This window comes from Acidovorax sp. K2F (assembly GCF_025246485.1).
Lineage (GTDB): Bacteria > Pseudomonadota > Gammaproteobacteria > Burkholderiales > Burkholderiaceae_C > Acidovorax > Acidovorax delafieldii.
On record NZ_JAOBSQ010000012.1, the window covers coordinates 1 to 56,163 of the forward strand.

At 61.8% G+C, this 56,163-nt stretch carries 56 protein-coding genes (1 of these 56 only partly in view); 46 read left to right on the plus strand and 10 right to left on the minus strand.

Going from position 1 to position 56,163, the window contains the following annotated elements; translation table 11 throughout:
* Positions 1-152: 152 nt before the first annotated feature.
* Entirely contained in the window at positions 153-1,190 is a 1,038-nt protein-coding gene (locus tag N4G42_RS04740; RefSeq protein WP_260666362.1) for a bifunctional nicotinamide-nucleotide adenylyltransferase/Nudix hydroxylase, read from the minus strand.
* A 561-nt stretch (positions 1,191-1,751) separates the two neighbouring features.
* Between N4G42_RS04740 and N4G42_RS04745 the strand changes: the two genes are divergently transcribed.
* Entirely contained in the window at positions 1,752-2,993 is a 1,242-nt protein-coding gene (locus N4G42_RS04745; protein ID WP_260666363.1) for a diguanylate cyclase, read from the plus strand.
* A 19-nt stretch (positions 2,994-3,012) separates the two neighbouring features.
* On the opposite strand, the gene N4G42_RS04750 is transcribed toward N4G42_RS04745, so the two are convergent.
* The 3 genes from N4G42_RS04750 to metK all read right to left on the minus strand — a co-directional run bounded on the left by N4G42_RS04750 (position 3,013) and on the right by metK (position 5,283).
* Positions 3,013-3,471, minus strand: a complete 459-nt coding sequence (locus tag N4G42_RS04750; protein WP_260666364.1) for a hemerythrin domain-containing protein — start codon at positions 3,469-3,471, stop codon at positions 3,013-3,015.
* A gap of 42 nt (positions 3,472-3,513) precedes the next feature.
* On the minus strand, positions 3,514-3,699 hold the full coding sequence (locus N4G42_RS04755; protein ID WP_056060124.1) for a DUF1328 family protein: 186 nt from the start codon (positions 3,697-3,699) through the stop codon (positions 3,514-3,516).
* 402 nt (positions 3,700-4,101) lie between these two features.
* Positions 4,102-5,283 carry a methionine adenosyltransferase gene (gene metK, locus N4G42_RS04760; RefSeq protein ID WP_056060126.1) on the minus strand — a complete coding sequence of 394 codons (1,182 nt, stop codon included), beginning with the start codon at positions 5,281-5,283 and terminating at the stop codon, positions 4,102-4,104.
* A 132-nt stretch (positions 5,284-5,415) separates the two neighbouring features.
* Here metK and N4G42_RS04765 point away from each other — a divergent pair, with 132 nt between their 5' ends.
* Both N4G42_RS04765 and N4G42_RS04770 read left to right on the plus strand, forming a co-directional pair.
* The gene (locus tag N4G42_RS04765; protein WP_260666365.1) at positions 5,416-6,279 is read left to right on the plus strand and encodes a lysophospholipid acyltransferase family protein; all 864 of its coding nucleotides are present in this window, start codon (positions 5,416-5,418) and stop codon (positions 6,277-6,279) included.
* Positions 6,276-7,187 carry a lysophospholipid acyltransferase family protein gene (locus tag N4G42_RS04770; RefSeq protein WP_260666366.1) on the plus strand — a complete coding sequence of 304 codons (912 nt, stop codon included), beginning with the start codon at positions 6,276-6,278 and terminating at the stop codon, positions 7,185-7,187. Before N4G42_RS04765 ends, N4G42_RS04770 begins: the two co-directional genes overlap by 4 nt.
* An 18-nt stretch (positions 7,188-7,205) precedes the next feature.
* Here N4G42_RS04770 and N4G42_RS04775 read toward each other — a convergent pair whose 3' ends face one another.
* Together N4G42_RS04775 and yihA are read right to left on the minus strand one after the other, a co-directional pair.
* A complete protein-coding gene (locus N4G42_RS04775) occupies positions 7,206-8,114 on the minus strand; it encodes an alpha/beta fold hydrolase (RefSeq protein ID WP_260666367.1) in 909 nt (302 codons plus the stop codon).
* Between the two features lie 50 nt (positions 8,115-8,164).
* Entirely contained in the window at positions 8,165-8,920 is a 756-nt protein-coding gene (gene yihA, locus N4G42_RS04780; RefSeq protein WP_260666368.1) for a ribosome biogenesis GTP-binding protein YihA/YsxC, read from the minus strand.
* Between the two features lie 72 nt (positions 8,921-8,992).
* On the opposite strand from yihA, the gene N4G42_RS04785 reads away from it, so the two are divergent.
* The 5 genes from N4G42_RS04785 (at position 8,993) to N4G42_RS04805 (ending at position 15,167) form a co-directional block, all read left to right on the plus strand.
* Positions 8,993-9,622 carry a c-type cytochrome gene (locus N4G42_RS04785; protein WP_015012649.1) on the plus strand — a complete coding sequence of 210 codons (630 nt, stop codon included), beginning with the start codon at positions 8,993-8,995 and terminating at the stop codon, positions 9,620-9,622.
* Positions 9,623-9,768: 146 nt separating this feature from the next.
* The gene (locus N4G42_RS04790) at positions 9,769-11,922 is read left to right on the plus strand and encodes a cytochrome c biogenesis protein ResB (RefSeq protein WP_260666369.1); all 2,154 of its coding nucleotides are present in this window, start codon (positions 9,769-9,771) and stop codon (positions 11,920-11,922) included.
* On the plus strand, positions 11,919-13,268 hold the full coding sequence (ccsB, locus tag N4G42_RS04795; protein ID WP_116749008.1) for a c-type cytochrome biogenesis protein CcsB: 1,350 nt from the start codon (positions 11,919-11,921) through the stop codon (positions 13,266-13,268). The genes N4G42_RS04790 and ccsB overlap by 4 nt, the downstream gene beginning before the upstream one ends.
* Before the next feature lie 182 nt (positions 13,269-13,450).
* On the plus strand, positions 13,451-14,455 hold the full coding sequence (msrP, locus tag N4G42_RS04800) for a protein-methionine-sulfoxide reductase catalytic subunit MsrP (protein WP_056062014.1): 1,005 nt from the start codon (positions 13,451-13,453) through the stop codon (positions 14,453-14,455).
* Positions 14,456-14,516: 61 nt separating this feature from the next.
* Complete coding sequence (locus N4G42_RS04805; protein ID WP_260666370.1) at positions 14,517-15,167, plus strand: sulfite oxidase heme-binding subunit YedZ; 651 nt, start codon at positions 14,517-14,519, stop codon at positions 15,165-15,167.
* Positions 15,168-15,238: 71 nt separating this feature from the next.
* On the opposite strand, the gene N4G42_RS04810 is transcribed toward N4G42_RS04805, so the two are convergent.
* Entirely contained in the window at positions 15,239-16,066 is an 828-nt protein-coding gene (locus N4G42_RS04810) for an MBL fold metallo-hydrolase (protein ID WP_260666371.1), read from the minus strand.
* Between the two features lie 115 nt (positions 16,067-16,181).
* Positions 16,182-16,388 carry an LPS translocon maturation chaperone LptM gene (lptM, locus tag N4G42_RS04815; protein ID WP_082753564.1) on the minus strand — a complete coding sequence of 69 codons (207 nt, stop codon included), beginning with the start codon at positions 16,386-16,388 and terminating at the stop codon, positions 16,182-16,184.
* Positions 16,389-16,400: 12 nt separating this feature from the next.
* On the opposite strand from lptM, the gene cyaY reads away from it, so the two are divergent.
* Positions 16,401-16,730: an iron donor protein CyaY gene (cyaY, locus tag N4G42_RS04820; protein ID WP_056060182.1), complete on the plus strand. Its 330-nt coding sequence runs from the start codon at positions 16,401-16,403 to the stop codon at positions 16,728-16,730.
* Positions 16,731-16,781: 51 nt separating this feature from the next.
* Here cyaY and N4G42_RS04825 read toward each other — a convergent pair whose 3' ends face one another.
* Positions 16,782-19,175, minus strand: a complete 2,394-nt coding sequence (locus tag N4G42_RS04825; protein ID WP_260666373.1) for a penicillin-binding protein 1A — start codon at positions 19,173-19,175, stop codon at positions 16,782-16,784.
* 267 nt (positions 19,176-19,442) lie between these two features.
* Here N4G42_RS04825 and N4G42_RS04830 point away from each other — a divergent pair, with 267 nt between their 5' ends.
* The 25 genes from N4G42_RS04830 to hisD all read left to right on the plus strand — a co-directional run bounded on the left by N4G42_RS04830 (position 19,443) and on the right by hisD (position 47,019).
* Positions 19,443-20,522 carry a pilus assembly protein PilM gene (locus tag N4G42_RS04830; protein ID WP_015012658.1) on the plus strand — a complete coding sequence of 360 codons (1,080 nt, stop codon included), beginning with the start codon at positions 19,443-19,445 and terminating at the stop codon, positions 20,520-20,522.
* A complete protein-coding gene (locus N4G42_RS04835) occupies positions 20,519-21,139 on the plus strand; it encodes a PilN domain-containing protein (protein WP_260666374.1) in 621 nt (206 codons plus the stop codon). Before N4G42_RS04830 ends, N4G42_RS04835 begins: the two co-directional genes overlap by 4 nt.
* A 1-nt stretch (position 21,140) precedes the next feature.
* Positions 21,141-21,803, plus strand: a complete 663-nt coding sequence (locus tag N4G42_RS04840; protein WP_260666375.1) for a type 4a pilus biogenesis protein PilO — start codon at positions 21,141-21,143, stop codon at positions 21,801-21,803.
* The gene (locus N4G42_RS04845; RefSeq protein WP_260666426.1) at positions 21,803-22,345 is read left to right on the plus strand and encodes a pilus assembly protein PilP; all 543 of its coding nucleotides are present in this window, start codon (positions 21,803-21,805) and stop codon (positions 22,343-22,345) included. The genes N4G42_RS04840 and N4G42_RS04845 overlap by 1 nt, the downstream gene beginning before the upstream one ends.
* Positions 22,342-24,477 carry a type IV pilus secretin PilQ gene (gene pilQ / locus N4G42_RS04850; protein WP_409557796.1) on the plus strand — a complete coding sequence of 712 codons (2,136 nt, stop codon included), beginning with the start codon at positions 22,342-22,344 and terminating at the stop codon, positions 24,475-24,477. The genes N4G42_RS04845 and pilQ overlap by 4 nt, the downstream gene beginning before the upstream one ends.
* 19 nt (positions 24,478-24,496) lie before the next feature.
* Positions 24,497-25,633 (plus strand): hypothetical protein, encoded by a 1,137-nt coding sequence (locus N4G42_RS04855; RefSeq protein WP_260666376.1) that lies wholly within the window; start codon positions 24,497-24,499, stop codon positions 25,631-25,633.
* Between the two features lie 83 nt (positions 25,634-25,716).
* Entirely contained in the window at positions 25,717-26,808 is a 1,092-nt protein-coding gene (gene aroB / locus N4G42_RS04860; RefSeq protein WP_260666377.1) for a 3-dehydroquinate synthase, read from the plus strand.
* A gap of 67 nt (positions 26,809-26,875) precedes the next feature.
* Positions 26,876-28,051, plus strand: a complete 1,176-nt coding sequence (locus N4G42_RS04865; RefSeq protein WP_409557797.1) for a deoxyguanosinetriphosphate triphosphohydrolase — start codon at positions 26,876-26,878, stop codon at positions 28,049-28,051.
* A gap of 273 nt (positions 28,052-28,324) precedes the next feature.
* Positions 28,325-28,987, plus strand: a complete 663-nt coding sequence (locus N4G42_RS04870; RefSeq protein WP_260666380.1) for a DUF1415 domain-containing protein — start codon at positions 28,325-28,327, stop codon at positions 28,985-28,987.
* Positions 28,984-29,919 carry a class I SAM-dependent methyltransferase gene (locus N4G42_RS04875; RefSeq protein WP_199227606.1) on the plus strand — a complete coding sequence of 312 codons (936 nt, stop codon included), beginning with the start codon at positions 28,984-28,986 and terminating at the stop codon, positions 29,917-29,919. The genes N4G42_RS04870 and N4G42_RS04875 overlap by 4 nt, the downstream gene beginning before the upstream one ends.
* Before the next feature lie 148 nt (positions 29,920-30,067).
* Positions 30,068-30,784, plus strand: a complete 717-nt coding sequence (locus N4G42_RS04880) for an REP-associated tyrosine transposase (protein ID WP_260666381.1) — start codon at positions 30,068-30,070, stop codon at positions 30,782-30,784.
* Positions 30,785-30,945: 161 nt separating this feature from the next.
* Positions 30,946-35,679 carry a glutamate synthase-related protein gene (locus tag N4G42_RS04885; RefSeq protein ID WP_260666382.1) on the plus strand — a complete coding sequence of 1,578 codons (4,734 nt, stop codon included), beginning with the start codon at positions 30,946-30,948 and terminating at the stop codon, positions 35,677-35,679.
* A gap of 47 nt (positions 35,680-35,726) precedes the next feature.
* Positions 35,727-37,205 (plus strand): glutamate synthase subunit beta, encoded by a 1,479-nt coding sequence (locus N4G42_RS04890; protein WP_056060207.1) that lies wholly within the window; start codon positions 35,727-35,729, stop codon positions 37,203-37,205.
* Between the two features lie 299 nt (positions 37,206-37,504).
* The gene (locus N4G42_RS04895) at positions 37,505-38,323 is read left to right on the plus strand and encodes an ABC transporter ATP-binding protein (RefSeq protein WP_260666383.1); all 819 of its coding nucleotides are present in this window, start codon (positions 37,505-37,507) and stop codon (positions 38,321-38,323) included.
* Positions 38,320-39,102 (plus strand): lipid asymmetry maintenance ABC transporter permease subunit MlaE, encoded by a 783-nt coding sequence (mlaE, locus tag N4G42_RS04900; RefSeq protein WP_099731118.1) that lies wholly within the window; start codon positions 38,320-38,322, stop codon positions 39,100-39,102. Before N4G42_RS04895 ends, mlaE begins: the two co-directional genes overlap by 4 nt.
* A 35-nt stretch (positions 39,103-39,137) precedes the next feature.
* Entirely contained in the window at positions 39,138-39,626 is a 489-nt protein-coding gene (gene mlaD, locus N4G42_RS04905) for an outer membrane lipid asymmetry maintenance protein MlaD (RefSeq protein WP_260666385.1), read from the plus strand.
* Positions 39,627-39,676: 50 nt separating this feature from the next.
* The gene (locus N4G42_RS04910; RefSeq protein ID WP_260666428.1) at positions 39,677-40,423 is read left to right on the plus strand and encodes a VacJ family lipoprotein; all 747 of its coding nucleotides are present in this window, start codon (positions 39,677-39,679) and stop codon (positions 40,421-40,423) included.
* Between the two features lie 156 nt (positions 40,424-40,579).
* Positions 40,580-41,227, plus strand: a complete 648-nt coding sequence (locus tag N4G42_RS04915) for a phospholipid-binding protein MlaC (protein WP_056747251.1) — start codon at positions 40,580-40,582, stop codon at positions 41,225-41,227.
* Between the two features lie 13 nt (positions 41,228-41,240).
* Entirely contained in the window at positions 41,241-41,513 is a 273-nt protein-coding gene (locus N4G42_RS04920; RefSeq protein WP_056060221.1) for an STAS domain-containing protein, read from the plus strand.
* A gap of 133 nt (positions 41,514-41,646) precedes the next feature.
* Positions 41,647-42,585, plus strand: a complete 939-nt coding sequence (locus N4G42_RS04925) for an ABC transporter ATP-binding protein (RefSeq protein ID WP_015012675.1) — start codon at positions 41,647-41,649, stop codon at positions 42,583-42,585.
* Positions 42,582-43,337: an ABC transporter permease gene (locus N4G42_RS04930; RefSeq protein WP_056060224.1), complete on the plus strand. Its 756-nt coding sequence runs from the start codon at positions 42,582-42,584 to the stop codon at positions 43,335-43,337. Before N4G42_RS04925 ends, N4G42_RS04930 begins: the two co-directional genes overlap by 4 nt.
* A gap of 16 nt (positions 43,338-43,353) precedes the next feature.
* Positions 43,354-43,596 (plus strand): BolA family protein, encoded by a 243-nt coding sequence (locus tag N4G42_RS04935; RefSeq protein WP_010462096.1) that lies wholly within the window; start codon positions 43,354-43,356, stop codon positions 43,594-43,596.
* An 87-nt stretch (positions 43,597-43,683) separates the two neighbouring features.
* Positions 43,684-44,958, plus strand: coding sequence for a UDP-N-acetylglucosamine 1-carboxyvinyltransferase (gene murA / locus N4G42_RS04940; RefSeq protein WP_056060227.1), 1,275 nt, complete (start codon positions 43,684-43,686; stop codon positions 44,956-44,958).
* Positions 44,955-45,614, plus strand: coding sequence for an ATP phosphoribosyltransferase (gene hisG / locus N4G42_RS04945; RefSeq protein WP_233584296.1), 660 nt, complete (start codon positions 44,955-44,957; stop codon positions 45,612-45,614). The genes murA and hisG overlap by 4 nt, the downstream gene beginning before the upstream one ends.
* Before the next feature lie 22 nt (positions 45,615-45,636).
* Positions 45,637-47,019 carry a histidinol dehydrogenase gene (gene hisD, locus N4G42_RS04950; RefSeq protein ID WP_056060229.1) on the plus strand — a complete coding sequence of 461 codons (1,383 nt, stop codon included), beginning with the start codon at positions 45,637-45,639 and terminating at the stop codon, positions 47,017-47,019.
* On the opposite strand, the gene N4G42_RS04955 is transcribed toward hisD, so the two are convergent.
* Positions 47,006-47,437, minus strand: coding sequence for a DUF2917 domain-containing protein (locus tag N4G42_RS04955; protein WP_260666388.1), 432 nt, complete (start codon positions 47,435-47,437; stop codon positions 47,006-47,008). The genes hisD and N4G42_RS04955 overlap by 14 nt on opposite strands.
* A gap of 151 nt (positions 47,438-47,588) precedes the next feature.
* Here N4G42_RS04955 and N4G42_RS04960 point away from each other — a divergent pair, with 151 nt between their 5' ends.
* From N4G42_RS04960 to N4G42_RS05015, 12 genes are all read left to right on the plus strand, one after another.
* Positions 47,589-49,043 (plus strand): PLP-dependent aminotransferase family protein, encoded by a 1,455-nt coding sequence (locus N4G42_RS04960; protein WP_260666389.1) that lies wholly within the window; start codon positions 47,589-47,591, stop codon positions 49,041-49,043.
* A gap of 60 nt (positions 49,044-49,103) precedes the next feature.
* The gene (locus tag N4G42_RS04965; RefSeq protein WP_069103652.1) at positions 49,104-49,328 is read left to right on the plus strand and encodes a CopG family transcriptional regulator; all 225 of its coding nucleotides are present in this window, start codon (positions 49,104-49,106) and stop codon (positions 49,326-49,328) included.
* 14 nt (positions 49,329-49,342) lie between these two features.
* A complete protein-coding gene (locus N4G42_RS04970; protein ID WP_056060234.1) occupies positions 49,343-49,795 on the plus strand; it encodes a PIN domain-containing protein in 453 nt (150 codons plus the stop codon).
* Entirely contained in the window at positions 49,792-50,913 is a 1,122-nt protein-coding gene (gene hisC / locus N4G42_RS04975; RefSeq protein WP_260666391.1) for a histidinol-phosphate transaminase, read from the plus strand. The genes N4G42_RS04970 and hisC overlap by 4 nt, the downstream gene beginning before the upstream one ends.
* The gene (gene hisB, locus N4G42_RS04980; protein ID WP_015012685.1) at positions 50,910-51,548 is read left to right on the plus strand and encodes an imidazoleglycerol-phosphate dehydratase HisB; all 639 of its coding nucleotides are present in this window, start codon (positions 50,910-50,912) and stop codon (positions 51,546-51,548) included. The genes hisC and hisB overlap by 4 nt, the downstream gene beginning before the upstream one ends.
* 51 nt (positions 51,549-51,599) lie before the next feature.
* Positions 51,600-52,277: an imidazole glycerol phosphate synthase subunit HisH gene (gene hisH, locus N4G42_RS04985; RefSeq protein ID WP_108497078.1), complete on the plus strand. Its 678-nt coding sequence runs from the start codon at positions 51,600-51,602 to the stop codon at positions 52,275-52,277.
* A 65-nt stretch (positions 52,278-52,342) separates the two neighbouring features.
* Entirely contained in the window at positions 52,343-53,083 is a 741-nt protein-coding gene (hisA, locus tag N4G42_RS04990; protein ID WP_260666392.1) for a 1-(5-phosphoribosyl)-5-[(5-phosphoribosylamino)methylideneamino]imidazole-4-carboxamide isomerase, read from the plus strand.
* Positions 53,084-53,090: 7 nt separating this feature from the next.
* On the plus strand, positions 53,091-53,891 hold the full coding sequence (hisF, locus tag N4G42_RS04995; protein ID WP_260666393.1) for an imidazole glycerol phosphate synthase subunit HisF: 801 nt from the start codon (positions 53,091-53,093) through the stop codon (positions 53,889-53,891).
* Between the two features lie 132 nt (positions 53,892-54,023).
* Positions 54,024-54,413: a phosphoribosyl-AMP cyclohydrolase gene (hisI, locus tag N4G42_RS05000; RefSeq protein ID WP_008905178.1), complete on the plus strand. Its 390-nt coding sequence runs from the start codon at positions 54,024-54,026 to the stop codon at positions 54,411-54,413.
* A gap of 20 nt (positions 54,414-54,433) precedes the next feature.
* The gene (locus tag N4G42_RS05005; RefSeq protein WP_260666394.1) at positions 54,434-54,808 is read left to right on the plus strand and encodes a phosphoribosyl-ATP diphosphatase; all 375 of its coding nucleotides are present in this window, start codon (positions 54,434-54,436) and stop codon (positions 54,806-54,808) included.
* Entirely contained in the window at positions 54,805-55,191 is a 387-nt protein-coding gene (locus N4G42_RS05010) for a DUF4870 family protein (protein ID WP_056060250.1), read from the plus strand. The genes N4G42_RS05005 and N4G42_RS05010 overlap by 4 nt, the downstream gene beginning before the upstream one ends.
* Positions 55,184-56,163 carry the 5' portion of a patatin-like phospholipase family protein gene (locus N4G42_RS05015; protein ID WP_116749031.1) on the plus strand. It continues 58 nt past the right edge of the window, so 980 of the gene's 1,038 nt are visible here — the first part of the coding sequence; it begins with the start codon at positions 55,184-55,186; the stop codon falls past the right edge of the window. The genes N4G42_RS05010 and N4G42_RS05015 overlap by 8 nt, the downstream gene beginning before the upstream one ends.

A 56,163-nucleotide genomic window follows, 5' to 3' on the forward strand; every position in this document is an offset into this window, starting at 1 on the left:
CGCGAAACCCGAGCACATCGAGGCCGGGTGCAACGTGCTGCTGCACGCCATGCTGGAGCGGGCTGGCACCTAGTGCTATATAAAATATAGCGACAGAGGCATGATTCCGTAGCGCTGGCACCCGTTTGGATGCAAAAAGCGGGTGGAACGGATCAGTCCAGCTTCGTCAGACCCAGAAAGTGGTCCAGCATGTGGAAGTGGTCTTCAAAGAACTCCTCTTCCAGGCCTGCCAGCTGGTCGATGCGGGTCCACTGCACCAGCGCGGCATCGTCATCGGCCTGCACCACCGGGAAGGGCGCATCGCCCAGGTCAAAGTAGTGTGCATGCGTGATGGTGCGACCGCGCTGGCTGCGGTCGGGGTGGTCGAACACGGCCACTGACTGCAGTGCGGCTCGCATGCGGGCCTCGGGCAGGTCGCAGTGGGTTTCTTCCACCAGTTCGCGCAGGCAGGACTGCCACACGGTTTCTCGCTGCTCGATGAAGCCGCCGGGCACAGCCAGTTGGCCCTTGCCGGGTGCGTGCGCGCGGCGGATCAGCAGCACATGGTCCTGGCAGCGCAGCACGGCGTCCACCGTCACGAACACCGGCGGGTAGGGTGCGGCAGACCAGTCCTGGCGGTAACCACGCAGCATGCGCCACTCCTCCTGCAGCGCGGGGTAGTGTGGGGTCTGCGCAAAGTGCTCCAGCGTAGCGATGGTGCTCTCAGGAATCTCTGCGGCCAGCGGCGCCACGGCGGCGCGTGCGGTGGCGGGCGTGGCGCCAAAGTACGCGTCCCGGATGGCGGTGGCGTCGATGCGGCCCTGGCGTTCTATGTGAATGAGCTGCCAGCCTGGAAAGGCGCTGAGGTAGCCGCTGGTCGCATCCTTGAAGTGGCCCACCAGGCCGATGCTTGCGCCCGGGGCGGTGAGGCGCGCCACGGCCCTGCGCACCGCCTGCACCCACACGGCTTCGTTGTAGTAGTCGCGCATGGGCAGCACCTGCACCCGGGCGCTGTCTGCGGGGGCCAGGGCAGCGCGCAGCATGGCTTCGCGCTCTTGCCAGGTGAAAGGGTTCTTGGGCGAGCGTGCCTGCCACGCCGAGCCGATCACCACGATGACCTGCGGGGCGCTGTCCAGTGCACGTTGCAATAGCGCCATGTGGCCGCTGTGGACGGGCTCAAAACGTCCGATGTAGATGGCGGTGTCGACCATGTGTCTCCGGCTGGTGGTGCGCTTCAGGGCCCTTCGCGTTGCGGGCTTGGGGGCCGCCCATGTCCTCGCGGTGGCCGTCGCTTGCCAGGGGCTGACCGGGGCATTGGGGCGGCGTTGGAGCAGGTCGAGCAAGCAATGGGGCTGTATGCGCTAGATGTATATATGCTGGCAGCTATCTTTTTTGTAGTGATTTTACCGCCAGCCAGTGTCGTGGGTGGGGGGACGATCGTGGCAGGGCGCCCTGGCGGCGGCAGATGGGCGGCGCTGCCTCCTGCCTCTGAAGTCGCTATTGTGCGACCCGGCGGTTCATGCCGTGCATGGGGCGGGGTCGCAGGGCAGCGTCGCAAAAAAGAGATGGACCGGGCCGCACAAACGTGGCGACAATGCGCCGCTTGCACGCTGTGCGCAAAGTTTCTGTAGCGCGAATCCGTCCTTTTCGTGCTGTGGTCCCGAGATGCGGCGTGCAAGCCCACCTGTGTGAACCTGGGGGACTGCGCCCGATATGGCGTGTCCGCACCTCCAATAACAGGCCCGCCGTGCGCGGGCCACCGAGGGAGATCCATGTCGTTGCGGCTCAAATTCAATCTGGTGCTGGCGGGCGTGCTGCTGCTGGCGGTGCTTGGCGCGGGCGCCTATGTGCACCGCTTCCTTCAGCAGTCTGCCATCGAGGAGGTGCAGCACAACTCGCAGATCATGATGCACGCCGCTATGGCCATCCGCGACTACACCACCGAGCTGGTCAAGCCCCACCTGGACGTGACGCTGGCCGAAAAATTCCTGCCCCAGACCGTGCCCGCCTATGCCGCCACGGAGACCCTGCGCCGGCTGCAGAACAGGTTCCCCGGTTACGAATACAAGGAGGCGGTGCTCAACCCGACCAACCTGCGCGACCGTGCCAACGAGTGGGAAGAGCGCATCATCAGCGACTTTCGCGAAGGCCGTGCCGACCTCAAGAAGGAGGTAACCGGCGAGGTGGGCGAGGGCATGCACCGTGCCATGTATGTGGCACGGCCCATCACCATCAAGCAGCCGCAGTGCATGGCCTGCCACAGCACGCCCGCCGCGGCCCCACCCACCATGCTCAAGGTCTATGGCGACAAGAACGGCTTTGGCTGGGGCATGAACGAAACGGTCGGCATCCAGGTGGTGAAGGTGCCCATGTATTTCCCGCTGGAGAAGGCGCGTCAGACCTTCAACACGGTGATGATGGCGCTGGTGGGCAGCTTTGTGCTGCTGTTCGTGGGCCTCAACCTGTCGCTGTCGTCGCTGGTGATCGAGCCCATGGCACGGCTCAACCGCAAGCTGGAAGACTTGGCGACCAAGGACTTCCTGACGGACCTGGTCAACCGCCGGCGCTTTTTTGAGAGGCTGGAGACTGAGATGGCCGACACCCGCATCAAGAAGGGGAGTCTGTCGGTGGTGATGTTCGACATCGACTTTTTCAAACGCATCAACGATACCTTTGGGCATGACTCTGGCGATGTGGTGCTCAAGAGCACCGCGCTGCGTGTGCGCGAGTTGCTGCGGTCGTCCGACTGCGCTGCGCGTTTTGGAGGCGAGGAGTTCATCATCCTGCTCAAGGAAACCCCGGTGGACGCTGCCATGGCGATGGCGGAGGCCGTGCGCGCGCGCATTGCAGGCGTGCCATTCGACGCCGTGGGCCATGTCAGTGCCAGCTTTGGCGTGGCCACCTGGGACCACAAGGAAGACAGCCATGCGCTCATCAAGCGCGCGGACACAGCGTTGTACAAGGCCAAGTCCAGCGGCCGCAACTGCGTGATCCAGGCCGAAGACGCCGCCTGATTCGCGTTGTTGCGTGGTTTCAGGCCGTAGCGGCCTTGGCGTCCTCATAGTCCGCCCGGTAGTCTGCCGCCAGCGCGGTTTTCTGCTTCTCCGTCAGCAGTTTGCCCGCCATCTGGAAGAAGCGGTGCTCCTCTTCCTTCAGGTGGTGTTCCACCTTCTCGGCCAGCTTCTTGGCCAGCGGCAACCAGGCAGGGCTCGATGGCTCGGTCGCTTCCAGTGACTCCACCAGTTCGTCGATCTGGTGGTGTTCTGAAATGGCGTGGCGCGACAGATCAATGCCTGCGTCGTGTGCCATCAGCGGCACATAGAAGTGGCGGTCCTCGGCCTGGGCGTGGGCGGCGAGTTCCTTCTTGAGTTGATCGAACAGGTCACGCCGCTCGGGCGTGTCGCCGCTGGTGTCGGTCAGTGCGCCGTACAGCGCGCGCTGGCGCTCGTGGCTCTCGCGCAGGGCTTCAAAAATGGTGGTCGTATCGGTCATGGTGGGCTGTGTGCTGTGTTGCAGTGACGAAGGTGTGCAGGACTACTTGAGCACCTTGCGCGCGGCGCCCACCCCGATGGCCGCCAGCACCACAAACACCACGGCAACCACCAGGAACAGCACAAACAGCACCTTGGCAATGCCCGCTGCACCCGCGGCCACACCGCTGAAACCCAGTGCCCCTGCCACGAGGGAGATCAGGGCAAAAATGATGGCGTACTTCAGCATGGTGGTCGCTCCTTGCGGTGGATGTTGAGGCAGCGCGGGGCTGCGAAAGGGTGTGCAGGAACGATACCGGCGGCCTGTGGCGTGCGCCGTCAGTGCAAGCGGGCGGCGGGTGTAGGAGAGCGCCGCTGGCGGGCGGGTGGTGAAGCGCCAAAAGAAAAGCCGCAACGCGGGGCGTTGCGGCTTGGGGGAGCGGTCCTGATGGTCTTTTGGCCTGCGCTCACATCGCTGGCGCGATATGAGCTTCGTCCACGTACGGAAAGCCGCGCTGCTGCGCGGAGGGCTTACAGCCCTGCTGCCGCACGCAGTGCAGCAGCCTTGTCCGTACCTTGGCCTGCGTTCACATCGCTTGCGCGATATGAACTTCGCCCGAAGGCCGATACCGCGCTATTCGCGCGGCGGGCTTTACAGCCCCGCTGCAGCGCGAAGCGCAGCAGCTTTATCGGTCTTCTCCCAGCTGAACTCGGGTTCTTCGCGGCCGAAGTGGCCGTAGGCTGCCGTCTTTTCGTAGATGGGGCGCAGCAGGTCCAGCATCTGGATGATGCCCTTGGGGCGCAGGTCGAAGTGCTCGCGGACCAGGGCGGCCAAGCGCTCGTCCGACACCACGCCGGTGCCTTCGGTGTAGACGGTGATGTTCATCGGCTCGGCCACGCCAATGGCGTAGGCCACCTGGATCTGGCACTGTCGCGCCAGGCCGGCGGCCACGATGTTCTTGGCCACGTAGCGGGCGGCGTAGGCGGCCGAGCGGTCCACCTTTGTTGGATCCTTGCCGCTGAATGCGCCGCCGCCGTGGGGGCAGGCACCACCGTAGGTGTCCACGATGATCTTGCGGCCCGTCAGGCCGCAGTCGCCTTGCGGGCCGCCAATGACGAAGCGGCCCGTGGGGTTGATCAGGTAGCGGGTGTTCTGCAGCCATTCCTTGGGCAACACAGGCTTGATGATCTCTTCAATGATGGCTTCGGTGAACGAGGCCTTCATCTTGGTTTGCGTTTCGCTCTGGTCGGGGTGGTGCTGGGTGGAGAGCACCACGGTGTCGATGCTGTGGGGCTTGCCGTCCACATAGCGCATCGTCACTTGTGACTTGGCGTCAGGGCGCAGGAAGGGCAGGCGGCCGTCCTTGCGCAACTGGGCCTGGCGCTCCACGAGGCGGTGCGCGTAGTAGATTGGGGCGGGCATCAGCTCGGGCGTTTCGTCGCAGGCGTAGCCGAACATCAGGCCCTGGTCGCCAGCGCCGGTGTTCAGATGGTCGTCGGACGCATGGTCCACGCCCTGGGCGATGTCGTTGGACTGCTTGTCATAGGCCACGAGCACGGCGCAGCCCTTGTAGTCGATGCCGTAGTCGGTGTTGTCGTAGCCGATGCGCTTGATGGTGTCGCGCGCCACCTGGATGTAGTCCACATGCGCGTTGGTGGTGATCTCGCCCGCCAGCACCACGAGGCCGGTGTTGGTCAGCGTTTCAGCGGCGACGCGGCTGCGGGGGTCTTGCTTGAAGATTGCATCGAGAATCGCGTCCGAGATCTGGTCGGCCACCTTGTCGGGGTGGCCTTCGGAGACGGATTCCGAGGTAAAGAGAAAGTCGTTCGCCATTTGAATAAACTCCTGTGTTCCGGCATTTGGGGCGTTGCCCTCACCCCGAAGGAGATCTGGCGAACGCTTTAGCAGATTTTTTTAACGTCGCCCTGCAAGTTGCTCATTTAACTCAGCGACCCATCCATTTTAATGCCAGTCGTCTTCCGATTCTTTTCCGTATTTCCACTGTGGTTGCTGCACATCATGGGCGCGGCCATGGGCTGGGTGGCGTTTGTGGCGTCTCCTACCTACCGGCGCCGGTTTCTCTCCAACTCGGCGCTGGCGGGCTATACGTTTGGCGATGTGCGCGCCGCCGTGGCCCATGCGGGCCGCATGGTGGCCGAGCTGCCACGCCTTTGGATGGGCGCGACCATGCCCTGCGCACTCACGGGCGAAGCCTGTGTGGAGCAGGCCTATGCAGCCGGTCGCGGTATTGTTTTTCTGACCCCGCACCAGGGGTGTTTTGAACTGTCGGCACAGGCCGCTGCACGCCGCTGGAGCGCGGAGCGTGGCCCCATCACGGTGTTGTACCGCCCGGCACGCCAGGCCTGGCTGGCCAAGGTGATGGAGACCGCACGCAACCGCCCCGGCATGCTGGCCGTGCCTACCACGCTGGCGGGCGTGCGCCAGATGATCAAGGCCCTGCGCCGGGGCGAGGCCGTGGGGCTGCTGCCTGACCAGGTGCCGCCCGAGGGGCAGGGCCAGTGGGCACCTTTTTTTGGGCGCGACGCCTACACCATGACCCTGGCCGTGCGCCTGGCGCAACAGACCGGCGCGACCGTGGTGCTGGCGCGTTGCGAGCGCCTGTCCTGGGGGCGTGGCTATGTCACGCATTTCGAGCCACTTTCCGCGCCGCTGTCCGCCGACATGGACCAGGCCGTGCTGCAAATCAACCAAGCCATGGAACATCTCATCCGCCAATGCCCCGAGCAGTACCTGTGGGGCTACGGCCGCTACAAGCAGCCGCGCGGCGAGGCTGCTGCGGCGGAGCCTGCCGCAGGGGGCGCCGCATGAAGGGCCTCACAGGGCGGTTGGGCGTGGGGTTCATGCGGGTGCTGGCGCTGCTGCCGCTGCCGGTGTTGCGCGGCATGGGCTGGCTGCTGGGGCAGGTGGCATTTGTGCTGGTGGCGCCACGCCGCAGGGTGGCGTTGCGCAATCTGGCGCTGTGTTTTCCTGACTGGACCGAAGCGCGCCGTCGCGCCGTGGCGCGGGCCAGTTTTGTCGCGTTCTGCCAGACCTGGCTGGACCGCAGCTGGCTGTGGGCCGCGCCGCGTTCGGTGGTGGAGCAGCGTGTGCGCCTGACGGGCGCGGTACACGAGCTGGAGGGCGACACGCCCACCATCTTGTTTGCGCCGCATTTCTACGGCATGGACGCGGGTGGCCTGGCCTTGCCGCTGCGCAGCGGCCGTGCGTTCACGTCCATCTTTGCCACCCACCCTGATCCGGCGGTGGATGCCTGGTTCATGGCCGGGCGCCAGCGTTTTGGCGATGTGCGCATGCTCAACCGTTCGGACGGCGTCAAACCCATTATCGCCAACCTGCGCAAGGGTGGCTTGCTGTACCTGCTGCCCGACATGGACTACGGCCGCAATGATTCGGTGTTTGTGCCGTTCTATGGCGTGACGGCAGCCACCATTCCGTCGCTGTCGCGGTTTGCACGGCTGGGCCGTGCCAAGGTGGTGGGTGTGTATTCGCGCATGACGCCCACCGGGTACGTGGCCGAGGTTTCGCCCGCTTGGGCCAACTACCCCACCGACAACGCTGAGGCCGACACGGCCCGTATGAACCGCGAGCTGCAGGCCGTGATCGACACCATGCCCGAGCAGTACTACTGGGTGCACAAGCGCTTCAAGACCCGCCCGGAGGGCGAGCCCTCCGTGTATTCCCGCTGGAGTATCAGCAAAAATGGCCTGAGGCGCTAGTGCATCATGCGCCGATAGCTATCGTTTAGATAGCAAAAATCGCTGCAGTTCCATGGCCACGCGCTCGGGGTGCTCGTGCACGATCCAGTGCGATGCCTGCTCCACCTGCTGCACCTGCAGCCGGGGGATCCAGCCGGGCAGGCCGTCCAGCAAGCCGGGCAGCAGGGCGGGGTCGTCCATGCCCCAGAGCACCAGCGTGGGCACATCCACCGTCAACATCGACTCGGGCAGGGTGATGGCCTGGGCGCCGGGGTCGCCCTCGCGCGGCGGGCGGATGGGGCTGGCGCGGTAGTAGTTGCAGGCACCCTGCAGGCCCTGCTGCCACAAGGCCCGGTACTGGGCGCGCACCTCGCCGGTCAGCCATACGGGGGCGCTGCCGTCCGGGGCGTTGAAAAAGGCGAACAGGCGGCGGAAGTCGTCTTCGGCCAGCAGGGCCTCGGCATCGGGCCTGCACAAAAAATGCATGTACTGGCTGCCCGCCTGCTGGGCGGCGTTGTGCGACAGCTCGCGCACAAAGGCGCCGGGGTGGGGCGAGTTGATGATGGCCAGGCGCTTCATCAGCTGTGGCTGCTGGTTGGCCAGGTTCCATGCCACGGCGCCGCCCCAGTCATGGGCTACCAGGCATTCCAGCGCACTGCCGGGGCATTCGTGGGCGATCAGCGCGACCAAGTCCTGCACCAGGTGCTTGGCGCGGTACGCATCCACCGCCTGCGGGCTGCTGGACGGGCCAAACCCTCGCAGGTAGGGCGCCACGCAGCGGTAGCCGCCGTTCTCGGGGCGGGCAAAGTGCAGCAGCAGTTCATCCCAGATGAAGGCCCCTTCGGGGAATCCGTGCAGGAACAACAGCACCGGGCGCCCGGGGATGCCGCTCACTCGGCAGTGCAGGGTGATTCCGTGGGGGAGGTCAACAAGGCAATCGTGGATCATGGTGCTATGCATTCTGTAGCTGCCAGCGCATGAAACGATTGCGCTTGCAGCTAGTTGGACTCGGATTCGCCGGTGGATGACGGCTGGGTGGGACTGACGCTGTCAGCAGCCGCAGGGGGCTCTTCGGCGAGGGGCTTCACCGGGTGCGCCCACTGCCACAGCAGCTGGGCCACTTCATCCACCCCTTGCTTTTTGAGGGCCGAGAACATCTTCACCTCGCCGCCACCCGCGTGCAGTCGCGTAATCGACAGCACCTTGGCCTGTTCGGCGCGCGTGAGCTTGTCGGCCTTGGTCAGCACGATGAGGAACTTGAGGCCTTCCTCGACCCGGGGGCGCACCACTTCGAGTAGCGCCTCGTCCAGCTCGGTCAGGCCCAGGCGGGGGTCGCACAACAGCACGATGCCCGTGAGGCCGGGGCGGCTGACCAGGTAATTCACCATCACCTGCTGCCAGCGCACCTTGTCCGAGCGCGATACGGCGGCATACCCATAGCCGGGCAGGTCGGCCAGCACGGCGTCCATCACCCCTTGTTTGCCCAGCGAGAACAAATTGATGTGCTGGGTACGCCCCGGCTTCTTGGAGGCAAATGCCAGCTGCTTTTGCTGGGTGAGGGTGTTGATGCAGGTGGATTTGCCCGCGTTGGAACGGCCCACGAAAGCGATTTCGGGCACGTCGATGGGCGGCAGGTGGTGCAGTTGCGCCGCGGTGGTCAGGAACCTGGCGGTGTGCATCCAGCCCATGGCGATTTTGGCGTCAGGTGCGGGCGGGAGAGAGCCAGCAACTGGCGCAGAGGGGGGTGTCGTCATGGGGAGTTGGGAGAGAAAGAACCATCATTGTAGAATCGCGAGGTTTTGCGCACATAAACACACACCCTCGATATGAAGTTGCTCGCCTCATTGCTGACGGCTGCCGCACTGGCAGCACCTGTTTTTTCGGCCTTTGCAGCGGGTGATGCACCCAAAGCGGCCAAGCCGGATCTCGTCAAGGGCGAGGCCAGCTTCACTGCGGTGTGTGCGGCCTGCCACGGCGCAGACGGCAACTCGGCCATCGCGGCCAACCCCAAGCTGTCGCAGCAACACCCCGAATACCTGGTCAAGCAACTGCAGGAATTCAAGTCCGGCAAGCGCAACAACGCCATCATGAAGGGCTTTGCCACGGCCTTGTCGGATGACGACATGCGCAACATCGCCTACTGGCTCACGTCCAAGCCTGCCAAGGCAGGCTTTGCCAAGGACAAGGACCTGGTGGCCATGGGTGAACGCATCTACCGTGGCGGCATTGCCGACCGCCAGATCGCTGCTTGCGCTGGCTGCCACAGCCCCAATGGCGCTGGCATCCCTGCGCAATACCCCCGCCTGTCGGGCCAGCACGCCGACTACACGGTGTCTCAGCTGAACATGTTCCGCGACGGCTCGCGTGCCAACAGCATCCAGATGACCCAGGTGGCTGCCAAGCTCAATGACAAGGAAATCAAGGCCGTGGCGGACTACATCGCCGGCCTGCGCTGATTGATTGCTTGATATTTGTCATGACCCGGCCTGATTGACCGGGCGGCACGGAACCTACCGCCAATAACAACCCCAAAAAGGGCGGGTCCATCGCAGCGATGGTCCCGCCCTTTTTCTTTCGCGCTTCGCAGACACCGCTCCCACCCATGTCCGACAACACCCAGGGCCTTCGCATGAAGTCCGGCTCCCAGGCCCTGCGCGCCGGGGTCGAGCTGCTGTCTTCCATGCGCTTTGCCATCTCGCTGCTGACGGTGATCTGCATCGCCTCGGTCATCGGCACGGTGCTCAAGCAGCACGAACCGGCGGCCAACTACGTCAACCAGTTCGGTCCGTTCTGGGCCGAGTTGTTCGGCGCCATCCAGCTCAACGCGGTGTACAGCGCCTGGTGGTTTCTGCTGATCCTGGCGTTCCTGGTGATCAGCACCTCGCTGTGCATTGCCCGCAACACGCCCAAGATCCTGGTGGACCTCAAGGCCTACAAGGAAAACATCCGCGAGCAGAGCCTCAAGGCGTTCCACCACAAGGCACAGGCCGATCTGCCCGAATCGGCCGAGGCCGAGGCACGCCGCATTGGCACACTTCTGGCAGGTGGCGGGTGGAAGGTGCGCCTGCAGCAGCGCGACACAGCCGCAGGTCCAGGCACCGGCTGGATGGTGGCGGCCAAGGCGGGGGCCGCCAACAAGATTGGCTACATCGCAGCGCACAGCGCCATCGTGCTGGTGTGTGTGGGCGGCCTGCTGGATGGCGACCTCATCGTGCGTGCGCAGATGCTGCTGGGCGGCAAGTCGGTCTACACCGGGGGCGGGCTGATCGCCGATGTGAAGCCCGAGCACCGACTGTCCGAGCGCAACCCCACCTTCCGGGGCAACCTGCTCGTGGCCGAGGGCACACAGTCGAGCACCGCCATCCTGAGCCAGTCCGACGGCGTGTTGCTGCAGGACCTGCCGTTTGCGATCGAGCTCAAGAAGTTCATCGTGGAGCACTACTCCACCGGCATGCCCAAGCTGTTCGCCAGCGAGATCATCATTCACGACAAGGCCACGGGCGAGAAGACACCCGCGCGCGTCGAGGTGAACCACCCGGCCAGCTACAAGGGCATCGAGATCTATCAGTCGAGTTTTGACGACGGCGGCTCGCACCTCAAGCTGCGTGCCGTGCCCATGGTGGCGGGCGCCAAGGCATTCGACGTCGAGGGTGTGGTGGGCAACTCCACCCAGCTCACCAACAAGGGCGGCGGCTCCGGTAGCGACACGCTGACGCTGGAGTTCACGGCGCTGCGTACCATCAACGTCGAGAATTTTGGTGGGGCCGGTCCTGGCGCCAGCGGTGCAGACGTGCGCAAGGTGGACCTGCGCGAATCGGTGGAGTCGCGCCTGGGGGCAGCCAACAAGACCGTCACCAAAAAAGAACTGCGCAATGTGGGCCCCAGCGTGAGCTACAAGCTGCGTGATGCGGCTGGCCAGGCCCGCGAGTTCCACAACTACATGCTGCCGGTGGACACGGGCGACGGCGTGCCGGTGTTCCTGCTCGGTGTGCGCGAGTCTCCTGCAGAGCCCTTCCGCTACCTGCGGGTGCCAGCCGACGACAAGGGCAGCATGGATGGCTTCATGCGCATGAAAGCTGCCCTGGCCGATCCGCAAGCCCGGGAGCAGGCGGTGCGCCGCTACGTGTCGCAGGCCATGGATGCCTCGCGCCCGGAGCTGGCCGAGCAATTGCAGCAGTCGGCCGTGCGTGCGCTGGCGCTTTTTGCGGGGCGGGGCATGGTCGATGGCAAGCCCACGGGCGGGCTGCAGGCCGTGTCGGACTTCATGGAAGCCAATGTGCCCGAGGCCGAGCGCGCGCGCGCAGGCGAGGTCCTGGTGCGCATTCTGAATGGCACGTTGTTCGAGCTGGCCCAGCTGTCGCGCCAGCGCGAGGGGCTTCCGCCATTGCCGCAGGACGAGCAGACCCGGGGTTTCATGACGCAGGCCGTGCTCTCGCTCAGCGATGCGCAGATCTACCCTGCACCCCTGGCGTTTGAACTCACGGACTTCACCCAGGTCCAGGCCAGCGTGTTCCAGGTGGCGCGAGCCCCTGGCAAGAATGTTGTCTATCTGGGCTGCGCCTTGCTGATCCTGGGCGTTTTTGCCATGCTCTACGTGCGCGAGCGGCGCGTGTGGGTCTGGGTGGCGCCGCAGGATGGCCGCACCCACGCCACCATGGCCCTGTCCACCAACCGCAAGACCATGGATGGCGACCAGGAGTTTGTCCAGCTCGCACAGAAACTGATCGGGGCATCGCCCCGCGAAGGCACCGCATGAATACCGCGACTTCTTCCTCGACCGTCACCACGATCACCCTGAACGAGGGGTTCTTCGCTCGCCGCAACTGGTTTGACTGGCTGTTTGCCGCCATCGTGGCCGTGGGGGCGTTGTATGCGCTGCAGCGCTACGGGGCCTTCATGGATGTCTACGAAAAAGGCATTTTGCTGGGCGCCATTCCGAGCACCATCTGGCTGGGCTGGTTCTGGCGCCCGCTGCGCGTTCTGATGCTGGTGGTGGCGGCCGTGGCGCTCATGGCCATTGGCCTGTACCAGCAAGATGGGGCAGGCAGCCTGGCGCGGGCCGACACGGTGTTCGGCCTCAAGTATTTCCTGTCCAGCCAGTCGGCCATCCTGTGGATGAGCATGCTGTTTTTCATCAGCACGGCGTTTTACTGGGTGGGGATGTTTGCACGTGGCGAAGGCAAGACAATGAGCATGCTGGGCTCGCGCATTGCGTGGGTGGCGGTGGCCATGGCGCTCATTGGCACCCTGGTGCGCTGGTACGAAAGTTACCTGATCGGCCCGGACATCGGCCACATCCCGGTGAGCAACCTCTACGAAGTGTTCGTGCTGTTCTGCTGGATGACAGCAGCGTTCTACCTGTACTACGAAGAGCAGTACGACACGCGCGCCCTGGGCGGCTTCGTGATGCTGGTTGTGAGCGCGGCGGTGGGCTTCCTGCTCTGGTACACCGTGGTGCGCGAGGCGCATGAGATCCAGCCGCTGGTCCCTGCGCTCAAGAGCTGGTGGATGAAGCTGCATGTGCCCGCCAACTTCATCGGTTACGGCACGTTTGCGCTGTCGGCCATGGTGGCGTTTGCCTACCTTATCAAGCAGCAGGCCACCGAAACCCGTTGGTACAAGCTGGCGCCGCTGTGGCTGCTGGGCGTGGTGCTGTGTTTCGAGCCCATCGTGTTCCGCCAGGGGGCGACGGAGAATGGCGGCAGCTACTGGATGGTGTACTTCGGCATTTCTGCGCTGATCGTTGCGGGCATCCTGCTGGGGCGCAAGCGCATCGCGGCGCGTCTGCCCTCGTTCGAGATTCTGGATGACGTGATGTACAAGTCCATTGCGGTGGGCTTTGCGTTCTTCACCATCGCCACGGTGCTCGGCGCGCTGTGGGCCGCCGAGGCTTGGGGCGGCTACTGGAGCTGGGATCCGAAGGAGACCTGGGCGCTGATCGTCTGGCTCAACTACGCGGCGTGGCTGCACATGCGGCTCATGAAGGGCTTGCGCGGTACCGTGTCCGCCTGGTGGGCGCTGGTTGGCCTAGCGGTGACAACGTTCGCGTTCCTGGGCGTCAATATGTTCCTGAGCGGCCTGCACAGCTACGGCACGCTGTGATGATTCAAGGCCTGCTAACGACTCCCCGCGAGATGGTTGGCAGGCGCGGCAGGCATGTCGGGCATTCGGTGGCGCGCAACAACTATTGCGTCTTCGGTGTAACCTGAGCGGTCCAGGGAACGAACTAACAGTTGTTCTGCTCTACCGCTGCAGCTGTCTCACCCCACATGACCGGAGCCACCATGCTGATCCCCTCGCGCGATTCGGGTTTTCACCACCCACATTCCTCCGAAATCACCCCCCGCTCGGTCTATGAAGACCGCCGCCAGATGCTCAAGCTGATGGCGGGTGGCGCCGCAGGTGCGGCAATGGCGGCCTGGGCGGGCCGTGAGGCCCTGGCGCAGCAGGTGGCAGTCACGCGTCCCGGCAAGCTGGCGCCTCTGGCGGGCGCCAAGTCGGCGGTGGCAGGTGCGGTTTCCATGGAGAAGCTCACGGACTACAAGGACGCGAGCACCTACAACAACTTCTACGAATTTGGCACCGACAAGGCCGACCCCGCCCGCAATGCGCACACCCTCAAGACCAGTCCGTGGACTGTGGAGGTCGAGGGCCTGGTCAAGAAGCCCGGCAAATACGGCATTGAAGACCTGATCAAGCTCAGCGCGCAGGAAGAACGCATCTACCGCTTGCGGTGCGTGGAAGGCTGGTCCATGGTCATCCCGTGGGTGGGGTACTCGCTGGCCGAGCTGATCAAGCGGGTGGAGCCCCAGGGCAGCGCCAAGTACGTCGAGTTCGTGACCCTGGCCGACAAGGCCACCATGCCATTCGTCGGCTCGCGCGTGCTGGACTGGCCTTATGTGGAAGGCCTGCGCATGGACGAAGCCATGCACCCGCTGACCTTGCTGGCCTTTGGCATGTACGGCGAGGTGCTGCCCAACCAGAACGGTGCACCGGTGCGTCTGGTGGTGCCATGGAAGTACGGCTTCAAGAGCGCCAAGAGCATTGTGAAGATCCGCTTTGTCGAAAAGGAACCAGGCACCGCTTGGAACAAGGCGGCCCAGCAGGAGTACGGGTTCTATTCCAACGTGAACCCCAATGTGGACCACCCCCGCTGGAGCCAGGCGACCGAGCGACGCATTGGCGAAGACGGCTTGTTTGCCAAGAAGCGCAAGACGCTGATGTTCAACGGCTACGAAGCCCAGGTTGGCCAGCTCTACGCGGGCATGGACCTCAAGAAGTTCTACTGATCGCCTGGGCCTCGTTACCGTCCTGGGCGGTGTGCGAGGCCACGGTGGTTCTTGAATCGCGATGCGAAAACTATTGCTCCACCCCGCCGCCAAGCCGGTGGTGTTTGTGTTGTGCCTGTTGCCGCTGGCATGGCTGGTCTATGCCACGGTGGCGAACCAGCTGGGCGCCAACCCTGCAGAGGCGTTGATCCGCGCCACTGGTGACTGGACGCTGCGGGCGCTTTGCCTGGTGCTGGCCGTCACTCCGCTGCGTGTCATCACCGCCACCCCGCAACTGGCGCGGTTTCGGCGCATGCTGGGTTTGTTTGTGTTCTTTTACGGCGTGCTGCACTTGCTGAGCTACAGCTGGTTCGACATGGGTTTCGACATCCCGGACATCCTGCACGACATTGCCAAGCGGCCATTCATCTTGGTGGGCACATTGGCCCTGGTGTTGCTGGCCCTGTTGGCTGCGACGTCGTCCAACCGCGCGATCAAGGCCCTGGGCGGCAAACGCTGGCAGGCTCTGCACCGCACCGTCTATGCGGTGGCCGGGCTGGCGGTGCTGCACTTCTTCTGGATGCGTGCAGGCAAGAACAATTTTGGTGAAGTGGCCATCTATGCCGCCATCCTCGGCGCGCTGCTGGGGTGGAGGCTTTGGCACCGACTGCAAAAGCGGTCGGCTGCACCGGCAGGTGCTGCGGCAAGACGGACAGCCGCAGGACCGTCTTGAGGTTGATTACTACCAAATTGATAGCTGTCAGCGCATATTTTCAATGCGCCAGCAGCCGATTTGGCTGATTTTTACCCGTTGACTGCCCGCAGCGCTGGGCGCATTTGCCGGGTCACTGGGTCGATGTACCCGGTGGGAATCTGGTAGGCGCGGTCATCGAACAGGTCAATGCCACACATCAGGTTCTCGATCCATTCAAAGAAGTCGTTGATGGCTTCCTTGCCCATGATGGGAGCGCCGTGCTGCGGCACCAGCATGGCAATGTCGAGCTGCCGGGCCATGCGTGCCCACAGGCGCAGGATCTTGTTGGACACCATGTAGCGGCGGTGGAAGCCCTCCATGCGCGGGATGTGCGCCTTGAGGTCGGTCACCGGGACACGGGCCTCGGCCCCCGACATCATGGACACCCCCAGGTCGCCCGTGAACAGGATGCGGCTGACCGGATCGTAGAAGTGGAAGTTGCCTTCGGAGTGCATGAAGTGCGCGGGTAGCAGCACCAGCTCATTGCGTCCCAGGGGCAGGTGGCCGCCGCCATCCGGCACACCGATCACCCGGTTTTCTGTCTTGCCCACCTTGGTGAAGTGCGGCGCAAAGCGCTCCCAGACGCGCGAGATCACCAGGTTGGCCTTGGTGCTGGTCATCCAGCGGTCCAGCGATGCGATGATGTCTGGGTCTGCGTGCGAAGCGATCAGGTACGACAGCTTGTGGGGCGGGAAATGTTTGGTCATCCCCATGAACAGCTCGTTGAACGCGAGATTACCGCCCGGGTCGATGATGGCTCCGGTGTCGTCGTCCACGATCAAGAACTGATTGGCCTGCACGGCCTGTCCATCCTCCTCAATGAGGTCGGTGAACATCAGGCAAGCATGATTTTTGTCGCGGTAGAGTTCCAGGGCCATGGCCATCCTGCGGTGCAATAAAGCGCAGACTGTACGAGTACGCCTAGAGTTTGTGCTTGATGGAAATCAAGCGAAACCGCATTGCCTGGCGATCCTGCGCAGGCGGCTGGGTGCGTCAGCGTGGCTGGGAGGCGGTGGCAGCGGGCGTTGGCGCACTGCTGGCGTCGTTGCCCGGGGTGAGGGTTTGCGGTAGCGTGGCACGCTGGCTTGCCGCAGGGCCGGTGGGCAGATACAACGGCCCCCGCTGACCGCAGCCGAAGAGGGCTGCCGCACTGGCAGCAAGGACAAGCGTCCTGACTAGAATTTGGGGAGCTTTCAACATGCGCAAATTGTAATGACCGACCTCGAATTCATGGACCACGCCGAACAACTGCTGCTTGCCGTCGAACGCAGTTGTGATCGCATCAATGACACCTCGGATGCCGATGTGGACAGCCAGCGCTCGGGGGGCATGGTGACCTTGACCTTTCCCAACCGCAGCCAGATCGTGATCAACCTGCAAAAACCGCTGCACGAGGTGTGGATGGCCGCCCGGTCTGGCGGCTATCACTATCGTTTTGATGGTAGCCATTGGCAGGACACCAAGGGCGCCGGAGAATTTTTTGCATGCCTCACGCGCGATGCCTCGCAACAGTCCGGGATGTCGCTGCAGTTTGCCCCGTAACTTACTCCACGCCCGCCCAGTTGAGGAGGGGCGCTGCGGATTATGCGGCGCTCAGTTTCGGAACAAGTCCAGGATGCGGCTGCGCTCTTCAGAAGGCGGAGGTGCTTGGGGCGCTACTGCGGGAGACGCGGACCGGTCGTCCACCCCCACGCTCGAAACACCCGCATTGCGTGCGTACTCCTCGTAGAACCACTCACCGCCCACATTCACGACACCGGGTGGCACTGTAGGCTCCATCACTGGCACGCCCTTCAGCGCACGCTCCATGAAGCTGATCCATACGGGCAGGCTGAGCCCGCCACCGGTTTCCCGGCTGCCCAGATTGCGTGGCGTGTCATATCCAATCCAAGTGACAGCCGCAATGGTGGGCTGGAACCCTGCGAACCACGCGTCCACCGAATCGTTGGTGGTGCCGGTTTTGCCATAAAGATCGGGGCGCTTGAGAGTGGCCTGGGCCCGCGCTGCAGTGCCGGTGCGGGTCACCTCCTGCAACAGACTGCTCATCACAAAGGCATTGCGTGCGTCGATGGCCCGGGGCTGCTCGTTGAGCGCTGGTGGCGTGATTTCTGAAATCACTCGCCCCTTGTGGTCAGTCACCTTGGCAATCAGCCAAGGATTGACGCGGTAGCCCCCGTTGGCAAACACGGAATAAGCGGATGCCATTTGCAGGGGCGTGACCGAGCCCGCACCCAGCGCCATGGTCAGGTAGGCCGGGTGCTTTTCTGGGTCGAATCCAAATCGTCCCACCCATTCCTGCGCGGTTTTGGGTCCCACGGCTTGCAGGATCCGGATGGAGATCATGTTTTTGGACTTCGCCAAGCCCGTGCGCATACTCATGGGGCCGTCGTACTTGCCGTCGTAGTTCTTGGGTTCCCAAGGCTGACCGCCGGTGATACCCGCATCAAAGAACAGCGGAGCATCGTTGATCACGGTGGCAGGCGTGAAGCCCTTTTCGAGCGCTGCTGAATAGATGAACGGCTTGAAGCTCGAACCAGGCTGGCGCCATGCCTGCGCTGCATGGTTGAACTTGTTCTTGTCAAAGTCGAATCCACCTACCAATGCCCGGATGGAGCCATTGCGGGGGTCAAGGGCTACAAAAGCCCCTTCCACTTCGGGCAGCTGTGTAATCTCCCATGCGCCCTTTGGTGTCTTGACCACTCGGATGACGGCGCCGCGCCGGATCTTGATATTGGGCGGCGCCTTGTCGCTGAGCCCCGACTGCGCTGGTTTGAGTCCATCGCCGGTGATCTCCAGTGAGTCGCCATTGGCTCGTGCGGCCAGGATGCGTTTGGTGGATGCTTCCAGCACCACAGCGGAGAGTACGTCTCCGTTGTCGGGGTGGTTGGCAAGGGCGTCATCAATGGCGTCCTCCACTTCCTGGGCTGCTGTGGGCAACGCAACGAACTTCTCTGGTCCCCGGTACTGCTGGCGCCGCTCGTAGTCCATGATCCCGCGCCGCAGGGCTACATAGGCGGCCTCTTGCTCCGCTGCATTGAGGGTGGTGTACACGTTGAGGCCGCGTGTGTAGGCCTCATTGCCGTACTGGGCGAAGATTAGCTGGCGGGTCATTTCGGCAACGTATTCCGCGTGGATGCGCGTGTTGTCGGGCCCCGTACGGATTTTCAACTCTTCCTTCTTGGCTTGCTCTGCTTGTTGCGCAGTGATGAAGCCGTTCTCTTCCATCCGTTCGATGATGTACTGCTGTCGAGCGCGGGCACGTTTGGGATTGCTGATGGGGTTGTAGGCAGATGGTGCCTTGGGCAAGCCCGCAAGCATTGCTGCTTCAGCAATGGAAACGGATTTCAGCGGTTTTCCAAAATAAGCCTCGGAGGCTGCCGCAAATCCATACGCACGATTGCCAAGGAAAATCTGATTCATGTAAATCTCAAGAATCTGATCCTTGGTCAGCAAATGCTCCAATTTGAAAGTCAGTAAGATTTCGTAAATTTTGCGAGTAAATGTTTTTTCTGAGGACAGATAAACATTTCGCGCAACCTGCATGGTGATCGTCGAGGCGCCCTGGCTTTTCACACGGCCCAGATTGGCGAGGCCCGCACGCAGCACGCCTTTGTAGTCCACACCGCCGTGCTGGAAGAAGCGAGAGTCTTCGATCGCCAGCACTGCGTCTTTCATAACCTGTGGAATCTCGTCGATGGGCGTGAGGTTGCGACGCTCTTCGCCAAACTCGCCCAATAAGGCCCCTTCAGCGGAGTACACCCGCAGCGGCAATTTGGGGCGGTAGTCCGCCAAGTCAGAGATGTCAGGCAGGTTGGGGTAGGCCACCGACAGAGCCACTGCGATTGTGAGCGCCAAGCCCACGGCCGCGGCCGCCGCCAGTCCAGTGATCCATAGAGCGATGCGAATCAACCAGCGAAGCCAACTGGGACGGGTGCGAGCAGGAGAGGAGTCCGACTTGTCGGAGGACTTCGAGGGGGAGGGCGGCATATCGCTCCGATGGGGTAAGACCACCCATTATAAAAATGTCCGCCGCTGGGGCTGGAAATCCGATTTCGTACTTGGCAAGGTGTCGCTGAAAGGCTTCCCGTAGTAGCCAAGCGGTATTGCACTGCTCTGAAATTTCGTCTGCTTTTGGCAACGCTCTTCGGGCGTTACAGGGGGAAAAATCTTTGCCGGAGAACTATCTTACTGATAGCATTCATGTGAAGTGTTAAGTTTTGTTGCCTCATTTTGGCAAGTTACAGGGGACCAATCTTGATCTCAATGGGGTCTTTGTTCAATCGCCAGTCTGCTCCGCTGCTGGGAATCGACATCAGCTCCTCCAGTGTCAAGCTGGTGGAGTTAGGGCGCGATAAGGCAGGTAGTCTGGTGCTAGAGCGTTGCGCGATCGAGCCGCTGGAGCGAGGCTGGATCACCGATGGCAACATCGAAAAATTTGACGAAGTGGCCGACGCACTGCGCCGACTGGTCAAGAAGAGCGGCACTCGAACCAAAAACGTGGCACTGGCATTGCCCCCCTCCGCTGTGATCACCAAGAAGATTACGCTGCCGGGTGGAATGACGGAGCAGGAGCTTGAGGTTCAGGTCGAATCCGAAGCCAACCAGTACATCCCGTTTTCGCTCGACGAGGTGAGCTTGGATTTCTGCGTTATCGGTCCGAGTAAAAACGCGCCGGGGGACGTTGACGTTCTGATTGCTGCGTCTCGGCGCGAAAAAGTCCAGGACCGACAAGGCTTGGCGGAGGCCGCCGGGTTAAAGCCCGTGGTGGTCGATATTGAATCCCATGCATCACGACTGGCTGCGGGGCGTCTCATTGAAGCGCTGCCGAATAAAGGCGTCGATGCGATGGTGGCGCTTTTCGAGGTGGGAGCCTTGACGACCAGTATGCAGGTGATTCGGAACGAAGAGGTTCTGTATGACCGCGACCAAGCCTTCGGCGGCGCCCAGTTGACCCAACTGATTGTGCGCCAGTACGGCTTTTCGGTAGAGGAAGCCGAAAGCAAAAAGCGTAGCGGTGATTTGCCCGAAGACTATCAATCCGCAGTGCTTCGTCCCTTTGTTGACAGCATGGCTCAAGAAATCGGCAGGGCCTTGCAATTTTTCTTTACCAGTACGCCGCACAACCGTGTAGACCACATCATGTTGGCTGGTGGTTCTGCCCCGTTGCCTGGGCTGACGGAAGCAGTCACTCAACAAACGGGTTTTGCGTGCAGCGCTGTCAATCCATTTGACGGTATGGAAATCGGAAGTTCCGTGCGACTGAAAAAAATGGTACGTGAAGCGCCGTCTTACCTGACCTCTTGCGGTCTCGCTATGCGGAGGTTTCTGCAGTGATTCTTATCAATTTGTTACCTCATCGTGAGGAGGCGCGCAAGCGTCGCAAGGAGGCATTCCAGGCGACGATGTTTGCATCGCTGCTGTTGGGGTTGGTTATTGCTGGGGCTATTTATTGGTGGTTCCAGATGATGATTACAGATCAGCAGAGCAGGAATAATTTTCTTCAGAAGGAGATCAAAGTCCTAGAAGGACAAATTAAGGAAATTGCGTCTATCGAAGATGAAATTGCCTCATTACGAGCCCGTCAGAAGGCTGTAGAAGATCTTCAATCCGATCGAAACCTACCAGTCCATTTGCTAACTGAGCTAGTAAAGCAATTGCCTGATGGGGTATATGTGACGGCGATTAGGCAAGCTGGGCAAACGATTACTATGCAAGGCATGGCTCAATCGAACGAGAGAGTCTCAGAGCTTCTACGCAATTTGGCGAGTAATACCCCGTGGCTGGCGAAGCCTGAGTTGACGGAGATTACTGCTAGTACTGTCGCTTTGAGTCAAAGAGATCAACGTCGGGTTTCGGCTTTCAACTTGAAATTTCAGTTGGTTCGAGCAACTGATGCGCAGAAATCCATAGCTGCTGCGAATGTCGCCGCTTCTTCGCCCGGGGGTAAATAAGATGGCGAAAGTGAAAGAAAAGACCGTTAGCGTCGCAGAGCGGTTGGACGCGGTGCAACGGCAGTTTAAAAATCTGGATACCAAAGACCCTTCACTTTGGCCGGTGCTTCCCAAGATTATTCTTTGTGTATTTATAGCGAGTGCTGTCGCTGCGGTATTGTGGTTTACATTTTTGCAAGACTACGAAGCACAATTAAATGAAGAGCGTAATAAAGAATCCTCTTTGAGGAGTGATTATCAGAAGAAGCTCGTTAAGGCAGTGAGTCTTGATGCGTTAAAAAAGCAGCGAGAGCAAATTCAGCAATATGTCATTCAATTAGAGAAGCAACTTCCCAGTAAAGCCGAAATGGCTGCGCTTCTATCTGACATTAATCAAGCTGGGCTGGGTAGAAGTTTGCAGTTCGAACTATTTAGGCCGGGGCAGGTCGTGGCTAAAGATTATTATGCAGAGCTACCAATTGCCATCCGAGTTACTGGTAAATACCATGACATTGGGGCCTTCGCTTCAGATGTTGCGCATTTATCTCGCATCGTTACGCTAAATAACATATCAATCACTCCCGGCCCTCGGGATGGATTAACAATGGACGCAACAGCGCGCACATTCAGGTACTTGGATCCTGAGGAAGTGCAGGCTCAAAAGAGAGCAGGGGGGGTGAAGTGATGCGGACTCTGGCTGTTTCATTTCTCATAGGAAGCTCGTTTATCGTTGTCGGATGTGGGCCATCAGGGGAAGAGGAGTTGAGAGTTTGGATGGCTGAACAACGCGCTAATACAAAACCGAGTGTGCAACCATTAACCGAACCAAAGAAATTTGTTCCGGAAGCATATAGTCAGGAGGGTGCAATAGAGCCATTCAATCAGGCTAAGTTGACCCTGGCGCTTAAGCGTGACTCCAGTCAAGTAGCCTCAAATGTCGCATTAATCGCGCCGGAAATGGCTCGTCGCAAAGAGCCTCTGGAGGCTTTTCCACTAGATTCTATGGTTATGGTGGGAAGTTTAAACAAATCTGGTACCCAGACAGCGCTTATCAAGGTCGATAACTTGATCTACCAGGTTAAAGTCGGAAACTATTTGGGGCAGAATTACGGAAAAGTGACTCGAATTACAGAGAGCCTAATTCAACTGCGTGAGATAGCGCAGGATGCAACTGGGGACTGGATAGAGCGCTCAGCGTCGCTTGATCTGCAAGAGGGTAAAAAATGAAACAAAATAGTGGCACATTACTTGATTATTGCCGTAGCATTGCTTTAGGCGTTTCAATGCTTTTTCTCTCTGCAGGCGCGTTTGCTGGGGTAGGCATAACTGCTGTCTCCGCTAGCGTCCAAGCTGGTGTTGAGACGTTGCGAATTGACTTTTCCGAGCCAATATCGTCTTCGCCCACGGGGTTTGCGACACAGTCTCCTGCACGCATCGCGTTAGACTTCCAGGGTGTTGATAATAGCTCTGGAAGGTCGGCTTATGATATTAATTTGAATAATTTAAAATCGGTTAATATCGTACAGGCTGGAGATCGGTCACGCATTGTGCTCAATTTGAAGGTGCCTACATCTTACAAAGTAGATGTTCAAGGTAGTGCGATATTTCTTTTGCTTGATTCCGCGTCTGTGGCAGGTGGCCTATCCAGTCAGGCTATAGCTTTTTCAGAAAGTCTGAATAATGATGTACTGCCACTGAAAGATGTGGATTTTCGTCGGGGCTCGGATGGTGCTGGTAGGGTAATTGTAAATTTGCCCAGTAGCCAAGTGGGAGTTGATCTCCAGCAGCAAGCCAAGGGTATTGTAGTCCAATTTATGCGTTCCTCTTTGCCTGAAGGATTGCGTCGGAAAATGGATGTTACGGATTTTGGAACACCGGTGCAATCTATTACCTCAAGTCAGTCGGGTGAGCGTGTCCGTATGCTCATAGAGTCGAGCGGCGAGTGGGAGCACAGTGCGTACCAAAGCGATAACCAGTTTGTCGTGGAAATTCGGCAGAAAAAGGTGGATATAACTAAGCTGACGCAAGGGCCTGGTTTTTCCGGGGAAAAGTTGTCATTGAATTTTCAAAATATCGAAGTGAGGTCTTTACTTCAGGTAATTGCTGATTTCACGAATTTTAATATAGTTACCTCTGATACCGTGACTGGTGCTTTGACATTACGGTTAAAGGATGTCCCATGGGATCAAGCGCTGCAAATTATCATGGACGCAAAGGGATTGGGCATGCGAAAGACTGGGTCAGTTCTTTGGATTGCACCAAAAGATGAAATTGATGCGCGTACTAAGAAGGATTTCGAAGCTGCCCAGGCGATCCAGAAGTTGGAACCGTTGAAGACTCAAGCGTTTCAACTCAATTATGCGAAAGCGGCAAACATTGTTGCGCAACTCACCACTACGGCGGGTGCATCTAGTGGCGCATCGGCTACCCGGTTTCTGTCTGAACGTGGAAGTGCAATTTCAGAGCCAAGAACAAATCAATTATTTGTTACGGACACGCCAAGTAAGCTCGAGGAGGTGCGGTTACTATTAGCTAGCTTGGATGTTGCAGTTCGTCAAGTTCTGATCGAAGCCCGCATAGTAGAGGCGCGTGATACCTTTGGGCGGTCATTAGGCGTTAGATTAGGGGCTACAGATCTGCGCGCTAATAGAGGAGGCGATGGCGGATACGGACTGGGCGGGAATAACAGGGTTGCCTTTGGCACTTCTTATAACAACGCAGTAGCATCTAGCGGTGCAGGCGGAACAACTAGCACAAGTGGTAATTTTGTAAACCTTCCTGCAAGCCTTTCCAATGTTAGCAGTGTCGGGAGCTTTGCACTTTCTATATTCAATTCTGCCGCTAACCGTTTCCTTACCTTGGAGCTTTCTGCTATGGAAGCGGACGGAAAGGGGCGGATAGTATCTAGTCCCCGTATCATCACCGCAGACCAAACCAAGGCATTGATTGAGCAAGGTACCGAGTATCCATATGCGGTTACTGCTCCCAATGGGGCTACTACGCTGGCTTTCAAGAAGGCAGTGCTGAAGTTGGAGGTCACCCCCCAGATTACCCCCGAAGGAAACATCATCTTGGACTTGGATGTTAATAAAGACAGCCGAGGTGAAACCACGACTCAGGGCGTTGCTATCGATACGAAGCATGTAAAAACACAAATTCTGATCGAGAACGGCGGAACGGTTGTTATTGGCGGTATTTTTGAAATGGAAGAGACTAATCAAGAAAATAAAATTCCATTGCTTGGAGATGTTCCTGTTGTGGGCAATCTTTTTAAAAACAGAACAAAAGAATCCACTAAACGTGAAATGCTGGTTTTTATTACGCCCAAGGTTATTTCTGATAATGGGCCCAGAAAATAATTAATGACCTTTAAAAATCATGAAAAAACTATTTAAAGCCTTTGTTGCTGTTGCGATCAGCGGAGTTATTGTCGCTTGCGGTGGCGGTGGCGGTGGTGGCGGTACTCCTAACGGTCCGTCTGCTACCCTCAGGGTCTATCCACCAGTAGATACTATTAGTTTGCCAGTAGGCGCTAGTGGATCTACGGGCATCGAGGTGCGAGGCGGCAAGGCTCCCTATGGAGTGATTAGCTCAGACGCGTCGGTTAGTGCATTTCTATCAGCTGATGGAATCTTATTTATATCTGGAAATAGTGATGGTACTTCTACGCTGACGGTATATGATGAGAGCCTGCCTGTACAGCAGGTGAAGATTACGGCTACCGCTAAGGCGGTTCCGTTGGCCACCAATGCAGGAACTGCCCTGACATTGCGCCCCAACCAATCCCTTCAATTCAATGTGCGTGGCGGTGTTGGTCCATATTCGGTTAATAGCTCTGACACAAGCATAGTTAGTGCGTCTATCGCTGGATCTACGGTGACGGTGGTGGGGCTAACGAAAGCAGGGGCTGCCACTATTTTGATTACCGACGCGGCGGGGGCGACATTAAGTGTGACAGCCACTGTCCAGGTGAGTACGATGGCGGTGTCGCCCTCCTCTATTACTGGTCCTGCTGCTACTAATAACACGGTAACTATTAACGGCGGTGTGGCTCCCTACGTCGTCAGTTCGACAAACACCGCCGTTGCTACTGCGTCAGTCTCCGGCTCGTCGGTCTCAGTTTCGCTGGTTTCTCAGGGGTCCGCAGACATTAAGATAACGGATGCGGCTGGCACCTCTGTAGTTGTCTCCGTTACTGTGAATAGCAATGTCTTGCAGGTTTCCCCGGCTAGTCAAACCGTGGACGAGAAGAGTGCAACCGCAACTACGCTTACATATTTGATTGCGGGAGGCACCGCCCCCTACACTCCTTTAGTGAGCCCAGCCGACAAAGCCTATTTCACCACGCTTTCTGTGACCGCGAACACGCTTACTGCGACCCTTCCGGATTCCACCACAGGTCCAAGGTGCGTGACTGCCGATAAGGTGATTCCAATCGATGTTTATGACTCAAAACTCGTAAAACAGACAGTCTCGGTTACTATCAAAGACGGCGGTGCTGTAGCTTGCCCATAACGTTTCTGTAATCTAAGTGGAAGGCCAATCTCGAGTTGGCCTTTTTTTATTTTTGAGCTGCAATTTGGGGTGGATGATCGATTATGGATATTGTTAATATTGACCTGGGTGATAGGGCTTATCAAATATTGATTGATTGGAATATAGATTTTAATCAACACCTTGAAGGTGAGTCTTCTAAGTCTCGGATGGCTGTGGTTGTCACAAATGTTACTATTGGTGGCTTGCATTTGAATCGCGTTGTGGGTTTGCTCGCTCGCATTTTTGAAAATGTGCGTGTTATCGAGTTGCCGGATGGGGAAAAATATAAAAGTTGGGATTCGCTGAATATTATATTTAGTTCGCTTTTGAATTGGCGGTGTGATCGAAAGACGACGTTGTTTGCCCTTGGTGGGGGTGTGGTTGGAGATCTAACCGGTTTTGCCGCTGCGACATATATGCGCGGTATACCCTTTGTGCAACTACCCACCACATTGCTCGCTCAAGTCGACTCTTCTGTAGGGGGGAAAACTGCCATCAATCACCCGCTTGGGAAAAACATGATAGGGGCTTTTTATCAGCCCCAAATGGTCATTTGTGATTTAAGTACATTAAGTACCTTGCCTGATCGCGAACTTCGTGCAGGTTTGGCTGAGGTCATTAAGTATGGTTCTATTGCTGATCTCGCCTTCATGCATTGGCTAGAGCAAAATTTGAATGCGGTTATGGCCAAAGAGGTGCCGGCTTTAGCCCATGTGGTTCGGCAGAGTTGTGAAATCAAAGCTTGGGTGGTTGGCCAAGACGAGAAAGAGTCAGGTTTGCGCGCGATATTGAACTTTGGTCATACTTTTGGTCATGCTATTGAAGCCGGGATGGGCTATGGAGTTTGGCTACATGGGGAGGGAGTTGCGGCCGGCATGGTAATGGCCGCAGAGCTTTCTCGGCGGTTGGGGCTGATAGATGCCGAATTTGTTTGCCGACTGACCTCATTGATTCAGCTTGCTGGCTTGCCTACCAAAGGACCTGTATTGGATGCTAACGATAACGCTAGCCGTTATTTAGAATTGATGCAGATTGATAAAAAGGCTGAAGCGGGTGAAATACGTTTTGTTTTGATTAATGGCCCTGGAAAGGCCGTAGTGAGAACGGCACCAGACTCCTTGGTTCGCGAAGTCATTGATGCCTGCTGCGAATGAATATCAGTAGAGGGTTCGATAATCATTTCGGTAGATCCTATATCTTGTGCGGTGAAAGGCAGCCAGGGTGACTGGGGGTACAAATTTGCTGCTCTGCGCATCTGATGCGACGCGAACCCGTGGTCGGCGTCATTTCGAGCCTGCAGCGCCTACCCGAACCGAATACCAGCGCGACCGCGACCGAATCGTCCATTCCACGGCATTCCGACGGCTTGTCTACAAGACACAAGTCTTCCTCAACCACGAGGGGGATCTATTTCGTACCCGGCTAACTCATTCGTTAGAAGTCGCGCAACTCGGGCGATCCATCGCACGGTCGCTACAGATTAACGAAGACTTGGTTGAGGCCATCTCGTTAGCCCACGACTTGGGGCATACCCCGTTCGGGCATGCGGGGCAGGACGCCTTGAATGGCTGTATGGCCGACTTTGGAGGCTTTGAACACAACTTGCAGAGCTTGCGAGTGGTGGACAAGCTGGAAGAACGATACCCGTTGTATGACGGACTCAATCTCACATTCGAGACCCGAGAAGGGATTCTCAAACACTGCTCGCGCACTCATGCTTTGCGGTTGGAGAGTGAGGAGCCCAATGGTGTTGGTGCCCGCTTCCTGCGCAATGAGCGGCCGAGCCTGGAGGCGCAGTTGTGCAATTTGGCCGACGAGATTGCTTACAACGCACACGATATCGATGACGGCGTGCGCTCTGGGTTGATTACTCTGACGCAGCTGCAAGAAGTACCCTTGTTTGATGCGTACCGTTCGGCAGCCCAGATGGAGCATCCCGACCTCTCCACCCCATCAATGCAGCGCCGCTTGTTGTACGAGGCGATACGGAGGATGCTGAGTGCGCAGGTGTACGACGTCATTGACACCACAAAAGCCGCGCTGCACGAGCATGCACCAGCCCATCCCGATGAGGTGCGGAAGCTCCCAGTTCTGGTGAGCTTCAGTGGTGAGATGCGCGAGCGCTCTACCGTACTCAAGCGGTTCCTCTTCAAGCATCTGTACCGGCATCCCCGGGTCATGGAGACTACGGGCCACGCTCAGGAAATCGTACGAGAGTTGTTCGAGGAATACATGGCTCAGCCTCAAGAAATGAAAGCAGCGTTTGCCGCACGGGCCTTGGAGGGTGATAGGCATGAACGAGCGCGGACGGTTGCTGACTTTATTGCTGGGATGACGGACCGCTTTGCGGTGCGGGAGCATGAGCGCCTGACAGGGCGCCGACTGCTGCAGGAATAGCGCCCGGTTCCGGGGTGGAGCGAGATGCGTTGATTTTGGGGTGGTTCGTCGCTGGTGTAGCGCGACTTCACTCTGGGGTAGACGTGGCCGCCTGAAGCGTGTTTGCTGTGTGGGCTTGCGCATCTATTCTTTTTCTCCACTGCCCTCCCGCCGATGTGAGCGTGCACTGAGGAGTCCATGAGGCTTCCAGATTGGACCGCCGCTATCGCTAGATCTGCCAACAACTCACACCGATAAAATCCCGCCTCTATCCCTGCGCTTCTGCGCGCACCCATGACATCTTCCTCCACCAACGCCGCTAATGCGCCCCCCCATTTTGTGTCCACTGATACCTACGTCCAGGACACTGTCCGGTGGTTGGAGCGGGCCGTCATTGGATTGAATCTCTGTCCATTTGCCAAGTCGGTGCATGTCAAAGGGCAAATTCACTACGTGGTGAGCTTGGCCACGACCGGGGAGGATGTGCTGGAGGTGTTGCGCGAAGAACTCCAAGCGCTCGCAAACACACCCGCAGAAGTCAGGGACACCACCTTGCTGGTGATGCCGCATTGTCTGCAGGATTTCCTGGATTTCAATGACTTTCTTGGTGACGTGGAGGATGTGGTGCACGTTCTCGGGTTGGAGGGCACGCTGCAGGTCGCAAGCTTTCACCCGCAGTTTCAGTTCGCCGGCACCGATGCGGACGACGTGACCAATTGCACCAATCGCGCTCCATACCCCACGCTACATTTGTTGCGCGAGGCCAGCATCGATCGGGCGGTGTCGGTCTTTCCCGAGGCAGAAACCATCTTCGAGCGCAACATGGAAGTACTTGAAGAGATGGGCATGGCCGGTTGGCTGGCGCTGGACGTGGGCCCCCATGACAAAGGCGGTGCGAATATGGCCGCCACTGCCGCCCGCGATGACAATCCGCCAGTACAAGGCCCCGGTTTATGAATAAAAAGAACCCATCTGCAGTGACGACCGACAAGCGAATTCGCGATGCGGGAAAATCCAAGAACGAGAGTGCTGAGCTGCAGGAACTGCGCCCTGGCCAATCGGTAGAGCTGCTCAAGGAGCTGCACATCCTCACGCGGGATGGCCGTCTCAATCAGGACTCACGCCGCAAGCTCAAGCAGGTGTACCACCTGTTCAACTTCATCGAGCCCCTGCTCACGGAGCTGTCCGCCCAAGGCGGTGGGCCCACGTTGGCGGACCACGGCGCGGGCAAGTCCTATCTGGGTTTCATCCTGTACGACCTGTACTTCAAGGCGCTGGGCCACGGGCGTATCTACGGGGTGGAGACCCGGGCGGAACTGGTAGAGAAGTCGCGGGTGCTCGCGCAGCGCCTTCATTTTGAGCGGATGTCGTTTCTCAATCTATCCGTGGCCGAGTCTGCGGATGCCCGTGAGTTGCCCGACCAGATCGATGTGGTCACCGCCTTGCATGCTTGCGACACCGCCACTGACGACGCGATTGCCTTCGGGCTGCAAAAAAAGGCCCGGGCCATGGTTCTGGTGCCCTGTTGCCAAGCGGAGATGGCAGCCTGCCTGCGCCAAGGCAAGGCCTTGCAGTTGGCGCGCACGCCCCTGGCGGAACTGTGGCGTCACCCCTTGCACACCCGCGAACTCGGCAGCCAGGTGACCAATGTGCTGCGCTGCCTGTACCTGGAGGCCAATGGCTACCAGGTCACTGTGACCGAGCTGGTGGGATGGGAGCACAGCATGAAGAATGAACTCATCATCGCGCGCTACACCGGACAGAAAAAACGCAGCGCGGCCGAGCGGTTGCGGGCGCTTCTCGGCGAATTTGGCCTGGAACACGCCATGGGGGCGCGGTTTGGCATCGGTGTGGTGGCAGACCCAGTGGAGAACTTGGCTACGCATTGACGCGTGCCCAAAAGGCGCGCAAGGGCAGGCCAGAATCAAGCATGCGCCTCGCTATCTTCGTGGCGGATGATGGGCGTCGCCAGCTTGCATCGATGAGAAATAGGGGACAGGTCTATGATCGTAACTCCCATATTCCTGATCAAGACCCATGGCCCGTTTGCCACGCCTGACCCTGCCGGGTCATTTGCACCACGTCATCCTGCGGGGTAACAACCGTCAGCCGATCTTCCGCGGAGTGGAAGATTTCGACGCGCTGCTGGCGCTGTTGATGGACAACGCGCAGAAATATGCCGTGGCCGTCCATGCTTATGTGCTGATGGATAACCACTTTCACCTGCTGGTTACGCCAGCCTCACAAGACGGACTGCCCCAGATGATGCAGGCGGTGGGGCGCCGGTATGTGCAGTACTTCAACCGCCGGCATGCCCGCACTGGTACTTTGTGGGAGGGGCGCTACCGTTCCACGGTATTGCAGCCGGAACGGTATTTGCTGGCGTGCATGGTGTACCTGGACCTCAACCCTGTACGGGCCGGATTGGTGCAGCAGCCCGCTGACTACGCCTGGTCCAGCCACGCACACTGGTTGGGCTTGCGTAACGACCGGTGGTTGACGCCCCATGCGCTGTATTGGGCTTTGGGCAACACCCCGTTTGCGCGCGAGGCAGCCTATGCCGCACTGGTGCAGGCGGGCCTGGGGGCGTCGGTGCAAACGGCTTTGACCGACTCGGCACTCAGCGGGTGGGCTTTGGGCGACACCGAGTTTCTTGCGGGCCTGCAACAGCAGACCCCGCGTCGCGTGACTCGGGGAATACCTGGCAGGCCTCGAATGGCAAAAAATCATGCAAAAACCGACGAGGGCGCTTGAAATCATTGGCCTCATTGCTATTGATTTTAATATGTCCCCAATAATATGCTTGTGTGAGTTATGGTTTGATTAATAGGAATCTGACCCCAATTAAACTGCTTGCCAAAATGTGCTGCAATGCACTAACCTCGGCTCCCCTGCGAAAAATATAGGAGTGCGCCATGACCACGGCTGCCGAGATCCAGCATCTGCAACAACACGGTTTGTATTCATCGGGTAACGAACACGACGCCTGCGGCCTCGGGTTTGTGGCCCACATCAAGGGCATCAAGCGCCACGACATCGTGACGCAGGCTCTGAAGATTCTGGAAAACATCGACCACCGTGGCGCGGTGGGTGCCGACCCGCTGATGGGCGACGGCGCCGGCATCCTGATCCAGATCCCTGACGCGCTGTACCGCGAAGAGATGGCCAAGCAAGGCGTGACCTTGCCAGCGGCTGGCGAATACGGTGTGGGCATGATCTTCCTGCCCAAGGAGCATGCCTCGCGTCTGGCTTGCGAGCAGGAGATGGAGCGCGCCATCAAGGCCGAAGGCCAGGTACTGCTGGGCTGGCGCGATGTGCCGGTGAATGTGGACATGCCCATGTCCCCCACCGTGCGCAAGAAGGAGCCCATCCTGCGCCAGGTGTTCATCGGCCGTGGCAATGACGTGATCGTGCAGGACGCGCTGGAGCGCAAGCTGTACGTGATCCGCAAGACGGCCAGCGCCAACATCCAGGCGCTCAAGCTCAAGCACAGCAAGGAATACTACGTACCAAGCATGTCCAGCCGCACCGTGGTCTACAAGGGCCTGCTGCTGGCCGACCAGGTGGGCGTGTACTACAAAGACCTGTCGGATGAGCGCTGCGTCTCGGCCATCGGCCTTGTGCACCAGCGCTTCTCCACCAACACGTTCCCCGAGTGGCCGCTGGCCCACCCGTACCGCTACGTGGCGCACAACGGTGAAATCAACACCGTCAAGGGCAACTACAACTGGATGAAGGCCCGAGAGGGCGTGATGGCATCGCCCGTGCTGGCTGCGGACCTGCAAAAGCTCTACCCCATCAGCTTCGCCGACCAGTCCGATACGGCTACGTTCGACAACTGCCTCGAACTGCTGACCATGGCCGGCTACCCCATCAGCCAGGCCGTGATGATGATGATCCCAGAGCCCTGGGAGCAGCACACCACCATGGACGAGCGCCGTCGCGCCTTCTATGAATACCACGCCGCCATGCTGGAGCCTTGGGACGGCCCGGCCTCCATCGTGTTCACCGATGGCCGCCAGATCGGCGCCACGCTGGACCGCAACGGCCTGCGCCCCTCGCGCTACTGCATCACCGACGACGATCTGGTCATCATGGGCTCTGAGTCGGGCGTGCTGCCTGTGCCCGAGAACAAGATCGTGCGCAAGTGGCGCCTGCAGCCCGGCAAGATGTTCCTGATCGACCTGGAACAAGGCCGCATGATCGATGACGACGAGCTGAAAGCCAACATCGTCAACACCAAGCCCTACAAGCAGTGGATTGAAAACCTGCGGATCAAGCTGGACAGCATCGAGACGGGTGAAGCCGCCGCGGTCCCTGCAGCTGCCGGCCTGCCGTTGCTGGATCGCCAGCAGGCCTTTGGCTACACCCAGGAAGACATCAAGTTCCTGATGGCGCCCATGGCCAAAAACGGCGAAGAAGGCATCGGCTCCATGGGCAACGACAGCCCGCTGGCCGTGCTGTCGGGCAAGAACAAGCCGCTGTACAACTACTTCAAGCAGCTGTTCGCCCAGGTGACCAACCCGCCGATCGACCCGATTCGCGAGGCCATCGTGATGTCGCTGAACAGCTTCATCGGCCCCAAGCCCAACCTGCTGGACATCAACCAGGTCAACCCACCGATGCGGCTCGAAGTGAGCCAGCCCGTGCTCGACTTTGCCGACATGGCCAAGCTGCGCGACATAGAGAAGTACACGCAAGGCAAGTTCAAGAGCGCGACCATCGACATCACCTACCCGTTGAGCTGGGGCCGTGAGGGCGTGGAAGCCAAGCTGGCCTCGCTGTGCGCGCAGGCCGTGGATGCCATCAAGGGCGGTGCCAACATTCTCATCATCAGCGACCGTGCCGTGAGCGCCACGCAGGTGGCCATCCCCGCGCTGCTGGCGCTGTCGGCCATCCATCAGCACCTGGTGGGCGCAGGCCTGCGCACCACGGCCGGCCTGGTGGTCGAAACGGGTACCGCGCGCGAGGTGCACCACTTCGCCGTGCTGGCTGGCTACGGCGCCGAGGCTGTGCACCCGTACCTGGCCATGGAAACCCTGGCCGAAATGCACAAGGACCTGGGCGGCGACCTGTCGGCCGACAAGGCCATCTACAACTACGTCAAGGCCATCGGCAAGGGCCTGTCCAAGATCATGTCCAAGATGGGCGTGAGCACCTACATGAGCTACTGCGGCGCCCAGCTGTTCGAGGCCATCGGCCTGAACACGGAAACCGTGGGCAAGTACTTCACCGGCACCGCCAGCCGTGTGGAAGGTATCGGCGTGTTCGAGATCGCCGAAGAAGCCATCCGGATGCACAAGGCCGCGTTTGGCGACGACCCCGTGCTCGAAACCATGCTGGACGCCGGTGGCGAGTACGCCTGGCGCGCCCGTGGTGAAGACCACATGTGGACACCTGACGCGATTGCCAAGCTTCAACACAGCACGCGCGCCAACAACTGGAACACGTACAAGGAATACGCACAGATCATCAACGACCAGAGCAAGCGCCACATGACGCTGCGCGGTCTGTTCGAGTTCAAGATCGATCCGTCCAAGGCGATCTCGATTGATGAGGTCGAACCTGCCAAGGAAATCGTCAAGCGTTTCGCCACGGGCGCCATGTCGCTGGGCTCCATCTCCACCGAGGCGCACGCCACACTGGCGGTGGCCATGAACCGCATTGGCGGCAAGAGCAACACCGGTGAAGGTGGCGAGGACGCGGCACGCTACCGCAGCGAACTCAAGGGCATCCCGATCAAGAAGGGCGACACCCTGAAGAGCGTGATCGGCGCCGAGAACGTCGAGGTCGATCTGCCCCTGCAGGACGGCGATTCGCTGCGCAGCCGCATCAAGCAGGTGGCGTCGGGCCGCTTCGGCGTGACGGCGGAGTACCTGTCGTCCGCCGATCAGATCCAGATCAAGATGGCCCAGGGGGCCAAGCCCGGCGAGGGCGGTCAGCTGCCTGGCGGAAAGGTGTCCAACTACATCGGCAAGCTGCGCCACAGCGTGCCGGGTGTGGGCCTGATTTCGCCACCGCCGCACCACGACATCTACTCCATCGAGGACTTGGCCCAGCTGATCCACGATCTGAAGAATGTCGCACCGCACGCAGGCATCAGCGTCAAGCTGGTCTCCGAAGTGGGCGTGGGCACCATCGCCGCAGGCGTGGCCAAGTGCAAGAGCGACCACGTGGTGATCGCAGGGCATGACGGCGGCACGGGCGCTTCGCCCTGGTCGTCCATCAAGCACGCGGGCGGTCCGTGGGAAATCGGCCTGGCCGAAACCCAGCAGACGCTGGTGCTGAACCGCCTGCGCGGCCGCATCCGTGTGCAGGCCGACGGCCAGATGAAGACCGGCCGCGACGTCGCCATCGGCGCATTGCTGGGTGCTGACGAGTTCGGCTTTGCCACGGCACCGCTGGTGGTGGAAGGCTGCATCATGATGCGCAAGTGCCACCTGAACACCTGCCCCGTGGGCGTGGCCACGCAGGACCCCGAGCTGCGCAAGAAGTTCTCTGGCAAGCCAGAGCATGTGGTGAACTACTTCTTCTTCATCGCCGAAGAAGTGCGTCAGATCATGGCCCAGCTGGGCATCCGCAAGTTTGACGACCTGATCGGCCGCACCGACCTGCTCGATATGCGCCAGGGCCTGGAACACTGGAAGGCACGCGGCCTGGACTTCAGCCGCCTGTTTGCCCAGCCGAACGTGCCCGCCGATGTGCCCCGCTTCCACGTGGACGTGCAGGATCACAACATCGAGCACACACTGGACCGCAAGCTCATCGAGCGCAGCAAGCCTGCCATCGAAAAGGGTGAGCGCGTGCAGTTCATCGAGGTGGCGCGCAACGTGAACCGTTCGGTCGGTGCGATGCTGTCCGGGGCGGTCACCCGTGTGCACCCCGAAGGCTTGCCTGACGACACCATCCGCATCCAGCTGGAAGGCACTGGCGGCCAGTCGTTCGGCGCGTTCCTCACCCGCGGTATCACGCTGTACCTGATCGGCGACGCCAACGACTACACGGGCAAGGGCCTGTCGGGTGGCCGTGTCATCGTGCGCCCCAGCATCGACTTCCGGGGTGAGGCGGTGCGCAACACCATTGTGGGCAACACCGTGATGTACGGCGCTACCACCGGTGAGGCTTTCTTCAGCGGCGTTGCCGGTGAACGATTTGCGGTGCGTCTGTCGGGTGCCACGGCCGTCGTCGAAGGTACGGGCGACCATGGCTGCGAGTACATGACTGGCGGTACGGTGGTGGTGCTCGGCAAGACCGGCCGCAACTTTGCAGCAGGCATGAGCGGCGGCGTAGCATATGTGTACGACGAAGACGGACAGTTCGACACACGCTGCAACCTGTCGATGGTGACGCTGGAGCGCATCCTGCCCGCCACCGAGCAGGAAGCTACGGTCCCCCGCTCGATCTGGCACAACGGCCAGACGGACGAGGCCCAGCTCAAGAAGCTGCTGGAAGACCACAACCGCTGGACGGGCAGCAAGCGCGCGCGCGAGCTGCTGGACAACTGGGCCGCATCGCGCAGCAAGTTCGTCAAGGTCTTCCCGACCGAGTACAAGCGTGCGTTGGCTGAAATTTATGAACGAAAAGTGCTGGAGGAGTCCGCTACACCAGCGGTAGCTGCTACCAAAAAAGAAGTGGCCCCCGCCAAGTAAGGCGTCGCCACACCCTTCGCACAGCATTCATAGACAAGGACATCGTCATGGGAAAAACTACTGGCTTCATGGAATACGAGCGCATCGAAGAGGGCTACAAGCCCGTGCCCGAGCGCCTGAAGCATTACAAGGAATTTGTCGTCGGGCTCGATGAGAGCCAGGCCAAGGTGCAAGGCGCGCGCTGCATGGACTGCGGCACGCCGTTCTGCAACAACGGCTGCCCGGTGAACAACATCATTCCCGACTTCAACGACCTCGTGTACCACGCGGACTGGAAGAGCGCGATCGAGGTGCTGCACAGCACCAACAACTTCCCTGAGTTCACCGGCCGCATCTGCCCCGCACCTTGCGAGGCTGCCTGTGTGCTCAACGTGAACGACGACGCTGTGGGCATCAAGAGCATTGAGCACGCGATCATCGACCGCGCCTGGGCCGAAGGCTGGGTGCAGCCGCGCCCCGCCAAGCACCAGACGGGCAAGAAGGTGGCTGTGGTGGGCTCCGGCCCCGCAGGTCTGGCGGCTGCGCAGCAACTGGCCCGCGCTGGCCACAGCGTCACGCTGTTCGAGAAAAACGACCGTGTGGGCGGCCTGCTGCGCTACGGCATCCCCGACTTCAAGATGGAGAAGTCGCACATCGACCGCCGCGTGAAGCAGCTCGAAGCCGAAGGTGTGGTGATTCGCACCGGTGTATTCGTGGGCGCCGCGAAGGACGGCCTGGGCAAGGATTCCAAAGTCACCAACTGGGCCAAGGAAACCGTCACGCCCGAACAGCTGAACAAGGAGTTTGACGCCGTGCTGCTCACCGGTGGCGCCGAGCAGTCGCGCGACCTGCCTGTGCCAGGCCGTGAACTTGACGGCATTCACTTCGCCATGGAATTCCTGCCCCAGCAGAACAAGGTCAACGCGGGCGACAAGCTCAAGGGCCAGATCATGGCGACGGGCAAGCATGTGATCGTGATCGGCGGCGGCGACACCGGCAGCGACTGCGTGGGTACCAGCAATCGCCATGGTGCAGCCAGCGTCACCCAGTTCGAGGTGATGCCCCAGCCCCCTGAAGTGGAAAACCGCCCCCTGACGTGGCCTTACTGGCCACTCAAGCTGCGCACTAGCTCCAGCCATGAAGAAGGTTGCGTGCGCGAGTTCGCGATCTCCACCAAGGAGTTCACGGGCGAAAAGGGCAAGGTCAAGAGCCTGACTACGGTGCAGGTCGAGTTCAAGGACGGCAAGCTGGTCGAGATTCCCGGCACCGAAAAACACTACCAGGCCGATCTGGTGTTGCTGGCCATGGGTTTTGTGAGCCCGGTCGCGCCGGTGCTGGAGGCTTTCGGCGTCGAGAAGGATGCCCGAGGCAATGCCCGCGCCACCACGGACTTTGACGGCGGTTATGCCACCAACGTGCCCAAGGTGTTTGCGGCGGGCGATATCCGCCGGGGCCAGTCACTGGTGGTTTGGGCCATCCGTGAAGGCCGCCAGGCCGCGCGTGCGGTGGACGAGTTCCTGATGGGATATTCGGACCTGCCGCGCTGATCCTGCGGTTTCTCGCACCCTCCAAGCAACGGCGCCTTCGGGCGCCGTTTGTGTTGACGGGGCCTTTGACGGTGGGGCAATGGCCGGGCGTCAGCCTTCTGGACGCTTTGTTGGCACAATCAGGGGTTCTGTCAATCCGGGCTTGCCTCGGTCTCGCTCGGTCGGGATCGCTGGCGGTTGTGCTTTTTCTTTACAAACATGCATGAATGTATGTTTGTGTCTTCGGCTACCATCTGCGCTCCATTTTCCGGGGGCGGATGCTGTTTTGGCAGGCCTCAGATCAGACATCCATTTCTTGCATGCCCGAGTCCACATTTCTTGCCGAGTTGCGCAACGTCACGTTTTCGTACGGTGACCGCGTGATCCTGCGCGACGTGACCCTGGCGGTGCCGCGCGGCAAGGTCACGGCGCTGATGGGCGCATCGGGTGGGGGCAAGACGACGGTGCTGCGCCTGCTTGGGGGGCAGCACAGGGCCCAGAGTGGCCAGGTGTTGGTCAACGGTCAGGACGTGGGGCGCATGGACGTGCAGGCTTTGTACGCTGCGCGCCGGCGCATGGGCATGTTGTTCCAGTTCGGCGCGCTGTTCACAGACCTGAGCGTGTTTGAGAACGTGGCCTTTCCGCTGCGTGAGCACACCGATTTGTCCGAGGAACTGATCCGCGATGTGGTGCTGATGAAGCTGCATGCGGTGGGCCTGCGTGGTGCACGCGACCTGATGCCCGGCCAGATATCGGGTGGCATGGCGCGCCGCGTGGCGCTGGCCCGAGCGATCGTGCTGGACCCGGAACTGGTCATGTACGACGAACCCTTTGCGGGCCTGGACCCCATCTCGTTGGGCACGGCTGCGCAGTTGATCCGTCAGCTCAACGACGCCATGGGCCTCACCAGCATCGTGGTGTCGCATGACCTGGAGGAGACTTTCCGCCTGGCGGACCATGTGATTATCCTGGGCGAAGGCGTTGTGGCGGCGCAGGGCACGCCTGAGGAGGTCCTCGCCAGCCGTGACCCGCTGGTGCACCAGTTTGTCAACGCTCTACCGACTGGCCCGGTGCCGTTCCATTACCCCGGCCCGGCCGTTGCCGAGGATTTCGGACCTGCCGGAGGACGTGCGCTGTGAGTTGGTACAAGCCCTCCGACGTCGGTTTTGCTGTGCGCCACAAGCTGGCTGACATTGGCATGGGCGCGCGGTTGTTTGGGCGGCTGGTGCGGCTCCTGGGTGCGACCTTGATGCGGCCCTCGCTGGTACGCGACCAGGTGCATTTCCTGGGCAACTATTCGCTGGCCATCATTGCCGTGTCGGGCCTGTTCGTGGGGTTTGTGCTGGGCTTGCAGGGCTACTACACGCTGCAGCGCTATGGCTCGTCAGAGGCCTTGGGCTTGCTGGTGGCACTGAGTCTTGTGCGCGAGCTGGGCCCCGTGGTCACGGCGCTGCTGTTTGCGGGCCGCGCAGGCACGTCGCTCACAGCAGAAATTGGCCTCATGCGCGCGGGGGAGCAGCTCAGCGCCATGGAGATGATGGCGGTGGACCCTGTGCAGCGCATCCTGGCGCCTCGCTTCTGGGCAGGGGTGATCACCATGCCCCTACTGGCGGCGGTGTTCAGTGCGGTGGGCATCATCGGCGGCTGGATCGTCGGGGTGCTCATGATCGGCATTGATCCCGGGGCGTTCTGGAGCCAGATGCAGGGCGGGGTGGATGTCTGGAAAGACCTGGGCAACGGCGTGCTCAAGAGTGTGGTCTTTGGCTTCACGGTAACTTTTGTGGCGTTGCTGCAGGGCTATGCAGCCAAACCCACCCCTGAGGGTGTGTCGCGCGCCACCACGCGCACCGTGGTCATGGCGTCTTTGGCGGTGCTGGCACTGGACTTCGTGCTCACCGCACTGATGTTCAGTATCTGACGCTGGCGGTGCTGGCAGTTCTAGGAATCAAGCATATGCAACGCTCCAAAAACGATCTGTGGGTAGGGCTCTTCGTGATGCTGGGCGCGCTGGCACTGGTGTTTCTGGCGCTGCAGTCGGCCAACCTGCTGAGCCTTCAATTCCACTCGGGCTACCGTGTGACCGCCAAGTTCGACAACATCGGCGGTCTCAAGCCCCAGGCGGCGGTGCGCAGCGCGGGTGTGGTGGTGGGGCGTGTGGAGTCCATCACCTTTGACGACAAGACCTTCCAGGCGCGGGTCACGCTGGCCATGGAAGACCGCTATGCCTTTCCCAAGGACAGCTCCCTCAAGATCCTGACCAGCGGCCTGCTGGGTGAGCAGTACATCGGAATTGAGGCGGGTGCCGACGAAAAAAATCTGGCGGCGGGAGACACGATCACGTCTACCCAGTCGGCGGTGGTGCTTGAGAACCTTATCGGACAATTTCTTTACAGCAAAGCCGAAGACGGCGCAAAACCTGCAGGGACAGGTGGGAAAAAATGATGCATTCACTCCATACACTCCGTGCCCGCATTGATGGCGGCAGGTTGTCGATGTCCCGCCTGGCAGCCAGCCTGGCCTTGTTGCTGGGTGCTGTGCTGCTCACCGGGTGCGCCACGGTGGCCAACCCTGATCCCCGCGACCCGCTGGAGTCTTACAACCGCAGCATGACCAACTTCAATGAACAGGTCGATGCCATGGTGCTCAAGCCTGTGGCGACGGCCTACAAGGAGGTCACGCCCGCAACGGTACGCACGGGCGTCAGCAATTTCTTCGGGAACCTGGGCGACGTCTGGTCGTTTGTGAACAACGTGCTGCAGCTGCGCGGTGAAGCCGCTGCGTCCAGCTTCATGCGGGTCAATGTGAACACGTTCATGGGCCTGGGTGGTTTGCTGGACATCGCCAGCGAGCTGGGCATCGACCGCTACAAGCAGGACTTCGGCCTGACCCTGGGGCGCTGGGGCGTGGGTACTGGCCCCTATCTGGTGCTGCCCATCCTGGGGCCTTCCACCGTGCGCGACACATTCGCGCTGCCGGTGGACATGAAGGGCAACGTGGTGAGCTATGTGGACCCGGTCTCGGCCCGCAACTCGTTGTATGCCCTGCGCGTGGTGGACACGCGGGCCAACCTGTTGCGCGCCAGCTCGGTGCTCGACAGCGCCGCGCTCGACAAATACAGCTTTACGCGTGACGTGTACCTGCAGGTGCGCAGCCACGCCGGTGAGGCGCCGAATGCGGACGGCAAGGACGACGGCGGCGCCAGCAATGGCGTGCTGCCCGAGGAACCTCCTGCGCGCTGATGGCAGGCCGGGCGGGGCACATGTTCCGATGCGCCGCCCTGGGCCTGGCCCTGTTGCACTTGCTTGCAATCCGCAACCGCTGCGACGCATGCCAGTGGGCCCGCACCTCCACAATGATTTGGCGGGCACAAGCCCGCACCGATGAAAGCCGAGAAGATGATGAACCGACGTTCCCTGGGCCGTGCCGCCCTTTGCATTGCAGCCAGTGCCGTGCTGAGCCTGCCGTTGTCTGCCCTCGCAGCCGACGAGGCGCCCGACGCGCTGATCAAGCGGCTGTCCGCCGATGTGCTCAACACGGTGAAGTCCGACAAGGCCATCCAGGCCGGGGATCTGAGCAAGGTGATCGCCCTGGTCGATAAAACGGTGATGCCCAACGTCAACTTCCGCCGCATGACGGCCGCAGCCGTGGGCCCCGGCTGGCGCCAGGCCACGCCCGAGCAGCAAAAACGCCTGCAGGACGAGTTCAAGATCCTGCTGGTGCGCACCTATGCCGGCGCGCTGGCCCAGGTCAATGACCAGAGCATCCAGGTCAAGCCCCTGCGCGCAGCCGCCGAAGACAAGGACGTGCTGGTGCGCACCGAAATCGTGGGACGGGGCGACCCCATCCAGCTCGACTACCGCCTCGAAAAGACTCCTGGTGATGGCGCAGGCTGGAAGATCTACAACCTGAATGTGCTGGGTGTCTGGCTGGTGGAAACCTACCGGGGCCAGTTCGCGCAGGAGATCAATGCCAAGGGCATCGACGGCCTGATCGAGACACTGGCCGCCCGCAACAAGACCAATGCGGGCACTGCCAAGGGCTGACAGCCCCCTCGCCATGCTGGTGCTGCCCCCCGAACTCACCCACCGCCAGGCTACTGCCTGCCTGCACATGCTCAAGCAGGGGTTGCGGGTGCACCGCGACAGCGCGGTGGTGGTGGATGCCCATGGGCTGACGGTGTTCGACACTTCGGCCTTGGCCGTGCTGCTCGAATGCCGGCGTGAAGCCCTGTCCGAAGGCAAGCAGTTTGCCGTGCAAAGCATGCCCGCTGGTCTGGCGGGCATGGCAGGGTTGTATGGGGTGGATGCGCTGCTGGTCGCCGCACCTTGATATGAAATAGCTTTCATGGTCCCGGGTGGCTCTGCCCCCAAGCCATGAAGCTGAGGGCCCACAGCGCCCGCCAGGGGCCATTGAAGCGGCCGCCCCGCCCGCCGAGGGCTGAGGCCTTAAAATCGAAGGCTTCATGCCCGCAGTCTCCTTCCAAGCCATCTCCAAGACCTTTGCCACGCCCAAAGGCCCTTTTCAGGCACTGAACCAGGTCAATCTGGACATTGAGGAGGGCGAGTTCTTCGGGCTCCTGGGCCCCAATGGTGCCGGCAAGACCACCCTGATCAGCATCCTCGCAGGCCTGGCGCGTGCCACCAGCGGCCGCGTGCTGGTGCAGGGCAGCGATGTGCAGGCCCAGTACGCCGATGCCCGCCGCAAGCTGGGCATCGTGCCGCAAGAGCTGGTGTTCGACCCCTTTTTCAACGTGCGCGAGGCGCTGCGCATCCAGTCGGGCTACTTCGGCGTGAAGAACAACGATGCCTGGATCGACGAGCTGCTCGAAAACCTGGGCCTGGCCGACAAGGCCAACGCCAACATGCGCCAGCTCTCGGGCGGCATGAAGCGCCGCGTACTGGTCGCACAGGCGCTGGTGCACAAGCCGCCCATCATCGTTCTGGATGAGCCCACGGCCGGTGTCGATGTGGAACTGCGCCAGACCCTGTGGCACTTCATCGCCCGCCTGAACAAGGAGGGGCACACCGTGCTGCTCACCACCCACTACCTCGAAGAAGCCGAGGCCCTGTGCGGCCGCATCGCCATGCTCAAGGCGGGGCAGGTGGTGGCGCTCAACCGCACCAGCGAGTTGCTCAAGGCCGCCTCGGGCAGCGTGCTGCAGTTCAAGACCGACACGGCCCTGCCGCCCGCACTGGCCGCCGTGGCGCGGGTCACCGGTCGCATCGTGCAATTACCCGCGCATGACGCGGCAGAGATCGAAAACCACCTGGCTGCGTTGCGCGTGGCCGGGGTCGAGGTGCAGGACATGGAGATTCGCCGACCCGATCTGGAGGATGTGTTCCTGCAGGTGATGTCCGGCACGTCGGCTTCCAACATCCCGCTGGAGGGCGTTGCGCTATGACCGGCTGGCAGACCCTGTTCTACAAAGAGGTGCTGCGCTTCTGGAAGGTCAGCTTCCAGACCGTCGCTGCTCCCGTGCTCACGGCCGTGCTGTACCTGTTGATCTTCGGCCATGTGCTCGAAGACCATGTGAAGGTCTACGACCGTATCAGCTACACGGCCTTCCTTGTGCCGGGCCTCGTGATGATGAGCGTGCTGCAGAACGCCTTTGCCAACAGCTCGTCCAGCATCATCCAGAGCAAGATCATGGGCAGCTTGGTGTTTGTGTTGCTCACGCCGCTGTCGCACTGGGCTTGGTTCTGCGCCTACGTGGGCTCGTCCATCGTGCGCGGGCTGGTGGTGGGCCTGGGTGTGTTCATCGTCACGCTGGCGTTTGCGCGGCCCGAATTTGCTGCGCCGCTGTGGATTCTGGCGTTCGCCCTGCTGGGTGCGGCGCTGCTGGCCACGCTGGGGTTGATTGCGGGGCTCTGGGCCGACAAGTTCGACCAGATGGCCGCGTTCCAGAACTTCATCATCGTGCCCATGACCTTCCTGTCGGGCGTGTTCTATTCGATCCAGTCGCTGCCGCCGTTCTGGCAGGCCGTGAGCCACCTCAACCCGTTTTTCTACATGATCGACGGCTTCCGCTACGGCTTCTTCGGCCAGAGCGACACCTCGCCCTGGCTCAGCCTGGGCATCGTAGGCATCGCCTGGCTGGCCGTGAGCGCCCTGGCCGTGCACCTGCTGCGCACGGGCTACAAAATCCGTAACTGATTCCGAGCGCCCCTCCATGACCGCTGACCAACTCAAAGACATCATCGCTGCCGGCCTGGCCTGCGAACACATCACGCTCGAAGGCGACGGCCGCCACTGGTATGCCACCATCGTCTCTGCCGAGTTCGAGGGCAAGCGCGCCATCCAGCGCCACCAGCGCGTGTACGCCACGCTGGGCGCGAAAATGCACACCGACGAGGTGCACGCGCTGTCGATGAAAACCTTCACCCCGGCCGAATGGGCCGCCCAGGCGCAGTAGCCTCGGAATACTCACTTTTTGATAGCTTCTGGCGCATATTCCACTAGCGCACGCGGCACTTTTGACCCCTATTTTTGGTGATTTGAGATGGACAAACTCTTGATTCGCGGCGGACGCAGCTTGCAAGGCGAGGTGCTGGTCTCCGGCGCCAAGAACGCCGCCTTGCCGGAGTTGTGTGCCGCCCTGCTCACGGCCGAGCCTGTGACCCTGCTCAACGTGCCCCAGCTTCAGGACGTGAGCACCATGCTCAAGCTCATCCGCAACATGGGCGTGGCGGCGGAGCGGGCCGATGACGGCACCGTGCATATCAACGCCAGCGCGCTGAGCACGCCCGAAGCCCCGTACGAACTGGTCAAGACCATGCGCGCCTCTGTGCTGGCGCTGGGCCCGCTGCTGGCCCGCTTTGGCGAGGCTACGGTGTCGCTGCCCGGCGGATGCGCCATCGGTTCGCGCCCGGTGGACCAGCACATCAAGGGCCTGGCCGCCATGGGCGCTGAGATCGTGGTCGAACACGGCTACATGATCGCCAAGCTGCCCGCCGGCTGGAAGCGCCTGAAGGGGGCGCGCATCACCACCGACATGGTCACGGTGACGGGCACCGAGAACTTCCTCATGGCCGCCGCGCTGGCCGAGGGCGAGACGGTGCTGGAAAACGCCGCGCAAGAGCCCGAGATTTCGGACCTGGCCGAGATGCTGATCGCCATGGGCGCGAAGATCGAAGGCCACGGCACCAGCCGCATCCGCATCCAGGGCGTGGACCAACTGCACGGCTGCACCCACCGCGTGGTGGCCGACCGCATCGAGGCCGGCACCTTCCTGTGCGCTGTGGCCGCCACGGGCGGTGATGTGGTGCTGCGCCATGGCCGCGCCGACCACCTCGACGCCGTGATCGAAAAGCTGCGCGAGGCCGGCGCTTCCGTGCAAGCGGTCGAGGGCGGCATCCGTGTGCAAAGCGCCGGCGGCGCCACGCTCAAGGCCCAGGGCTTTCGCACCACGGAGTACCCCGGTTTTCCCACCGACATGCAGGCCCAGTTCATGGCGCTGAACTGCATCGCCCAGGGCACGGCCACGGTGACCGAGACGATTTTTGAAAACCGTTTCATGCACGTCAACGAGCTGGTTCGCCTGGGCGCCAAAATCCAGGTGGATGGCAAGGTGGCTGTGATCGAGGGCGTGCCCCGCCTGTCCGGCGCCACCGTGATGGCCACCGACCTGCGTGCATCGGCCAGCCTCGTCATTGCCGGCCTGGTGGCCGACGGCGAAACCGTGGTGGACCGCATCTACCACCTGGACCGCGGCTACGACTGCATGGAAGCCAAACTGCGCGGCATTGGCGCCGACATCGAACGAGTAAAAGCATGAGCAGCAACATGATCACCCTGGCGCTTTCGAAGGGCCGCATCTTTGACGAAACCCTGCCGCTGCTGGCCGCTGCAGGCATCGAGGTGCTCGAAGACCCCGAAAAATCGCGCAAGCTCATCCTGCCCACCAACCAGCCCAATGTGCGGGTGGTGCTGGTGCGCGCCACCGACGTGCCCACCTATGTGGAATACGGCGGCGCCGACATCGGCGTGACTGGCAAGGACACCCTCATCGAGCACGGCGGTCAGGGCCTGTACCAGCCGCTGGACCTGCGCATTGCCAAGTGCCGCGTGAGCGTGGCCGTGCGCAATGACTTCGACTACGCCCAGGCCGTCAAGCAGGGCTCGCGCCTCAAGGTCGCCACCAAGTACACCGGCATTGCGCGCGACTTCTTTGCCAGCAAGGGCGTGCACGTGGACATGGTCAAGCTCTACGGCAGCATGGAATTGGCGCCGCTCACGGGCCTGGCCGATGCGATCGTGGACCTGGTCTCCACCGGCAACACCCTCAAGGCCAACAACCTCATCGAAGTGGAGCGCATCATGGACATCAGCTCCTACCTGGTCGTGAACCAGGCGGCGCTCAAGCTCAAGCAGGCGCCACTGCGCCGCATCATCGATGCGTTTGCCTCGGCCATACCGGCCGAAAAGAACTGACCTCCACCCAACGACTGACACTATGACTTTGGTAGCTGCTCCCGCCCGTCTGTCCACCGCTGCGGCCACTTTTGAGGCTGATTTCGCAGCCCGCCTGCATTGGTCTGCCGACACCGACGCGGCCATTGAGCAGCGCGTGGCTGACATCCTGGCCGACGTGCAAAAGCGCGGCGACGCGGCGGTGCTGGAGTACACCGCCCGCTTCGACGGCCTCAGCGCCCCCAACATGGCCGCGCTGGAGCTGACCCAGGCCGACTTCAAGGCCGCGTTCGACGCCATTCCACAGGCTCAGCGCGACGCCCTGCAGGCTGCAGCGAAGCGCGTGCGCAGCTACCACGAAGCGCAGAAGAAGGCCTCGGGCGAGAGCTGGAGCTACCGCGACGAAGACGGCACGCTGCTGGGCCAGAAGGTCACGCCGCTGGACCGTGTGGGCATCTACGTGCCCGGCGGCAAGGCCGCCTACCCGTCGAGCCTGCTGATGAACGCAATCCCGGCCCATGTGGCGGGCGTGCAGGAAATCATCATGGTTGTGCCCACGCCCGTGCGCGGCAGCGTGGCAACCGGTGGAACGGGCGAGGGCACCTCGACGAAGGGCGAGCGCAACGAGCTGGTGCTGGCAGCCGCTTACGTGGCCGGTGTGACCCGCGCCTTCACCATCGGCGGCGCCCAGGCCGTGGCCGCGCTGGCGTATGGAACTGAGACCGTGCCCAAGGTGGACAAGATCACCGGCCCCGGCAACGCCTATGTGGCCAGCGCCAAGAAGCGCGTGTTCGGCACCGTGGGCATCGACATGATCGCGGGCCCGAGCGAAATCCTGGTGCTGGCCGATGGCACCACGCCGCCCGATTGGGTGGCGATGGATCTCTTCAGCCAGGCCGAGCATGACGAGCTGGCGCAGAGCATCCTGCTGTGCCCTGACGCCGCCTACCTCGACGCCGTGCAGCGCGAGATCGACCGCCTGCTGCCTACCATGCCGCGCGCCGAGATCATCGCCAAGAGCCTCACCGGCCGCGGCGCGCTGATCCTCACCAAGGACATGGAAGAAGCCTGCGCGATCAGCAACCGCATCGCACCGGAACACCTGGAAGTGAGCAGCACCGACCCACACCGCTGGGAGCCGTTGCTGCGCCACGCGGGCGCGATCTTCCTGGGGGCCTACACCTCCGAAAGCCTGGGCGACTACTGCGCAGGCCCCAACCACGTGCTGCCCACCAGCGGCACGGCGCGCTTTTCGTCGCCGCTGGGCGTGTACGACTTCCAGAAACGCAGCAGCCTCATCGAGGTGAGCGAGGCCGGTGCCCAGGTGCTGGGTACCATTGCCGCCGAGCTGGCCTATGGCGAGGGCCTGCAGGCCCACGCACAAGCCGCAGAGATGCGGCTGACCACGCCCGTCAAGCCGCGCTGATGGCACCCCGGGGCAGGGCGCCCTGCGTGGGGGCTGCTGTCCTGGGCTGAGGGGGGGCGGCCGGCGCTGCGGTTGTAGAGGGCGCTGGCGGATACGCGGCGCCTTCCACTGCCCGGTGCTGCGCCCAGTTGAGCCGTGCTGGCCGGTGGCCTTCGGCGCTGACGCGCAGCCGCACCGGTCCGGCGAACGACAGGCGCTGTCCAGCCTCCAGAAAATAATCCTCCAGCAGACCATCACAGGTCACCCAGACGCGGCCCTGTTCGACTTCAAGCAGGGCGATCTCGCCCGCGCGGAAGTCCAGCACCTGGACGGCCTGCAGCGGCGGCAGGAGCTGGCGCTTCCATTGCAGGGTGAGGGGCACCGCAGGCTGGGTGGGCAGCGTGGGCGACGGTGGGGTGGGGGTGTGCAGCGTGTTCATACCTTCACTGTGCGGCCAGCTGCCGTGGGCCACCAGCCACAGGCGCGTACGATCTGGCCCAGTACAGAACAGCGAACCGGCCCATCTGTACTGTACGCACTGGGCAGTCTCTGTACTGTCTGCCGACCAAGGTGCCAGTACAGAATGCAGCATGGCCACCGATGACGCACCCCCGCTGTACCTTCAAATCGCCGAACAGCTCGCGCAGCTGATCCGCAACGGCACCCTGGCGCGCGGCGAAAAGCTGCCGTCGGTGCGTGAGCTGGCGCGCCAGCACGGCGTGGCGCAGACCACGGTGGTGCAGGCCTACCACTGGCTCGAAGATGCGCGCCTGATCGCCGCGCGCCCGCGCTCCGGCTTTTTTGTGGCGGCGCGGCCGGTGAGCTTGCCCGAGCCCAGCACGCCGCGCCCGATGCGCCGCCCCCGCGAGGTGTCGGTGGATTGGCTGGGCCAGCGCATCTTGGGGCGCAACCAGCCGGTGGACATCATTTCGTACAGCAGCGGGACGCCTGGCCCCGAGCTGTTCAACCCTGACCGCGTGCGCCGCGCCGTGGTCCGCGCCGCGCAGCGCCACCGCAACCTGCTTTGCACCTACCCCGGTTCGTCGGGCCATGAGGACGCGCGCCGCGCCCTGGCGCGCTATGCCGTCAGCCTGGGCTGCAGCCTGGACCCCGAGAACATCGTGATCACCGGAGGCTGCATGGACAGCATTGCGTTGTGCCTGCGCGCGGTGACGCAGCCGGGCGACGTGGTGGCGCTGGAGTCACCCACGCATTTTTCGTTTCTGGAGGTGCTGCAGGGCCTGCACCTCAAGGCGCTGGAGATTCCCACCCACCCGCGCAACGGTCTCTCGCTGGATGCGCTGCAACTGGCGTTGGACACCCAGCCCGTCAAGGCCGTGATGGTGGTGCCCACGCTCAGCAACCCGCTGGGCAGCTGCATGCCCCAGGCCGAGCGCAAGCGCCTGGTGCAGATGGCGGCGCGGTACGACATGGCGGTGATCGAGGACGCGATCTACAACGACCTGGTCGAGGTGGACGAGATGCGGCGCACCGTCAAGTCCTACGACACCACCGGCCATGTGATGCTGTGCGACTCGTTCTCCAAGACGCTGGCGCCGGGCCTGCGCCTGGGCTGGCTGGAGGCCGGCCGCTGGGCCGACAAGCTGCGCGCCATCAAGGACCTGCAGGCGGGCGGCCAGTCCGCCGTGCTGGAACTGGCCCTGGCCGATCTCATCACCCAAGCGGGCCACGCCGCCGCCATGCGCCAGCTGCGCGCGGCCGTGGCGGCGCGCATGGACGAGGTGCGCCACGTGATTGCCGCGCACTTCCCGCAGGGTACGCGCGTGAGTGACCCGCCCGGCGGCCTGCTGCTGTGGCTGGAGCTGCCGCGCGCGCTCGACTCGGTGCAACTGCACGAAGCCTGCCTGGCCCGGCAGATCTTGATCGCACCCGGCACGGTGTTCAGCGCCAGCGGACGGTTCCGCAACTGCCTGCGCATCGGCGTGGGGGGCGACTGGACGCCCGCCCACCTGGAGGCGCTGCGCACCGTGGGTGACATGGCGTGCCAGATGCTGCAAAGCGGGGCACCCCGCAAGGCGGCTTGAATGTTGTGTTTTAATCAACACGAAGTTCGTGGAGCACGAAGTTCGTGTAATATTTAATCCATGAAAAACATCACCGTGACCATGGACGACACCGTTGCCGAATGGGTGCGCGTGGAAGCCGCCAAGCGCGGCAGCAGCGTGTCCCGCCTGCTCGGTGAATGGCTGGCCGAAAAGATGCGCCAGGAAGACGCCTACGCCCAGGCCATGCGCGAGGCGCTGAGTTTTGAAAGCTGGGGTGCTTCGAGCGGGCCCTATGTGCCGCGCGAAACCCTGTTTTTGCGCTGAACGGGGCAGAACGCATGGCCACCGTCCCCATCTTTGTCGATACCGAAATCCTGCTCGCCAGCGTGGACGACCGCGATGCCGAGCGCCAGGCGCGGGCGCGCGAATGGATCAGCTTTTGCTGGCAGACGCGCAGCGGCCGCATCAGCTCGCAGGTGCTCAACGAGCTGTACAACCAGGCCATCCAGCGTTTTGACGGTCCCCACGTGCTGCAGCAGGTGCGCGCCCAGGTGCGCCGCCTGCGCGTGTGGCTGCCGCCGCACCTGGACTCCTACACCGTGGACGGCGCCTGGGACCTGCAGGACCGCTACCGCCTGGGCTACTGGGATGCGCTCATCCTCTCGTCCGCCCACCAGCAAGGCTGCCGCTACCTGCTGACCGAGGCACTGCCGCACGATCAGCCGATGGACGCCGTGCGCCCCATCAACCCTTTCCTTGTCACCCCCAACGAACTGGACACCACCGAATGACTACTCCCGCGTCGTCCCCCCTCCAGGCCCTGGCCCGCATCCGCCCTGACGTGCGCGCGATGCATTCCTATGTCGTGCAGCCGTCCACCGGCATGCTCAAGATGGACGCGATGGAGAACCCCTTCCGCTTGCCCGCACATTTGCAGGCCGCGCTGGGCCAGCGCCTGGGTTCGGTGGCACTCAACCGCTACCCCGGCGACCGCATTGCCGACCTGAAGGCGGCCCTGGCACAGTACGCGGGCATGCCCGAGGGCTACGGCATCGTGCTGGGCAACGGGTCGGACGAACTCATCACCCTGCTGGCCCTGGCTTGCGCCCAGCCGGGCACGGGCCAGCGCGCCACCATGCTGGCGCCCATGCCGGGCTTTGTGATGTACCCGCTGTCGGCGCAGCTGCAGGGCCTGGACTTTGTCGGCGTGCCGCTCACGCCCGACTTCGAGCTGGACGAGCCTGCCATGCTGGCCGCCATCGAACAGCACCGCCCGGCCATCACCTACATCGCCTACCCCAACAACCCCACGGCTACGCTGTGGGACGAGGGCGCGGTGCAGCGCATCATCGACGCTGCGGGCGCGCAGGGCGGCATCGTGGTCATGGATGAGGCCTACCAGCCCTTTGCCAGCCGCACCTGGATCGACCGCATGCGGGCCGAGCCTGCGCGCAATGCGCACGTGCTGCTCATGCGCACGCTCAGCAAGTTTGGCCTCGCGGGCGTACGCCTGGGCTACCTCATCGGACCCTCGGCGTTCGTGAGCGAGATCGACAAGGTGCGCCCGCCCTACAACGTGAGCGTGCTCAACTGCGAAGCCGCCCTGTTTGCGCTGGAACACGCCGAGGTTTTCGCCGCCCAGGCGGCGGAAATCCGTGCCGAACGCACCACGCTCATCGCCGCGCTGCGCCAGATGCCGGGGGTCGAAAAGTGCTGGGACAGCGAGGCCAACATGGTGCTGATCCGTGTGGCGGATTCCGCCAAGGCCTACGAGGGCATGAAAAACCGCAAGGTGCTCGTCAAGAACGTTTCTACAATGCACCCATTGCTGGCCAACTGCCTGCGCCTGACGGTAGGCAATGCCGAAGACAACGCGCAGATGCTGGCCGCACTCCAAGCCTCCCTATGACTTCCTCCGCACTCGTACCTTCCGCCCCATCGGCCGACCCGATGGCCGACCGCATTGCCGAGGTCAGCCGCAACACCGCCGAGACGCGCATCAGTGTGCGCATCAACCTCGACGGCACCGGCCAGGCCAAGCTGCACACCGGCATCGGCTTCTTCGACCACATGCTCGACCAGATCGCCCGCCACGGGCTGATCGACCTCGACATCGACTGCGAAGGCGACCTGCACATCGATGGCCACCACACGGTGGAAGATGTGGGCATCACCCTGGGCCAGGCCTTTGCACGCGCCGTGGGCGACAAGAAAGGCATCCGCCGCTACGGCCACGCCTACGTGCCGCTGGACGAAGCGCTGTCGCGCGTGGTGGTCGATTTTTCGGGCCGCCCCGGGCTGCACATGGACGTGAAGTTCACGGCCGGGAGCATCGGCCAGCTCGACACGCAACTGGTGTTCGAGTTCTTCCAGGGCTTTGTGAACCACGCGGGCGTGACGCTGCATATCGACAACCTCAAGGGCGTCAATGCACACCACCAGTGCGAGACCATCTTCAAGGCGTTCGGGCGCACGCTGCGTGCGGCGCTGGAGCGTGATCCGCGCTCGGCCGGTGTCATCCCCTCCACCAAGGGTTCTCTGTGAATTTTTCAGTCAAATCAGGCGCAAGCGCTTGATTTGTATGCGCTAGCAGCTATGAATATGGAAGCAAAAACAGTGGCGGTCGTGGACTACGGCATGGGCAATCTGCGCTCGGTGTCGCAGGCCGTGCAGGCCGCCGCCGAGGGCACGGGCTGGACCGTGGTCGTCACCCAGCGCCCCGAAGACGTGCGCGCCGCCCAGCGCATCGTGCTGCCAGGGCAGGGCGCCATGCCCGATTGCATGCGCGAGCTGCGCGAGTCGGGCCTGCAGGAATCGGTGCTCGAAGCCGCTGCCACCAAGCCGATGTTTGGCGTGTGCGTGGGCATGCAGATGCTGCTGGACCACAGCGCCGAAGGCAACACGCCCGGCCTGGGCCTGATCCCTGGCGATGTGCTCAAGTTTGACCTGGCAGGCCGCACCCAGCCCGATGGCAGCCGTTTCAAGGTGCCCCAGATGGGCTGGAACCAGGTGCGGCAGATGCCCCACGCCCACCACGGCGGCGGCGTGCACCCGGTGTGGGCTGGTGTGCCCGACAACAGTTACTTTTACTTCGTGCACAGTTTCTACGCTGTGCCGCAAAATCCTGCCCATTGCGCCGGGCAGGCCGACTACGGCGGTTTGTTTGCTGCCGCGGTTGCACGCGATAATATTTTTGCCACCCAGTTTCACCCGGAGAAGAGCGCGGAGCACGGCCTGGCCCTGTACCGCAATTTTCTGCACTGGAATCCCTGATCCCTTAACCCCCACCCGTTCGGGCCGAGCTGCGTCTCGCCCTTTTTCACCCGAACTTCACCACCATGCTGCTCATCCCCGCCATCGACCTCAAAGACGGCCACTGCGTACGCCTCAAGCAAGGCGATATGGACCAATCCACCACCTTTGGTGAAGACCCCGCCGCCATGGCGCGCAAATGGGTGGATGCCGGCGCACGCCGCCTGCACCTGGTGGACCTGAACGGTGCGTTTGCGGGCGTGCCCAAGAACTACAGCGCCATCAAGTCCATCCTGAAAGAGGTGGGTGACGACATCCCCGTGCAGCTGGGCGGCGGCATCCGCGACCTGGACACCATCGAGAAATACATCGACGGCGGCCTGCGCTACGTGATCATCGGCACGGCGGCCGTGAAGAACCCCGGCTTCCTCAAAGACGCCTGCAGCGCGTTCGGTGGCCACATCATCGTGGGGCTCGACGCCAAGGACGGCAAGGTGGCTACCGACGGCTGGAGCAAGCTCACCGGCCACGAGGTCGTGGACCTGGCCAAGAAGTTCGAGGACTGGGGCGTCGAATCCATCATCTACACCGACATCGGCCGCGACGGCATGCTGTCGGGCATCAACATCGACGCCACGGTGAAGCTGGCCCAGGCTTTGAGCATCCCTGTGATCGCCTCGGGCGGCCTGTCCAACATGACCGACATCGAGCAGCTGTGCGCCGTCGAAGACGAGGGCGTGGAGGGCGTGATCTGCGGCCGCGCCATCTACAGCGGCGACCTGGACTTTGCGGCGGCACAAGCACGTGCCGACGAACTGAACGGCTAAGGACCGCATGCTCGCCAAACGCATCATCCCTTGCCTGGACGTCACCGGAGGCCGTGTGGTCAAGGGCGTCAATTTCGTCGAGCTGCGCGACGCAGGCGACCCGGTCGAAATTGCCGCGCGCTACAACGCGCAGGGCGCTGACGAGCTCACCTTCCTCGATATCACCGCCACCAGCGATGGCCGTGACCTCATCCTGCACATCATCGAGGCCGTGGCCAGCCAGGTGTTCATTCCGCTCACCGTGGGTGGTGGCGTGCGCACTGTGGACGATGTGCGCCGCCTGCTCAATGCCGGCGCGGACAAGACCAGCTTCAACTCGGCCGCCATTGCCAACCCTGACGTCATCAACGCCGTGTCTGCCAAGTACGGTGCTCAGTGCATCGTGGTGGCCATCGACGCCAAGCGCCGCTCTGCCGAAGACGCCTTGCGCCTGGGTGCCAACGGCCAGCCCGTGGGTGCTGGCTGGGACGTGTACAGCCACGGTGGGCGCAAGAACACCGGCCTGGACGCCATTGCCTGGGCCACCGAGATGGCGCAGCGCGGTGCGGGCGAGATCCTGCTGACCAGCATGGACCGCGACGGCACCAAGGCGGGTTTTGACCTGGAGCTGACCCGTGCGGTGAGTGACGCTGTCAGCGTGCCCGTGATCGCCTCGGGCGGTGTGGGCAACCTTGACCACCTGGCCGACGGCATCCAGACCGGCGGCGCCGACGCGGTGCTGGCCGCCAGCATCTTCCACTACGGCGAATACACCGTGGGCCAGGCCAAGCAGCGCATGGCAGAGCGTGGCATCCCCGTGCGGATGTGATCAACATTCGCTCCTGATTTGATAGCTTCAAGCGCATGTAATACCTGCGCTTGTAGTCAAAATCACTTGAAAAGTGCAGGTGCGCGCTCTGGTTGGCACTGGCGCGCCACACGGATCACCGACAATGGCCCCATGAACTGGCTCAACGAAGTGAAATGGGATGCGCAGGGCCTGGTGCCCGTGATTGCGCAAGAGCAGGGCACGGGCGACGTGCTGATGTTTGCGTGGATGAACCGCGAAGCCCTGGCGAAAACCGCTGAACTGGGCCGTGCCGTGTACTTCAGCCGCTCGCGCAAAAAGCTGTGGTTCAAGGGCGAAGAGTCCGGCCACGTGCAGACGGTGCACGAGATCCGCCTGGACTGCGACAACGACGTGGTGCTGCTCAAGGTCACCCAGCAGGGCCACGAGCCCGGCATCGCCTGCCACACGGGCCGCCACAGCTGCTTTTTCAGCGTGCTCAAGGACGGTGCCTGGCACGCGGTCGATCCGGTCTTGAAAGACCCCGAATCCATCTACAAGTAATGGCAATGGACGACAAGAGCATGAGTTCCCACGATTCCCTGGCGCGCCTGGCCGCCGTCATCGAAAGCCGCAAGCCAGCCAACGGCGGCGACCCGGCCACCAGCTACGTGTCGCGCCTGCTGCACAAGGGGCCGGATTCCTTCCTGAAGAAGATCGGTGAAGAAGCCACCGAGGTGGTCATGGCCGCGAAGGATGTGGACCATGGCGCCGACAAGTCCAAGATCGTCTATGAAGTGGCCGACCTGTGGTTTCACACCATGGTGGCGCTGGCCCATTACGGGCTCACGCCTGCCGATGTGGTGGCCGAGCTGGAGCGCCGCGAAGGCACCAGCGGCATCGAGGAAAAGGCCCTGCGCAAGGTGGCGGAACGCGCTGCCGAAGAAGGCGCACCGTGAGCGACATCATCGATGTGCAGACCAACGACCAGAAGGCCGAGGACCTCAAGGCCATCGGCTGGGTCAGCTATGTGCTGCACCTGATCGTGGCGCTGGGGGCGGTCATCCCCGGCGCGCAGCCCGGCGCTGCGCTGCTGATCGTGGCGCTGGTGATCGACCTGGTGAAAAAAGGCGATGCCGAAGGCACTTGGCAGGCCAACCATTTCTCATGGCGCATCCGCACCGTGATCTGGGCTGGCGTGCTCTACATCGTCACGGCGCCGCTGTGGCTGCTGTTCTTCCTGCCCGGCTGGATCGCCTGGGGCCTGATCTCCATCTGGTTCCTGTACCGCATCGTGCGCGGCATGGTCGCCATGAACAAGAGCCAGGCCGTGGATGCATGAAGCAGCCCGTCCCCGCCCGCGTCTGAACCTGGCGCTGCAGGGCGGCGGCTCGCACGGCGCGCTCACCTGGGGCGTGCTGGATGCGCTGCTGGAGGACGGCCAGTGGCAGTTCGACGGTGTCAGTGGCACCAGTGCAGGCGCCATGAACGCAGTGGCCCTGGCGCATGGGTTTGCGCAGGCAGCGCAGCAGCACAAGGACCCCGAAGACGCCCACCTCGCAGGCTGCACCCTGGCCCGCGAATCGCTCACCCGCCTGTGGGAAGGGGTGGGCGCGCTGGGCAGCCTGACCTGGGGAACGCCGTTGTCTGCCGCCAATCCGCTGGTGGGCATGATGTCGCAGTGGTTCTCGCCCTACCAGACCAATCCGCTGGGGATCAACCCCCTGCGCAAGCTGCTGGAGCGTGAGGTGGATTTCAGCCTGCTGTGCTCCGCCCGCACCGGCGTCGTCGGCCCCAAGGTGTTTGTGTGTGCCACCAACGTGCGCACCGGCCGGGGCGAGATTTTTTTTGGGCCCCGGCTCAGCGCGGATGCGGTGATGGCGTCGGCCTGCCTGCCCATGCTGTTCAAGGCGGTCGAGATCGAGGGTGAGGCGTACTGGGACGGCGGCTATTCCGGCAACCCCGCGCTGCACCCGCTGATCTACCAGACCGATACCTCGGACATCCTGCTGGTGCAGATCAACCCCGTGGAGCATCTGGACGTGCCCAGCAGCGCCTCCGAGATCATGGAGCGCATGAACGAAGTCACCTTCAACGCCAGCCTGTTGGCCGAGCTGCGCGCCATCGAGTTCGTTCGCCGCCTGCTCGCCGAGGGCAAGCTCGACGCCCGCCGCTACAAAAGCGTGCGCATGCACCGCATCGATGGTGGCTCGGTGCTGGCGCCCTTCGGGGCCGACAGCAAGCTGCGTGCGGACCTGGCCTTTGTGCGCAAGCTGTTTGCGCTGGGCCGCACAGCGGGGCAGGAGTGGCTGCA

Bases quoted from the DNA above. Each gene is read 5' to 3' on its own strand.
- N4G42_RS04740 (WP_260666362.1), bottom strand. From the start codon at position 1,190: ATGGTCGACACCGCCATCTACATCGGACGTTTTGAGCCCGTCCACAGC.
- N4G42_RS04745 (WP_260666363.1), top strand. From the start codon at position 1,752: ATGTCGTTGCGGCTCAAATTCAATCTGGTGCTGGCGGGCGTGCTGCTG.
- N4G42_RS04750 (WP_260666364.1), bottom strand. From the start codon at position 3,471: ATGACCGATACGACCACCATTTTTGAAGCCCTGCGCGAGAGCCACGAG.
- N4G42_RS04755 (WP_056060124.1), bottom strand. From the start codon at position 3,699: ATGCTGAAGTACGCCATCATTTTTGCCCTGATCTCCCTCGTGGCAGGG.
- metK (WP_056060126.1), bottom strand. From the start codon at position 5,283: ATGGCGAACGACTTTCTCTTTACCTCGGAATCCGTCTCCGAAGGCCAC.
- N4G42_RS04765 (WP_260666365.1), top strand. From the start codon at position 5,416: ATGCCAGTCGTCTTCCGATTCTTTTCCGTATTTCCACTGTGGTTGCTG.
- N4G42_RS04770 (WP_260666366.1), top strand. From the start codon at position 6,276: ATGAAGGGCCTCACAGGGCGGTTGGGCGTGGGGTTCATGCGGGTGCTG.
- N4G42_RS04775 (WP_260666367.1), bottom strand. From the start codon at position 8,114: ATGATCCACGATTGCCTTGTTGACCTCCCCCACGGAATCACCCTGCAC.
- yihA (WP_260666368.1), bottom strand. From the start codon at position 8,920: ATGACGACACCCCCCTCTGCGCCAGTTGCTGGCTCTCTCCCGCCCGCA.
- N4G42_RS04785 (WP_015012649.1), top strand. From the start codon at position 8,993: ATGAAGTTGCTCGCCTCATTGCTGACGGCTGCCGCACTGGCAGCACCT.
- N4G42_RS04790 (WP_260666369.1), top strand. From the start codon at position 9,769: ATGTCCGACAACACCCAGGGCCTTCGCATGAAGTCCGGCTCCCAGGCC.
- ccsB (WP_116749008.1), top strand. From the start codon at position 11,919: ATGAATACCGCGACTTCTTCCTCGACCGTCACCACGATCACCCTGAAC.
- msrP (WP_056062014.1), top strand. From the start codon at position 13,451: ATGCTGATCCCCTCGCGCGATTCGGGTTTTCACCACCCACATTCCTCC.
- N4G42_RS04805 (WP_260666370.1), top strand. From the start codon at position 14,517: ATGCGAAAACTATTGCTCCACCCCGCCGCCAAGCCGGTGGTGTTTGTG.
- N4G42_RS04810 (WP_260666371.1), bottom strand. From the start codon at position 16,066: ATGGCCCTGGAACTCTACCGCGACAAAAATCATGCTTGCCTGATGTTC.
- lptM (WP_082753564.1), bottom strand. From the start codon at position 16,388: ATGTTGAAAGCTCCCCAAATTCTAGTCAGGACGCTTGTCCTTGCTGCC.
- cyaY (WP_056060182.1), top strand. From the start codon at position 16,401: ATGACCGACCTCGAATTCATGGACCACGCCGAACAACTGCTGCTTGCC.
- N4G42_RS04825 (WP_260666373.1), bottom strand. From the start codon at position 19,175: ATGCCGCCCTCCCCCTCGAAGTCCTCCGACAAGTCGGACTCCTCTCCT.
- N4G42_RS04840 (WP_260666375.1), top strand. From the start codon at position 21,141: ATGGCGAAAGTGAAAGAAAAGACCGTTAGCGTCGCAGAGCGGTTGGAC.
- N4G42_RS04845 (WP_260666426.1), top strand. From the start codon at position 21,803: ATGCGGACTCTGGCTGTTTCATTTCTCATAGGAAGCTCGTTTATCGTT.
- pilQ (WP_409557796.1), top strand. From the start codon at position 22,342: ATGAAACAAAATAGTGGCACATTACTTGATTATTGCCGTAGCATTGCT.
- N4G42_RS04855 (WP_260666376.1), top strand. From the start codon at position 24,497: ATGAAAAAACTATTTAAAGCCTTTGTTGCTGTTGCGATCAGCGGAGTT.
- aroB (WP_260666377.1), top strand. From the start codon at position 25,717: ATGGATATTGTTAATATTGACCTGGGTGATAGGGCTTATCAAATATTG.
- N4G42_RS04870 (WP_260666380.1), top strand. From the start codon at position 28,325: ATGACATCTTCCTCCACCAACGCCGCTAATGCGCCCCCCCATTTTGTG.
- N4G42_RS04875 (WP_199227606.1), top strand. From the start codon at position 28,984: ATGAATAAAAAGAACCCATCTGCAGTGACGACCGACAAGCGAATTCGC.
- N4G42_RS04880 (WP_260666381.1), top strand. From the start codon at position 30,068: ATGGCCCGTTTGCCACGCCTGACCCTGCCGGGTCATTTGCACCACGTC.
- N4G42_RS04885 (WP_260666382.1), top strand. From the start codon at position 30,946: ATGACCACGGCTGCCGAGATCCAGCATCTGCAACAACACGGTTTGTAT.
- N4G42_RS04890 (WP_056060207.1), top strand. From the start codon at position 35,727: ATGGGAAAAACTACTGGCTTCATGGAATACGAGCGCATCGAAGAGGGC.
- N4G42_RS04895 (WP_260666383.1), top strand. From the start codon at position 37,505: ATGCCCGAGTCCACATTTCTTGCCGAGTTGCGCAACGTCACGTTTTCG.
- mlaD (WP_260666385.1), top strand. From the start codon at position 39,138: ATGCAACGCTCCAAAAACGATCTGTGGGTAGGGCTCTTCGTGATGCTG.
- N4G42_RS04910 (WP_260666428.1), top strand. From the start codon at position 39,677: ATGTCCCGCCTGGCAGCCAGCCTGGCCTTGTTGCTGGGTGCTGTGCTG.
- N4G42_RS04915 (WP_056747251.1), top strand. From the start codon at position 40,580: ATGATGAACCGACGTTCCCTGGGCCGTGCCGCCCTTTGCATTGCAGCC.
- N4G42_RS04920 (WP_056060221.1), top strand. From the start codon at position 41,241: ATGCTGGTGCTGCCCCCCGAACTCACCCACCGCCAGGCTACTGCCTGC.
- N4G42_RS04925 (WP_015012675.1), top strand. From the start codon at position 41,647: ATGCCCGCAGTCTCCTTCCAAGCCATCTCCAAGACCTTTGCCACGCCC.
- N4G42_RS04930 (WP_056060224.1), top strand. From the start codon at position 42,582: ATGACCGGCTGGCAGACCCTGTTCTACAAAGAGGTGCTGCGCTTCTGG.
- N4G42_RS04935 (WP_010462096.1), top strand. From the start codon at position 43,354: ATGACCGCTGACCAACTCAAAGACATCATCGCTGCCGGCCTGGCCTGC.
- murA (WP_056060227.1), top strand. From the start codon at position 43,684: ATGGACAAACTCTTGATTCGCGGCGGACGCAGCTTGCAAGGCGAGGTG.
- hisG (WP_233584296.1), top strand. From the start codon at position 44,955: ATGAGCAGCAACATGATCACCCTGGCGCTTTCGAAGGGCCGCATCTTT.
- hisD (WP_056060229.1), top strand. From the start codon at position 45,637: ATGACTTTGGTAGCTGCTCCCGCCCGTCTGTCCACCGCTGCGGCCACT.
- N4G42_RS04955 (WP_260666388.1), bottom strand. From the start codon at position 47,437: ATGAACACGCTGCACACCCCCACCCCACCGTCGCCCACGCTGCCCACC.
- N4G42_RS04960 (WP_260666389.1), top strand. From the start codon at position 47,589: ATGGCCACCGATGACGCACCCCCGCTGTACCTTCAAATCGCCGAACAG.
- N4G42_RS04965 (WP_069103652.1), top strand. From the start codon at position 49,104: ATGAAAAACATCACCGTGACCATGGACGACACCGTTGCCGAATGGGTG.
- N4G42_RS04970 (WP_056060234.1), top strand. From the start codon at position 49,343: ATGGCCACCGTCCCCATCTTTGTCGATACCGAAATCCTGCTCGCCAGC.
- hisC (WP_260666391.1), top strand. From the start codon at position 49,792: ATGACTACTCCCGCGTCGTCCCCCCTCCAGGCCCTGGCCCGCATCCGC.
- hisB (WP_015012685.1), top strand. From the start codon at position 50,910: ATGACTTCCTCCGCACTCGTACCTTCCGCCCCATCGGCCGACCCGATG.
- hisH (WP_108497078.1), top strand. From the start codon at position 51,600: ATGAATATGGAAGCAAAAACAGTGGCGGTCGTGGACTACGGCATGGGC.
- hisA (WP_260666392.1), top strand. From the start codon at position 52,343: ATGCTGCTCATCCCCGCCATCGACCTCAAAGACGGCCACTGCGTACGC.
- hisF (WP_260666393.1), top strand. From the start codon at position 53,091: ATGCTCGCCAAACGCATCATCCCTTGCCTGGACGTCACCGGAGGCCGT.
- hisI (WP_008905178.1), top strand. From the start codon at position 54,024: ATGAACTGGCTCAACGAAGTGAAATGGGATGCGCAGGGCCTGGTGCCC.
- N4G42_RS05005 (WP_260666394.1), top strand. From the start codon at position 54,434: ATGAGTTCCCACGATTCCCTGGCGCGCCTGGCCGCCGTCATCGAAAGC.